The 43,156-nt window shown below is 59.6% G+C and carries 47 protein-coding genes and 1 pseudogene; 34 read left to right on the forward strand and 14 right to left on the reverse strand.

Annotated features, from left to right (window positions below; genetic code table 11):
- Nucleotides 1-115: 115 nt before the first annotated feature.
- A complete protein-coding gene (locus tag ACP7AP_RS19265) occupies nucleotides 116-586 on the reverse strand; it encodes a CreA family protein (protein WP_426036758.1) in 471 nt (156 codons plus the stop codon).
- 242 nt (nucleotides 587-828) lie between these two features.
- Between ACP7AP_RS19265 and ACP7AP_RS19270 the strand changes: the two genes are divergently transcribed.
- The 26 genes from ACP7AP_RS19270 to ACP7AP_RS19395 all read left to right on the forward strand — a co-directional run bounded on the left by ACP7AP_RS19270 (nucleotide 829) and on the right by ACP7AP_RS19395 (nucleotide 22,575).
- The gene (locus tag ACP7AP_RS19270) at nucleotides 829-1,194 is read left to right on the forward strand and encodes an NADH-quinone oxidoreductase subunit A (RefSeq protein ID WP_054004862.1); all 366 of its coding nucleotides are present in this window, start codon (nucleotides 829-831) and stop codon (nucleotides 1,192-1,194) included.
- Entirely contained in the window at nucleotides 1,185-1,718 is a 534-nt protein-coding gene (locus tag ACP7AP_RS19275) for a NuoB/complex I 20 kDa subunit family protein (protein WP_304923638.1), read from the forward strand. Before ACP7AP_RS19270 ends, ACP7AP_RS19275 begins: the two co-directional genes overlap by 10 nt.
- Before the next feature lie 9 nt (nucleotides 1,719-1,727).
- Nucleotides 1,728-2,324: an NADH-quinone oxidoreductase subunit C gene (locus ACP7AP_RS19280; RefSeq protein WP_426036761.1), complete on the forward strand. Its 597-nt coding sequence runs from the start codon at nucleotides 1,728-1,730 to the stop codon at nucleotides 2,322-2,324.
- Between the two features lie 61 nt (nucleotides 2,325-2,385).
- The gene (locus ACP7AP_RS19285) at nucleotides 2,386-3,570 is read left to right on the forward strand and encodes an NADH-quinone oxidoreductase subunit D (RefSeq protein ID WP_426036843.1); all 1,185 of its coding nucleotides are present in this window, start codon (nucleotides 2,386-2,388) and stop codon (nucleotides 3,568-3,570) included.
- Nucleotides 3,570-4,784, forward strand: a complete 1,215-nt coding sequence (locus ACP7AP_RS19290; protein WP_426036763.1) for an NADH-quinone oxidoreductase subunit E — start codon at nucleotides 3,570-3,572, stop codon at nucleotides 4,782-4,784. The genes ACP7AP_RS19285 and ACP7AP_RS19290 overlap by 1 nt, the downstream gene beginning before the upstream one ends.
- A gap of 8 nt (nucleotides 4,785-4,792) precedes the next feature.
- Nucleotides 4,793-5,038, forward strand: coding sequence for a hypothetical protein (locus ACP7AP_RS19295; RefSeq protein ID WP_426036765.1), 246 nt, complete (start codon nucleotides 4,793-4,795; stop codon nucleotides 5,036-5,038).
- Complete coding sequence (locus ACP7AP_RS19300; protein ID WP_426036767.1) at nucleotides 5,004-5,255, forward strand: DUF5337 domain-containing protein; 252 nt, start codon at nucleotides 5,004-5,006, stop codon at nucleotides 5,253-5,255. The genes ACP7AP_RS19295 and ACP7AP_RS19300 overlap by 35 nt, the downstream gene beginning before the upstream one ends.
- A 10-nt stretch (nucleotides 5,256-5,265) precedes the next feature.
- Entirely contained in the window at nucleotides 5,266-6,561 is a 1,296-nt protein-coding gene (gene nuoF, locus ACP7AP_RS19305) for an NADH-quinone oxidoreductase subunit NuoF (protein ID WP_426036769.1), read from the forward strand.
- 3 nt (nucleotides 6,562-6,564) lie between these two features.
- Complete coding sequence (locus tag ACP7AP_RS19310; protein WP_426036771.1) at nucleotides 6,565-6,876, forward strand: hypothetical protein; 312 nt, start codon at nucleotides 6,565-6,567, stop codon at nucleotides 6,874-6,876.
- Complete coding sequence (locus ACP7AP_RS19315; RefSeq protein WP_426036773.1) at nucleotides 6,873-7,190, forward strand: hypothetical protein; 318 nt, start codon at nucleotides 6,873-6,875, stop codon at nucleotides 7,188-7,190. The genes ACP7AP_RS19310 and ACP7AP_RS19315 overlap by 4 nt, the downstream gene beginning before the upstream one ends.
- Nucleotides 7,191-7,296: 106 nt before the next feature.
- A complete protein-coding gene (locus ACP7AP_RS19320; protein ID WP_426036774.1) occupies nucleotides 7,297-7,704 on the forward strand; it encodes a DUF5333 domain-containing protein in 408 nt (135 codons plus the stop codon).
- On the forward strand, nucleotides 7,701-8,204 hold the full coding sequence (locus ACP7AP_RS19325) for a DUF3291 domain-containing protein (protein ID WP_426036776.1): 504 nt from the start codon (nucleotides 7,701-7,703) through the stop codon (nucleotides 8,202-8,204). The genes ACP7AP_RS19320 and ACP7AP_RS19325 overlap by 4 nt, the downstream gene beginning before the upstream one ends.
- A gap of 4 nt (nucleotides 8,205-8,208) precedes the next feature.
- Nucleotides 8,209-10,218, forward strand: coding sequence for an NADH-quinone oxidoreductase subunit NuoG (gene nuoG / locus ACP7AP_RS19330; RefSeq protein WP_426036778.1), 2,010 nt, complete (start codon nucleotides 8,209-8,211; stop codon nucleotides 10,216-10,218).
- Between the two features lie 3 nt (nucleotides 10,219-10,221).
- Nucleotides 10,222-10,623: a hypothetical protein gene (locus ACP7AP_RS19335; protein WP_426036780.1), complete on the forward strand. Its 402-nt coding sequence runs from the start codon at nucleotides 10,222-10,224 to the stop codon at nucleotides 10,621-10,623.
- 42 nt (nucleotides 10,624-10,665) lie between these two features.
- Nucleotides 10,666-11,703 carry an NADH-quinone oxidoreductase subunit NuoH gene (gene nuoH / locus ACP7AP_RS19340; RefSeq protein ID WP_426036782.1) on the forward strand — a complete coding sequence of 346 codons (1,038 nt, stop codon included), beginning with the start codon at nucleotides 10,666-10,668 and terminating at the stop codon, nucleotides 11,701-11,703.
- Nucleotides 11,704-11,705: 2 nt separating this feature from the next.
- Entirely contained in the window at nucleotides 11,706-12,209 is a 504-nt protein-coding gene (gene nuoI, locus ACP7AP_RS19345) for an NADH-quinone oxidoreductase subunit NuoI (RefSeq protein WP_426036784.1), read from the forward strand.
- Between the two features lie 12 nt (nucleotides 12,210-12,221).
- On the forward strand, nucleotides 12,222-12,632 hold the full coding sequence (locus ACP7AP_RS19350) for a carboxymuconolactone decarboxylase family protein (RefSeq protein ID WP_426036785.1): 411 nt from the start codon (nucleotides 12,222-12,224) through the stop codon (nucleotides 12,630-12,632).
- A complete protein-coding gene (locus tag ACP7AP_RS19355; RefSeq protein ID WP_426036787.1) occupies nucleotides 12,629-13,243 on the forward strand; it encodes an NADH-quinone oxidoreductase subunit J in 615 nt (204 codons plus the stop codon). Before ACP7AP_RS19350 ends, ACP7AP_RS19355 begins: the two co-directional genes overlap by 4 nt.
- A complete protein-coding gene (locus ACP7AP_RS19360) occupies nucleotides 13,240-13,776 on the forward strand; it encodes a hypothetical protein (protein ID WP_426036789.1) in 537 nt (178 codons plus the stop codon). The genes ACP7AP_RS19355 and ACP7AP_RS19360 overlap by 4 nt, the downstream gene beginning before the upstream one ends.
- 58 nt (nucleotides 13,777-13,834) lie before the next feature.
- Complete coding sequence (gene nuoK / locus ACP7AP_RS19365) at nucleotides 13,835-14,140, forward strand: NADH-quinone oxidoreductase subunit NuoK (protein WP_299474701.1); 306 nt, start codon at nucleotides 13,835-13,837, stop codon at nucleotides 14,138-14,140.
- 4 nt (nucleotides 14,141-14,144) lie between these two features.
- Nucleotides 14,145-16,391, forward strand: a complete 2,247-nt coding sequence (gene nuoL / locus ACP7AP_RS19370) for an NADH-quinone oxidoreductase subunit L (RefSeq protein WP_426036791.1) — start codon at nucleotides 14,145-14,147, stop codon at nucleotides 16,389-16,391.
- Between the two features lie 4 nt (nucleotides 16,392-16,395).
- A complete protein-coding gene (locus tag ACP7AP_RS19375) occupies nucleotides 16,396-17,919 on the forward strand; it encodes an NADH-quinone oxidoreductase subunit M (protein ID WP_426036793.1) in 1,524 nt (507 codons plus the stop codon).
- Nucleotides 17,920-17,931: 12 nt separating this feature from the next.
- Nucleotides 17,932-19,368 (forward strand): NADH-quinone oxidoreductase subunit NuoN, encoded by a 1,437-nt coding sequence (gene nuoN / locus ACP7AP_RS19380; RefSeq protein WP_426036795.1) that lies wholly within the window; start codon nucleotides 17,932-17,934, stop codon nucleotides 19,366-19,368.
- Nucleotides 19,358-20,116 (forward strand): biotin--[acetyl-CoA-carboxylase] ligase, encoded by a 759-nt coding sequence (locus ACP7AP_RS19385; RefSeq protein WP_426036797.1) that lies wholly within the window; start codon nucleotides 19,358-19,360, stop codon nucleotides 20,114-20,116. The genes nuoN and ACP7AP_RS19385 overlap by 11 nt, the downstream gene beginning before the upstream one ends.
- Nucleotides 20,117-20,128: 12 nt before the next feature.
- Nucleotides 20,129-20,902, forward strand: coding sequence for a type III pantothenate kinase (locus tag ACP7AP_RS19390; RefSeq protein ID WP_426036799.1), 774 nt, complete (start codon nucleotides 20,129-20,131; stop codon nucleotides 20,900-20,902).
- Complete coding sequence (locus ACP7AP_RS19395) at nucleotides 20,899-22,575, forward strand: ribonuclease J (protein ID WP_426036801.1); 1,677 nt, start codon at nucleotides 20,899-20,901, stop codon at nucleotides 22,573-22,575. Before ACP7AP_RS19390 ends, ACP7AP_RS19395 begins: the two co-directional genes overlap by 4 nt.
- 68 nt (nucleotides 22,576-22,643) lie before the next feature.
- Here the strand turns inward: ACP7AP_RS19395 and ACP7AP_RS19400 are convergent, their stop codons facing one another.
- The 5 genes from ACP7AP_RS19400 to ACP7AP_RS19420 all read right to left on the reverse strand — a co-directional run bounded on the left by ACP7AP_RS19400 (nucleotide 22,644) and on the right by ACP7AP_RS19420 (nucleotide 29,813).
- Nucleotides 22,644-24,341, reverse strand: coding sequence for a DEAD/DEAH box helicase (locus tag ACP7AP_RS19400; RefSeq protein WP_426036803.1), 1,698 nt, complete (start codon nucleotides 24,339-24,341; stop codon nucleotides 22,644-22,646).
- Nucleotides 24,342-24,496: 155 nt separating this feature from the next.
- Nucleotides 24,497-26,005 (reverse strand): aldehyde dehydrogenase family protein, encoded by a 1,509-nt coding sequence (locus tag ACP7AP_RS19405; RefSeq protein WP_426036805.1) that lies wholly within the window; start codon nucleotides 26,003-26,005, stop codon nucleotides 24,497-24,499.
- 199 nt (nucleotides 26,006-26,204) lie between these two features.
- Nucleotides 26,205-27,101 (reverse strand): DMT family transporter, encoded by an 897-nt coding sequence (locus ACP7AP_RS19410; protein ID WP_426036807.1) that lies wholly within the window; start codon nucleotides 27,099-27,101, stop codon nucleotides 26,205-26,207.
- A 64-nt stretch (nucleotides 27,102-27,165) separates the two neighbouring features.
- Nucleotides 27,166-28,764: a peptide chain release factor 3 gene (locus ACP7AP_RS19415; protein ID WP_426036809.1), complete on the reverse strand. Its 1,599-nt coding sequence runs from the start codon at nucleotides 28,762-28,764 to the stop codon at nucleotides 27,166-27,168.
- A gap of 32 nt (nucleotides 28,765-28,796) precedes the next feature.
- A complete protein-coding gene (locus ACP7AP_RS19420) occupies nucleotides 28,797-29,813 on the reverse strand; it encodes a Hint domain-containing protein (protein WP_426036811.1) in 1,017 nt (338 codons plus the stop codon).
- Between the two features lie 182 nt (nucleotides 29,814-29,995).
- Between ACP7AP_RS19420 and ACP7AP_RS19425 the strand changes: the two genes are divergently transcribed.
- A complete protein-coding gene (locus tag ACP7AP_RS19425; RefSeq protein ID WP_426036813.1) occupies nucleotides 29,996-30,772 on the forward strand; it encodes an SDR family oxidoreductase in 777 nt (258 codons plus the stop codon).
- A 57-nt stretch (nucleotides 30,773-30,829) separates the two neighbouring features.
- Nucleotides 30,830-31,912: an ABC transporter ATP-binding protein gene (locus ACP7AP_RS19430; RefSeq protein ID WP_426036815.1), complete on the forward strand. Its 1,083-nt coding sequence runs from the start codon at nucleotides 30,830-30,832 to the stop codon at nucleotides 31,910-31,912.
- A 227-nt stretch (nucleotides 31,913-32,139) separates the two neighbouring features.
- Here ACP7AP_RS19430 and ACP7AP_RS19435 read toward each other — a convergent pair whose 3' ends face one another.
- Nucleotides 32,140-32,829 carry a helix-turn-helix transcriptional regulator gene (locus tag ACP7AP_RS19435; RefSeq protein ID WP_426036817.1) on the reverse strand — a complete coding sequence of 230 codons (690 nt, stop codon included), beginning with the start codon at nucleotides 32,827-32,829 and terminating at the stop codon, nucleotides 32,140-32,142.
- 163 nt (nucleotides 32,830-32,992) lie between these two features.
- On the opposite strand from ACP7AP_RS19435, the gene tatA reads away from it, so the two are divergent.
- The 6 genes from tatA to ACP7AP_RS19465 all read left to right on the forward strand — a co-directional run bounded on the left by tatA (nucleotide 32,993) and on the right by ACP7AP_RS19465 (nucleotide 37,575).
- A complete protein-coding gene (tatA, locus tag ACP7AP_RS19440; RefSeq protein ID WP_426036819.1) occupies nucleotides 32,993-33,223 on the forward strand; it encodes a twin-arginine translocase TatA/TatE family subunit in 231 nt (76 codons plus the stop codon).
- A gap of 81 nt (nucleotides 33,224-33,304) precedes the next feature.
- Complete coding sequence (tatB, locus tag ACP7AP_RS19445) at nucleotides 33,305-33,970, forward strand: Sec-independent protein translocase protein TatB (RefSeq protein WP_426036821.1); 666 nt, start codon at nucleotides 33,305-33,307, stop codon at nucleotides 33,968-33,970.
- Complete coding sequence (gene tatC / locus ACP7AP_RS19450) at nucleotides 33,967-34,821, forward strand: twin-arginine translocase subunit TatC (protein ID WP_426036823.1); 855 nt, start codon at nucleotides 33,967-33,969, stop codon at nucleotides 34,819-34,821. Before tatB ends, tatC begins: the two co-directional genes overlap by 4 nt.
- Complete coding sequence (locus ACP7AP_RS19455; RefSeq protein ID WP_426036825.1) at nucleotides 34,814-35,647, forward strand: ATP-binding protein; 834 nt, start codon at nucleotides 34,814-34,816, stop codon at nucleotides 35,645-35,647. Before tatC ends, ACP7AP_RS19455 begins: the two co-directional genes overlap by 8 nt.
- A 42-nt stretch (nucleotides 35,648-35,689) precedes the next feature.
- Nucleotides 35,690-36,961, forward strand: coding sequence for a hemolysin family protein (locus tag ACP7AP_RS19460; protein WP_426036827.1), 1,272 nt, complete (start codon nucleotides 35,690-35,692; stop codon nucleotides 36,959-36,961).
- A 221-nt stretch (nucleotides 36,962-37,182) separates the two neighbouring features.
- A complete protein-coding gene (locus ACP7AP_RS19465) occupies nucleotides 37,183-37,575 on the forward strand; it encodes a hypothetical protein (RefSeq protein WP_426036829.1) in 393 nt (130 codons plus the stop codon).
- Nucleotides 37,576-37,758: 183 nt separating this feature from the next.
- Here the strand turns inward: ACP7AP_RS19465 and ACP7AP_RS19470 are convergent, their stop codons facing one another.
- The 7 genes and pseudogenes from ACP7AP_RS19470 to ACP7AP_RS19500 form a co-directional block, all read right to left on the reverse strand.
- Entirely contained in the window at nucleotides 37,759-38,895 is a 1,137-nt protein-coding gene (locus tag ACP7AP_RS19470) for a peptidoglycan DD-metalloendopeptidase family protein (RefSeq protein WP_426036831.1), read from the reverse strand.
- A gap of 143 nt (nucleotides 38,896-39,038) precedes the next feature.
- Nucleotides 39,039-39,701, reverse strand: a complete 663-nt coding sequence (locus ACP7AP_RS19475; protein ID WP_426036833.1) for a protein-L-isoaspartate(D-aspartate) O-methyltransferase — start codon at nucleotides 39,699-39,701, stop codon at nucleotides 39,039-39,041.
- Nucleotides 39,701-40,486 carry a 5'/3'-nucleotidase SurE gene (gene surE, locus ACP7AP_RS19480; RefSeq protein WP_426036835.1) on the reverse strand — a complete coding sequence of 262 codons (786 nt, stop codon included), beginning with the start codon at nucleotides 40,484-40,486 and terminating at the stop codon, nucleotides 39,701-39,703. The genes ACP7AP_RS19475 and surE overlap by 1 nt, the downstream gene beginning before the upstream one ends.
- 77 nt (nucleotides 40,487-40,563) lie before the next feature.
- Nucleotides 40,564-41,154 carry an NAD(P)H-dependent oxidoreductase gene (locus ACP7AP_RS19485; protein ID WP_426036837.1) on the reverse strand — a complete coding sequence of 197 codons (591 nt, stop codon included), beginning with the start codon at nucleotides 41,152-41,154 and terminating at the stop codon, nucleotides 40,564-40,566.
- Entirely contained in the window at nucleotides 41,154-42,053 is a 900-nt protein-coding gene (locus ACP7AP_RS19490; protein ID WP_426036839.1) for a DMT family transporter, read from the reverse strand. Before ACP7AP_RS19490 ends, ACP7AP_RS19485 begins: the two co-directional genes overlap by 1 nt.
- 90 nt (nucleotides 42,054-42,143) lie before the next feature.
- Nucleotides 42,144-42,980 (reverse strand): DUF6508 domain-containing protein, encoded by an 837-nt coding sequence (locus tag ACP7AP_RS19495; RefSeq protein ID WP_426036841.1) that lies wholly within the window; start codon nucleotides 42,978-42,980, stop codon nucleotides 42,144-42,146.
- Between the two features lie 52 nt (nucleotides 42,981-43,032).
- Nucleotides 43,033-43,156, reverse strand: a pseudogene (locus ACP7AP_RS19500) (IS481 family transposase); the annotation flags it as partial.

Raw genomic sequence — 43,156 nt, forward strand, 5'->3', positions numbered from 1 at the left:
CTGCGAAGCTCCATAGGATGTGATTTGCCCATCTCGATCCCCTATATCTGGAAAGATCAGGGAATCAGAAACCGTCCAAGATGGGAAGCCTGAATCATATGAACGGCGACTTGCTCTAGGGTTTGGCTGGGTTGTACAGCGGCACCGTCGAGATCGACATTTTCGCCGAGCCATCGCTGAGTTCGGTGGCGTGGGTGAGATAGACCAGCACCTGATTTTTCTGATCGAAGATGCGGGTGACGTTCAGCGATTTGAACACCAAAGAGCGGCTTTCACTGAACACGGTCTCGCCCGATTCAGAGGTGTCAATGTCGCCGACGGTGATCGGCCCGGTTTGACGGCAGGCGATTGAGGCGTTCGACGGGTCTTCAAACCAGTTGCCTTTGGAAAGCCGGTCCCACATCGAGCGTTCAAAATAGCTGATGTGGCAGGTGACGCCTTGCACCTTTGGGTCGGGGATCGCCTCGATGATGATGTCATTGCCAACCCAATCGACGCCGACTCGGCCGATTTCTTCGGCGGATGCGGTGAGGGGCAGCAGGCTTAGGGCGAGGATTGGCAGCAGGCGCATGGTGGTGGCTTTCATCTATTTGCGCAGGTTAAATGTGCGCTGCATCAGACTTATGCAAGGCGTGGGGCGAATGGGTAATTCCTTAGCAAAACACTCATCAATTATCCCGCAAAAACCAAGGACTTAGCGGCTGTTAGCGGCATCTTTTCCTATTGGCTTTGGTTGACCCTGCCAAGGCAGCGGAGTAAACGGGAACCCAGAGTGCTGCGGTTGCACAATCGCTTCACACGTTGTTACCAGCAGAAGGAGCGCTTCGCGTGGATCATCTTCTTCGTGAGTATCTGCCCATCCTTATTCTTCTTGCGATTGCCGTGGGCCTTGGGCTTGTGCTGATCCTCGCCGCCGCTTTGATTGCGGTGCGCAACCCGGACCCGGAAAAGGTCTCGGCCTATGAGTGCGGCTTCAATGCGTTTGACGATGCACGGATGAAGTTTGACGTGCGGTTCTATCTGGTGTCGATCCTGTTCATCATCTTCGATCTGGAAGTGGCGTTCCTGTTCCCGTGGGCTGTGGCGTTTGGTCAGATTTCGATGGTCGGGTTCTGGTCTATGATGGTGTTCTTAGGCGTGCTGACCGTGGGCTTTGCCTATGAGTGGAAAAAAGGGGCACTGGAATGGGCGTGATGGCTGGGGCTAACACGGCGGGGCCGGACCGAGAGGTTGCAACCCAAGCACTGAACCGCGAGTTGCAGGATAAGGGTTTTCTGCTGACCACGACGGAAGATATCATCAACTGGGCGCGCAACGGCAGCTTGCACTGGATGACCTTTGGGTTGGCCTGTTGTGCGGTTGAGATGATGCACACCTCGATGCCGCGTTATGACCTTGAACGCTTTGGCACCGCACCGCGCGCATCGCCGCGCCAGTCGGATTTGATGATCGTCGCAGGTACGCTGACCAACAAGATGGCCCCGGCACTGCGCAAGGTATATGACCAGATGCCAGAGCCGCGCTATGTAATCTCGATGGGATCCTGTGCCAATGGTGGCGGTTATTACCACTATTCCTATTCGGTGGTGCGTGGCTGCGATCGGATAGTGCCGGTCGATATATATGTGCCGGGCTGCCCGCCGACAGCGGAAGCGCTGCTCTATGGTATTTTGCAGTTGCAGCGGAAAATCCGCCGCACTGGCACGCTTGTGCGTTAAGGGGGCGATATGGCTGATTTGGTTGAACTCGCCGCCTATCTGACGGAAAAGCGCCCGGATGCGGTGCTGGCCACGGACCTCGCGTTTGGCGAGTTGAATGTGACGGTGGTGCTGCCCGCACTGGTGTCGTTCATCGGTTTTCTGACGGTCGATCCGGTTTGTAAGTTCTCGTCGCTGGTCGATATCACCGCCGTCGATCACCCGGAAAGGGTGGAGCGGTTTGATGTGATTTATCACTTCCTGTCGATGTACACCAACGCCCGCATCCGGCTGAAGGTGGCGGTTGGCGAAGACGATATGGTGCCGTCGATTCATCTTGTGCATCCGTCGGCGAATTGGTTTGAGCGCGAAGTGTTCGACATGTTCGGGATTTTGTTCTCGGGCCACCCGGATTTGCGGCGGATTCTGACGGATTACGGCTTTCGCGGCCATCCTTTGCGCAAGGATTTCCCGACCACGGGTTATACCGAAGTCCGCTACGACGAGGCGCAAAAGCGCGTGGTGTATGAGCCAGTCAATCTGGTGCAGGAATACCGTCAATTTGATTTCATGTCGCCGTGGGAGGGTGCAAAATACATCCTGCCGGGTGATGAGAAGAAAGCATAAGGGGCTGATCATGGACGGCGATATCCGCGTGAACACCTATGATGATGGCACGACTGGGGCGATGCCGGGCGAGCAGCGCATCCGGAATTTCAACATCAACTTCGGCCCGCAACACCCTGCAGCGCATGGGGTTTTGCGTTTGGTGCTTGAGCTGGACGGCGAAATTGTCGAGCGCTGCGATCCGCATATTGGTTTGCTGCACCGTGGCACTGAAAAGCTGATGGAGAGCCGGACCTATCTGCAAAATCTGCCGTATTTTGATCGGCTGGATTATGTCGCGCCGATGAATCAGGAACATGCCTGGTGTTTGGCGATTGAGCGATTGACCGGGACGGCGGTGCCGCGTCGGGCTTCGTTGATCCGGGTTTTGTATTCGGAAATTGGCCGGATTTTGAACCATTTGCTGAACACCACGACGCAAGCGATGGACGTGGGGGCGCTGACGCCGCCGCTTTGGGGCTTTGAAGAACGCGAAAAGCTGATGGTGTTTTACGAGCGGGCGTCGGGCGCGCGTCTGCACTCGGCCTATTTCCGCCCCGGCGGTGTGCATCAGGATCTGCCGCCCGATCTGATCAATGATATCGAGGCTTGGACCGAGACTTTCCCGCAGGTGCTGGAAGATTTGCACGGGTTGCTCACTGAAAACCGCATCTTCAAACAGCGCAACGCCGATATTGGCGTGGTGACGGAAGATGACATCCTGAAATATGGCTTCTCGGGCGTGATGGTGCGCGGCTCGGGTCTGGCGTGGGATTTGCGACGCTCGCAACCCTATGAATGCTATGACGAATTCGAGTTCAAAATCCCGGTCGGCAAGAACGGCGATTGCTATGATCGCTATCTGTGCCGGATGGAGGAAATGACGCAATCTTTGCACATCATGCGGCAGTGCATTGTGAAGCTTCGGGCCGAGCCGGGTGAGGTTTTGACGCGCGGCAAGCTGTCGCCGCCGAAACGCGGTGAGATGAAGACCTCGATGGAGGCTTTGATCCACCATTTCAAACTGTACACTGAGGGCTTCCATGTGCCTGCGGGTGAAGTTTACGCGTCGGTTGAGGCCCCCAAAGGTGAGTTTGGCGTGTATCTGAAGGCGGATGGCTCCAATAAGCCGTACCGCGCCAAAATCCGCGCTCCGGGCTTTTTGCACCTGCAAGCCATGGATTACATCTGCAAGGGCCACCAGCTGGCCGACGTTTCTGCAATCATCGGCACGATGGATATCGTGTTCGGGGAGGTCGACCGCTAATGCTTCGCCGTTTGCACAAAGAACAACCCGCGTCGTTTGCTTTTACCTCGGCCAATCTGGCTTGGGCTGAGGGGCAGATCGCGAAATACCCGGAGGGGCGTCAGGCCTCGGCGATCATTCCGCTGTTGTGGCGCGCGCAGGAGCAGGAGGGGTGGTTGACCCGTCCGGCGATTGAGCATGTGGCCGATAAGCTGGGGATGGCGTATATTCGCGCGCTGGAAGTGGCGACGTTTTACTTTATGTTCCAGCTGCAACCTGTTGGGTCTGTTGCACATATCCAGATTTGCGGCACCACGTCCTGCATGATTTGCGGGGCGGAGGAGTTGATTGCGGTCTGTAAGGAACTGGTCGCGGACAAGGCACATGCTTTGTCGGCGGATGGCAAATTCAGCTGGGAAGAAGTTGAATGTCTGGGCGCTTGCACCAATGCGCCGATGGCGCAGATCGGCAAGGATTATTACGAGGATCTGACGGCGGATAAGCTGCGGGCGCTGATCGGGCGGTTCTCGAAAGGGGAAGTTCCGGTGCCGGGGCCGCAGAACGGGCGGTATGCGGCGGAGCCTTTGTCGGGTCTGACCTCGCTTAAGGCGCACGAGGCGGGGCGCAAGCCTTATAATGCAAGTGTGCAGGCGGCGGTGGATATTGGCGATACGGTGAAGCGGATTGATGGCACGGAAGTGCCACTGCTGACGCCTTGGATCCCCAAGATCGTACCATCTGATCCGAAATTGGCGGCGATGCCAGAGGCGGTGACGGCTGCGGTCGGTGTTGCGGTAGAGCCGAAGCCGGGGGCGGCCTCGGTTGCGGACAAAACCGGCGCTACGGTGCACGAAGCGCCTGCGATGTCGAAAGGCAAGCCTGAGGCCGATGGTAATGCGGCGGAGGCGACACCGCTTGCGACGCCAGAAGCCAAAGCGCCAGAGGGTGCGCAAAGCCAGCCAGTCGCGTTGAGTGCGGCGCGCAATGGTTTGGGCGACAATCTGCAAAAGATCGAAGGCATCGGCCCAGTGATCGAAAAGCTGTGTCATGGTCTGGGGATTTTCCACTTTGACCAGATCGCAGGTTTTGGGCCTGCTGAAATTGCTTGGATGGATGGCAATCTCAAGGGCTTCAAGGGCCGTGTCAGCCGAGACAAATGGGTGGCGCAGGCCAAGCTGATCGGTGAGATCGGTCTGGAAGCCTTCCTGATCCGTGCCAAATCGAACGATTATTGAGGGCAACGATGGACCACGCACATGATCACGATACAGTTGATGGGCCTTGGGCTGGCGGCTGGCTTGTTGCTGTTCTGGCCGCTTTGATCGCGGTTGGGCTGGCGCGCTGGCTGGGCGGGATGGACGGTTTGGCTGCGGTGATCGTGGGCCTTGTGGTGTTCGGGGTTTACGCCGTTCTTTTGGGCAATGGCGGGGTGGAATTGACTGAGGCGCATGGCCATGACGGTGATGACCACGGGCATGGGCACCATTAAGATGGCGCAGGCTCCACAAGATAAATCAGCGCGGCAGACCAGAGTTGTGGCTTTGGTGATTGCGGGCACGATGATCTTGTGGATGGCGGGTCAACAGATTGGCGCGGAGCTGGGCTTGCCGCTGAAATACACGTTTCTGCTCGATCTCGCGGCTTTGGCCGGGTTCCTTTGGGCGATGATCGTGACGTATCAAATTTGGCGCAAGCGCCGCACGTAAGGAAGCAGCTATGCTCGACGATAAGGACCGCATCTTTACCAACCTTTACGGGATGCACGACCGTTCTTTGGCGGGCGCACGGGCGCGTGGCCATTGGGATGGCACGGCAGAGATTATTGCGCGCGGCAAGGATACCATTGTCGAGCAGATGAAAGCCTCGGGCCTGCGCGGGCGCGGTGGCGCAGGGTTTCCGACCGGGTTGAAATGGTCGTTCATGCCGAAGCAATCGGATGGGCGGCCGTCTTATCTGGTGGTGAACGCCGATGAGTCCGAGCCGGGCACCTGCAAAGACCGCGAAATCATGCGGCATGATCCGCATACGCTGATCGAAGGCTGTCTGATTGCGGCTTTCGCGATGGGGGCCAATGCCTGCTACATCTACATTCGTGGCGAATATATCCGCGAGTGTGAGGCTTTGCAGGCGGCTTTGGACGAATGTTATGATGCGGGTCTGCTGGGCAAGAATGCCGCGAAATCCGGCTGGGATTTTGACTGCTACCTGCATCACGGCGCGGGGGCCTATATTTGCGGTGAAGAAACCGCCTTGCTGGAAAGCCTTGAGGGCAAGAAGGGCATGCCGCGGATGAAGCCGCCGTTCCCGGCAGGCTCGGGGCTGTATGGCTGCCCGACCACGGTGAACAACGTCGAGTCGATTGCGGTGGTGCCGACGATTCTGCGGCGTGGGGCGGCTTGGTTTGCGGGCTTTGGGCGGCCAAACAATGCAGGCACCAAGCTGTTCGGGATTTCTGGCCATGTGAACAACCCTTGCGTGGTTGAAGAAGTCATGTCGATCACTCTGCGCGAGTTGTTGGATGTGCATTGCGGTGGCGTGCGCGGTGGCTGGAAGAATATCAAGGCGGTGATCCCCGGTGGCTCTTCGGTGCCGATGCTGAACGCGGCACAATGCGAAGATGCGATCATGGATTTCGATTGGCTGCGTGAGCAAAGGTCGGGTCTGGGCACGGCAGCGGTGATTGTGATGGATCAATCGACGGATGTGATCAAAGCGATCTGGCGGCTGTCGAAGTTCTACAAGCACGAGAGCTGCGGCCAATGCACGCCTTGCCGCGAGGGCACTGGCTGGATGATGCGGGTGATGGACCGTCTGGTGCGCGGCGAGGCTGAAGTTGAGGAAATCGACATGCTGTTGAGCGTGACCAAGCAGGTCGAAGGCCACACCATTTGCGCCTTGGGCGATGCGGCGGCTTGGCCGATTCAGGGGCTGGTGCGGCATTTCCGCGAGGAAATCGAGGACCGGATCAAGGCGAAGAAAACTGGCCGTATGGGCGCGATGGCGGCGGAGTAGATGATGCGGTTTGGCTTGGTAATGGCACTCGGGATGGCACTGGCTCCGCTTCAGGCGGGCGCTGGGGCCTATGCTGGTTTGCAAATTCCGGCCGAGCATAAGGGTATCAAATATCTGGTTGAGATCACAGCCGAGGATATCGCAGGGCCGTTCGATGCACGGGTTTGGCGGATCGACGGCGGCTCGATGTCATATGAGCGTAAGATTGCTGTGCAACTTGTGAAAGATACTTGTGCGGGCGAGGGTTACGTTGTGGGCAACACCAAACCCAAGCTGGTCAAAGGGCAGCTGATTTTCAAGGGGGGCTGCCAGTGATGCGGGCTTTTGCGATGATCAGCATGGCGGGGCTGGCGGGATGCGTCAGTGGCGCGCGTCCGATGGCTTTGGCGGAAAGCGGCCCGGTTTCGGTGGAATTGGCGGGGCGGTCCTACATTGCCGATTTGCAGCCCAGTGAAAGCGGTGCGGTTTTGGCGGTGACGCGGGATGGCACCGGGTTTGGCAATTTTGAAGGTGCTGAGGCGAAACGTGCGGCGGAGGCATTTTGCGCCTCAGGCGGGGCATCGGTGAACCGCGCGGCTTACGGGCATTACACGGGCGGCGCTTGGGTGTTCAAAGGGGGCTGCGCATGACAAACGCCGTGCTGACAGGCGATAACCTGCACAAGACACGGTTTTGTCATGGGATATCAGCGGGTTCGCGGGATATGGTCCGGGCTGAAATGCCAAGGAGGCCCAAATGACCAAGTTTTTCAAAGCTCTGACGCTGGTGGCCGTGTTGGCGGCATGCCCCGCGCTGGCGCTCGAGGCGTTGAACAAGGATGCCCGCGTGACGGAATCTTTGGTGGCGGTTCGGGTTGGCGACACCATCCGCAATACCTGTCCCTCGATCAGTGCCAAAATGTTTACGGTGCTGGCGAAGTGGAACGAGCTGAAATCCTATCTGCGCGCCAAAGGCTACACCGAGGATGAGGTGGAAGTTTTCCGCAAGAACAAGACCGAAAAGGCCCGCATCAAAGGCTTGGCGGCGGAGTATCTGAAGCAGGCTGGTGCGGTGGAAGGCGACGTCGAAAGCTACTGCAAGGTGGGGCGGGATGAGATCGCCAAGGGCACTTTGGCAGGGTCGCTGTTGAGGTCGTACAAATGACCAACAGCCCCGGATACCATCTGGCCGAATTGAACGTGGGGCGCTTTCTGACGCCCACCGATGATCCGCGCGTGGCGGAGTTCATGGCCGCGTTGGACCGGGTGAACGGGCTTGGCAAGCGGATGCCGGGGTTTGTCTGGATGATGGAAGGTTCGGGGGAGCCGGGGACGGGGAATACCGAAGCGAAGATCGGCGGCGATGCGCAGTTTGTCTCAAACCTGACGGTTTGGGAAACTGCGGCGACGCTGGAGAATTTCGTGTTTGGCACCGTACACCGGGTGTTTTACGAGCGCCGGGCCGAGTGGTTTGAAGTTTTGGGCAAGATGCATTTCGTGATGTGGCGCGTGCCTATTGGGCATAAACCCTCGCTGGATGAAGCGCTTGCACGGCTTGCAGAATTGCAGGCAAACGGCGATACGGACCGGGCGTTTGGCTGGTCTTATTTGAAAGCAGCGCAGGGGATGCAAATCCGGTCCTGTGCCCCATTGGCGGCGGAGTAAGCGGATGTCGAACCTCAAGAAAATCAGCATCGACGGGATCGAAGTTGAAGTCGATGGCGCGATGACGATCATTCAGGCGGCGGAAGTCGCAGGGGTGGCTATTCCGCGGTTCTGCTATCACGAGCGCCTCACGATTGCGGGCAACTGCCGGATGTGTCTGGTGGAAGTCGTCGGTGGCCCGCCGAAACCTGCGGCGTCTTGCGCGATGCAGGTGCGCGATCTGCGCCCCGGCCCGAATGGCGAGGCTCCGCTGGTCAAGACGACTTCGCCGATGGTGAAGAAGGCCCGCGAGGGCGTGATGGAATTTCTGCTGATCAACCATCCGCTCGATTGCCCGATTTGCGATCAGGGTGGCGAGTGCGATTTGCAGGATCAGGCGATGGCGTTTGGCGTCGATTTCAGCCGCTACCGCGAGCCGAAGCGTGCTTCGGAGGATCTGAACCTTGGGCCGCTGGTGGAAACCAAGATGACGCGGTGTATCTCTTGCACCCGTTGCGTGCGGTTTACTTCGGAAGTCGCGGGCATCTTGCAGATGGGGCAGACCGGGCGCGGCGAGGATGCCGAGATTACCTCGTATCTGAACGCGACGTTGGATTCTAACCTGCAAGGCAATATCATTGACCTTTGCCCGGTGGGAGCTTTGACTTCAAAGCCTTACGCGTTCACCGCGCGTCCGTGGGAATTGACCAAGACCGAAAGCATTGACGTGATGGACGCTTTGGGGTCGAATATCCGCATCGACACCAAGGGCCGCGAAGTGATGCGGATTTTGCCGCGCAACCATGATGGCGTGAACGAGGAATGGATTTCCGACAAGACGCGTTTCATCTGGGACGGCTTGCGTCGGCAGCGGTTGGACACGCCGTATGTGCGGGAAAACGGCCGTCTGCGCAAAGCGGGTTGGGGCGAGGCTTTGGCTTTGGCTGCGGCTGCGGTGAAGGGCAAACGCGTGGCTGGTCTGGTCGGCGATCTGGCTTCTGTGGAAGCGGCGTATTCGTTGAAGGCTTTGATCGAGTCGCTGGGTGGTAAGGTCGAAAGCCGCACCGATGGCGCGCGTTTGCCGATGGGCAACCGCTCGGGCTATGTCGGGACGGCGGCGATTGAGGATATCGACAGCGCCAAGACGATCCTGCTGATTGGCACCAATCCGCGGGTTGAAAGCCCGGTGCTGAACGCGCGTATCCGTAAGGCTTGGGCTGCGGGCGCGAATGTGGGCCTGATCGGTGAGGCGGTCGATTTGACCTATGATTACAAGCATATGGGAACCGACCGCGCCGCTTTGGCTGATCTGATCGGCAAAGTGACCGAGAAGCCGAATACCATTGTGATCGTCGGGCAGGGTGCCTTGAACGAGGCCGATGGTGAGGCGGTTCTGGCGCATGCGATGGCTTATGCGCAGGGCGCAGGCGGTAAGTTGCTTGTTTTGCACACGGCGGCCGGCCGCGTGGGGGCGATGGATGTCGGCGCTGTGACCGAGGGCGGTTTAGCGGCGGCAGTCGAGGGTGCTGAAGTGATTTATAACCTTGGAGCGGATGAAGTTGAAATCGCGGCGGGGCCGTTCGTGATCTATCAGGGCAGCCACGGCGATCGCGGTGCCAACCGCGCCGATATCATCTTCCCGGCGGCGGCTTACACAGAAGAAAGTGGTCTGTTCGTCAACACCGAAGGCCGTCCGCAACTGGCGCAACGCGCGGGGTTTGCTCCGGGTGAGGCGAAAGAGGGCTGGGCGATCTTGCGGGCGTTCTCGGCGGAAGTGGGCAAGACCCTGCCGTGGGATAGTCTGGCGGCTTTGCGTCGGGCGTTGATTGCTGCGCATCCGCATCTGGGCATGGTCGATCATGTGCCAAGCAATGATTGGCAGCCGGTGATGTTGCGCGATATGGGCAAGGCGACGTTCCGCAATGCGTTCAAGGGCTTCTATCTGACCAACCCGATTGCACGGGCCTCCAAGGTTATGGGCGAACTCGCGGCCATGGAAGCGGATCGCGCCAAAACCCCGATGGCGGCGGAGTAAGGCATGCGGCTTCTCGCCCCCTTTGTGATCGGATTGGCTGCCTTTGGCGGTCTGTTCGCTTGCGCGGGCGAGAAACCACAGGCGGGTGCGGCGTTCAACCCCGCCTACAGGGGGATTGAGACGATCCTCTTGGACGGTGATCTGGTGAATTTCCGGGTGGCGATGACGGGGGCGCGGGATGACAAGGATGTGGCGGCTTATGCGGCCTGTGCTGCGGCGCAATATGCGTTGATCCGGGGTTTTGGATTCGCGCGGCATGTGCGCACCAATGTGGCGATAAAGGCTGGCGTTTGGCGGGGCGATGCAGTTTACACCATCTCGGCGTCGCTGCCGCGCGGTGTGAAAACGATAGATGCCGAAGTGACCGTGCGCGATTGTGGTGCGCAGGGAATACCGACGGTTTAGGGCCGAAATAAGGGCCAAAAGGCTAAAGGAACGTGAGGGATCATGGCTGACTTTCTGCAAACCGGGCTGGGGATTGCGCTGCTGGTGGCGCTGCAAAGCCTTGCCATCGTTGCTTTTGTGATGATCAGCTTGCTGTTCCTTGTCTACGGCGACCGCAAAATCTGGGCGGCGGTGCAGATGCGCCGCGGACCGAACGTGGTGGGGCCGTTTGGCCTGCTGCAATCGGTAGCCGATGCGCTGAAATATGTGGTCAAGGAAATCGTGGTGCCTGCGGGTGCCGACCGCGCGGTGTTCTTTTTGGCGCCCATTCTCAGCTTCGTGCTGGCGATCCTTGCATGGGCGGTGATCCCGTTTGACAGCGGCTGGGTGCTGGCGGATATCAACGTCGCCATCCTGTTCGTGTTCGCGGCATCCTCGCTGGAGGTTTACGGCGTGATCATGGGCGGTTGGGCGTCGAACTCGAAATATCCGTTCCTTGGGTCTTTGCGCTCGGCGGCGCAGATGATTTCCTATGAAGTCTCGCTGGGTCTGATCATCATCGGCATCATCATCTCGACCGGTTCGATGAGCTTTAGCGCCATCGTTCACGCGCAATCCGGCAACCTTGGCCTGTTCAACTGGTACTGGCTGCCGCATTTGCCGATGGTGGTGTTGTTCTTCATCAGCGCTTTGGCCGAAACCAACCGCCCGCCGTTCGACCTTCCCGAAGCGGAATCCGAACTGGTCGCGGGCTTCATGGTGGAATATTCCTCGACCCCGTACCTTTTGTTCATGGCTGGCGAATATATCGCGATCTTCCTGATGTGCGCGCTGATCTCGCTGTTGTTTTTCGGCGGTTGGCTGTCGCCTATTCCCGGCCTCGCCGATGGCTGGTGGTGGATGGTCGCCAAAATGTGGGTGTTCTTCTTCATGTTCGCCATGGTGAAGGCCATCGTGCCGCGCTACCGCTATGACCAGTTGATGCGGATCGGCTGGAAAGTGTTCCTGCCGTTGTCGCTCGGTTGGGTCGTCATCGTGTCGTTCTTGGCAAAATATGAAGTGTTCGGCGGCTTTTGGGCGCGCTGGACGATGGGAGGCTGATCATGGGTCCGGCACGCACAACCGATTACCGCCGCGCAGCGAAGTATTTCCTGCTGTTTGACTTCCTCAAAGGCTTTGGCCTTGGCTTCAAATACTTCTTCGCGCCGAAATCTACGCTGAACTATCCGCATGAAAAGGGGCCACTTTCCCCCCGCTTTCGCGGTGAACATGCCTTGCGCCGCTATCCCAATGGCGAGGAGCGTTGCATTGCCTGCAAGCTGTGCGAGGCGATTTGCCCCGCGCAGGCGATCACCATTGATGCCGAACCCCGCGCGGATGGCTCGCGCCGCACCACGCGCTATGACATCGACATGACCAAATGCATCTATTGCGGGTTCTGTCAGGAAGCCTGCCCGGTGGATGCGATTGTCGAAGGCCCGAATTTCGAATTCTCGACCGAGACCCGCGAGGAGCTGTTTTATAACAAAGACAAGCTGCTCGCGAATGGAGAACGTTGGGAAGCCGAGATTGCCCGCAATCTTGAACTCGACGCGCCGTATCGCTGAAAAGGGGCACAGATGACCGACGCGTTCAACCAGATCTTCAAGCAGATGATGGAGCAGGGCAGCCAGATGGCGAAGGCCTTCGCGCCGGGTTTTGAGGGCGTCGATGTGAAGGCGTTTGAGAAGCTGTTCCCGGCGATGCCGAAGGAAATGCTGGAGGCGTTCTTTGGCAAAACCTTCAACCCCGAAGGCCTTGATGCCCGCACCCGGTTTCTGGTGACGATTGCGGCGCTGACGGTGCAGGGGCCGATTGGCGAGCCGCAAATCCGGGCCACGGTGAAAAACGCCTTGGCCGCCGGGGCTACCAAACGCGAGATCGCCGAAGTGATCTGGCAAATGTCGATGTTCGGCGGCGTGCCCGCCATGCAAAAAGCACTGGAAGCAGCACAAGCGGTCTTTGCTGAAACCGAGGAGAAAGCGCCATGAGCGTTGCAGATCTGGCCTTTTACGCGTTTTCCACCGTCACCATTGCGGCGGGTTTGTTGGTGACGCTGTCGCGCAATCCGGTACATTCGGTGCTGTGGCTGATCCTGGCCTTCCTGTCCTCGGCGGGTCTGTTCGTGCTGCTGGGCGCGGAATTCGTCGCCATGCTGCTGATCATCGTCTATGTCGGCGCGGTTGCGGTGTTGTTCCTGTTCGTGGTGATGATGCTCGATGTGGATTTTGAGGAGTTGAAGGGCGAGATGTCGCGCTACATGCCGCTGGGTCTGCTGGTCGGCGTGATCATCATCATGCAGCTGGTGCTGGGCGTTGGCGCTTGGGTGCAAGCCGATGGCGCGATGGGCCTGCGCGCGGCGATCACACCGGACCTTGCGCAGATGGAAAACACCCGCGCCTTGGGCCTGCTGATCTATGACAAATACCTGATCCTGTTCCAGCTTTCGGCCTTGGTGCTGCTGGTCGCGATGATCGGCGCGATCCTGTTGACCCTGCGCCACCGCAAAGACGTGAAACGCCAGAACGTGCTGCACCAGATGTGGCGCGACCCGGCGAAAGCGATGGAATTGATGGACCCGAAACCGGGGCAGGGGTTGTGAAAGCACTTGCGATCATAGGCCTTGTTTTGGCAACAGGGGGGCATGCTGAGGCTTGCTCTCCTGTTGAAAGCACAGAGACAGGATCGGTTCGGGGGGCTGACTGCTCGGTCACGCACACTGTCCAAGATAACATTTCTGTTGAATTTCTGTCTGCGGCCAAGGATCTGGGCAATGGTTTCGTGTCGCAGACCTACGGAACAGGCAACGGTTGTTTTGTAGACTCAATGCAGCTTGTTACGGATTGCGAAAGTGGAGAGACGCTATCGCTGGGCTATGCGGTTTGGAGCATGGGCGAGGACAGCGAGGATGCGATTGCGGCCTTTTCACCGGTGATCGATAAACGGTTGAGTGAGGGCGATAAGGGTTTTGCGCTCGCTGATCTTCAGGCTGCGGCCAAGGCAAAGGGCCTTGACGAGGCGAGCATTACCCCGATGCGCAACGGCCTGTGGCTTTCGATCCGTGACGTGAAACCTAAGCACAGTTACAATATAGGTTGTGGCTGTAAACTCTACTACCCCGAGGCGAAGCCGTAACGGTTTCCGAACTTGCACAATGATTGACTGAAGCGGGCAACGACCCGGAGGGACGAAAATGGTAGGACTGGAACATTACCTTGTGGTGGCGGCGGCTTTGTTCGTCATCGGGATCTTTGGCATCTTTCTGAACCGGAAGAATGTCATCGTCATTCTGATGTCGATTGAGCTGATGCTGCTGGCGGTCAACATCAACTTCGTCGCCTTCTCGTCGCAGCTGGGCGATCTGGTGGGGCAGGTGTTCACCATGTTCATCCTGACGGTGGCGGCGGCGGAAGCTGCGATTGGTCTGGCGATCCTGGTGGTGTTCTTCCGCAACCGCGGCACCATTGATGTCGAAGATGTTAACGTGATGAAGGGCTGAGATCATGGATATGCAACTCAGCGCGAAGATCATTCTGTTTGCACCTTTGGTGGGCGCGATCCTGTGCGGGTTTGGCTGGCGGCTGATTGGTGAGAAGGCGGCGACGTGGCTGACCACGTTGGTCTTGTTCGTGGCGGCCATCCTGTCGTGGTATATTTTCCTGACCTTTCAGGGTGATACCCAGCACATCACCGTGCTGCGGTTTATTGAGTCAGGCACGCTGAGCACCGAGTGGTGCATCCGGCTGGACCGGATGACGGCGATCATGCTGGTGGTGGTGAATTCGGTTTCGGCCTTGGTGCATCTCTATTCGCAAGGCTACATGGCGCATGATGAGAACTGGGCGCATGGCGAGAGCTATCGTCCGCGCTTCTTCGCGTATCTGTCGTTCTTCACCTTTTCGATGCTGGCGCTGATCACCTCTGACAATCTGGTGCAGATGTTTTTCGGGTGGGAGGGCGTGGGTGTTGCCTCTTATCTGCTGATCGGGTTCTATTACCGCAAGCCTTCGGCCAATGCCGCCGCGATCAAGGCGTTTGTGGTCAACCGTGTCGGCGACTTCGGCTTCGCGCTGGGGATTTTCGCGCTGTATTACCTGACCGACAGCGTCAAGTTTGATGAGGTTTTCGCCGCAGCGCCGCAACTGGCGCAGATCAATCTGCATTTCCTGTGGGCTGACTGGAACGCCGCCAACCTGATCGGCGTGCTGCTGTTCATCGGGGCTATGGGTAAATCGGCGCAGCTGTTCCTGCACACTTGGTTGCCGGATGCGATGGAAGGCCCGACTCCGGTTTCTGCACTGATCCATGCGGCGACGATGGTGACGGCGGGGGTGTTCCTGGTCTGCCGGATGTCGCCGCTTTATGAATATGCACCTGATGCCAAGACGATGATTGTCGTCGTTGGCGCCACCACGGCGTTCTTTGCGGCGACAGTCGGTCTGGTACAGAACGACATCAAGCGCGTGATCGCTTATTCGACCTGTTCGCAGTTGGGCTACATGTTCGTGGCCGCGGGCGTCGGCATGTATCCAGTGGCGATGTTCCATCTGTTCACACATGCCTTCTTTAAGGCGATGCTGTTCCTTGGCGCAGGCTCGGTGATCACCGCGATGCACCATGAGCAGGATATGCGCAATTACGGCGGCCTGCGGAAGAAAATCCCGCTGACGTTCTGGGCGATGATGATCGGCACTTTGGCGATTACGGGCGTGGGGATTCCGCTGACACATTATGGCTTTGCCGGGTTCCTGTCGAAAGATGCGGTGATCGAAAGCGCTTGGGTCGGCTCGAACTATGCCTTCACCTTGCTGGTGATCGCGGCGTTTATGACCTCGTTCTACTCGTGGCGGCTGATGTTCATGACGTTCTACGGCAAGCCGAAGGGCGACACCCATGCCTATGATCATGCGCATGAAAGCCCGGCGACGATGCTGATCCCGCTGGGGGTGTTGGCACTGGGGGCGATGTTTGCAGGCATGGTCTGGTACAACAGCTTCTTCGGCGATGAGGCGAAGATGCGGGGGTGGTTCAACATGGAACCGGCGCATGAGGAGATGAGTGAGGCGGCAGAGGCCCCGGCAACCGAGGCTGTGGCGGCAGAGGCAACTGTGGCAACCGAAACGACTGCGGCAACCGAGGCGGCACCTGTTGCAACCGAGGCCGCTCCGGCTGCCACCACCGAATCTGCGACGACAGAGACGGCTCCGGCTGCGGTAACAGAGGTGGCTCCGGCGACCGAAACCACTGTGGCGGCAACTGCTGAACCTGCCGCTCCCGTCCAGCTGGAACCGGGCGTGGCCCCGAAAGGTGCTATCTATCTCGGCGCGGACAACCATGTTCTGCACGAGGCCCACGAGGCCCCGAAATGGGTCAAGGTTTCGCCCTTCGTCGCGATGGTTTTGGGCTTCCTGCTGGCGTTCCAGTTCTACATCCGCCGCCCGGACCTGCCGGGGAAACTCGCGACACAACAGCGCCCGCTTTATCTGTTCCTGCTGAACAAATGGTATTTTGACGAGCTGTATGACCGCATCTTTGTCAAACCTGCGTTCTGGCTGGGTAATTTCCTGTGGAAAAAGGGCGACGGTGTGGTGATTGACGGCGCGCTGAACGGTGTGGCCTTGGGGATCATACCGTTCTTCACCAAACTCGCGGGGCGCTGGCAATCGGGCTACGTCTTTACATATGCCTTCGCGATGGTGCTGGGGATTGCTGCCCTGCTGACCTGGATGACGCTTACGGTGGGAAACTAAGAGCATGACTTATCTTCTTTCCATCATCATCTTCCTGCCCGCAGTCGCAGCCGCCATCCTGGCGCTGTTCCTGCGCGGCTCGAATGAGGCCACCGCCAACAACGCGAAATGGCTGGCTTTGATCGCCACCACGGCGACCTTCATCGTCTCGCTGTTCGTGCTGAAGGGGTTTGATGCAAGCAATCCGGGCTTTCAATTCGTTGAAGAGGCAAGCTGGATCGTCGGGCTGAAATACAAGCTGGGCGTTGACGGCATTTCGATCCTGTTCGTGATGCTGACCACCTTCCTGATGCCGATCACAATTCTGTCGTGCTGGTCGGTGACTGACCGGGTCAAGGAATACATGATCGCCTTCCTGCTGTTGGAAACGCTGATGCTTGGCGTGTTCTTGGCACTCGATCTGGTGCTGTTCTACCTGTTCTTTGAGGCTGGCCTGATCCCGATGTTCCTGATCATCGGCATCTGGGGCGGCAAGGACCGGATTTATGCCGCGTTCAAGTTCTTCCTCTATACCTTCCTCGGCTCGGTGCTGATGCTGGTGGCGATGATCGCGATGTATTGGGCGGCGAAAACCACCGATATTCCGACGTTGATGGCGTTCAAGTTTGATAGCGCCCCGATGGTGGTGCTGGGCATGACGATTACGGGCGGCTTGCAAACCCTGCTGTTCCTTGCGTTCTTCGCCAGCTTTGCGGTGAAAATGCCGATGTGGCCGGTGCATACTTGGCTTCCCGATGCGCACGTTCAGGCTCCGACGGCGGGTTCTGTGGTGCTGGCGGCGATCCTGTTGAAAATGGGCGGTTACGGCTTCCTGCGCTTCAGCCTGCCGATGTTCCCGGTTGGGGCAGAGGTTTTGTCATCCCTCATATTCTGGATGTCAGCGATTGCCATCGTTTATACCTCACTGGTTGCGCTCGCGCAGTCGGATATGAAAAAGCTGATCGCGTATTCGTCGGTCGCCCATATGGGCTATGTCACCTTGGGGATTTTTGCCGCCAATCAGCAGGGCGTGGACGGGGCGATCTTCCAGATGATCAGCCACGGCTTTATCTCGGGCGCGATGTTTCTTTGTGTGGGCGTGATTTATGACCGGATGCACACCCGCGAGATTGACGCCTACGGTGGCCTTGTGAACCGGATGCCCGCTTACGCCTTGGTGTTCATGTTCTTTACCATGGCGAACGTCGGTCTGCCCGGCACATCGGGTTTTGTGGGGGAGTTCCTTGTGCTGGCCGGGATATTCCAAGTCAACACTTGGGTCGCTGCTGTGGCGACCTCTGGCGTGATCTTCTCGGCAGCTTACGGGCTGTATCTTTATCGCCGCGTCGCTTTCGGCGCGCTGGTGAAAGAGGCCCTCTCGACCATTCAAGACATGAGCCGGCGCGAGCGTGCGATCTTCGCGCCGCTGATCGTGATGACCTTGCTGCTTGGCGTCTACCCGGCTTTGGTGCTGGATATCATTGGGCCATCGGTGAAGGTGCTTGTGGATAACTACCAAACGGCCGTGACGGCCTTTGCTGCGAACTAAGGGACAGACCAGATGAACGCTTTAGACTTTCATATCGTCCTGCCCGAGGTTTTGCTGGCGGTCTACGCCATGGCGGCGCTACTCGGCTGTGTGTACGCGGGCAAAGACGCGTTGACCGGGGCCGTCACTTGGGCCACCGCCGGGGTGTTCGTGGCGCTGGCCGCCTATATCGGCTTTGCAGGCGATGGCGCGAATGTCGCCTTCGGCGGCATGTTCATCGACGATGCGTTTGCGCGGTTTGCCAAAGTGGTGATCCTGCTGTCGGCGGCGGGCGTGTTGGTGATGTCGCAAGATTACCTCGCCCGCCACGACATGGGGCGGTTTGAATATCCGATCCTTGTTGCACTCGCGGTGATCGGCATGATGTTCATGGTGTCGTCCGGCGATCTGATGCTGTTGTATTTGGGGCTGGAGCTGCAATCTTTGGCGCTTTACGTCGTCGCTGCCATGCGCCGCGATGATGCGAAATCCACCGAAGCCGGGTTGAAGTATTTCGTGCTTGGTTCGCTGTCGTCGGGCTTGCTGCTGTATGGCGCGTCGCTGGTGTATGGCTTTGCGGGCACCACCTTGTTCAGCGGCATCCTGTCCACCTTGGGCGCTGAGGCGCATCTGGGTCTGGTGATTGGTCTGGTGTTCCTGATCGCGGGCATGGCGTTCAAGGTTTCGGCGGCGCCGTTCCACATGTGGACGCCCGACGTTTACGAAGGCGCACCCACGCCAGTCACGGCGTTCTTCGCCACCGCGCCGAAAGCCGCCGCTATGGCGATGATTGCGCGGGTGGTGTTTGACGCCTTCGGTGCGATCCCGGCGCAGTGGAGCCAAGTTCTGGCGGCTCTGGCCGTGCTGTCGATGTTCTTGGGTGCGGTGGCCGCGATTGGGCAGCGCGATATCAAGCGGCTGATGGCCTATTCCTCGATCGCCCATATGGGTTACGCCTTGGTCGGTCTGGCCTCGGGCACGGTTGAGGGTGTGCAGGCGATGCTGATCTATATGGCGATTTACGTCACCATGAACCTCGGCACCTTTGCCTTCATCATGTCGCTTGAGAAAGATGGTAAATCCATCAGCGATATCGACAGCCTGAATATGTTCTCAAAACGTGAGCCTTTGAAGGCGCTTGCCGTGCTGATCCTGATGTTCAGCTTGGCAGGTGTGCCGCCGATGCTGGGCTTTTTCGGGAAGTTCTATGTGTTGAAAGCCGCCGTCGATGCGGGCATGACTTGGCTAGCGCTGGCGGGCGCTGTGGCCTCGGTGATCGGCGCATTCTACTACCTGCGCATCGTGTTCTTCATGTATTTCGGGCGTGAAACCGAAGGTGCCAACAGCCGGATGGTGCCTGTGCAATGGCTGATGTTGGTGGCGGTCGCTGCGGTGATGCTGCTCGGCGTCGTTAACCTGTTCGGCATTGAAGCGGTGGCGCAGACAGCGGCGCAAGCGCTTGTCGGCTAAACCCGCATGGCCTGCGGGCGTGGCACGCCACGTGTTGCAAACCGTGGACAGCACCAACGCCTATGCCCTGCGCATGGCCCCGGAAACACCGGGGCCTGCGTGGTTTTTGGGGCTGGAACAGACCGCAGGCCGGGGCAGGCGGGCGCGGCCTTGGGCTTCTCCGCGTGGGAATTTTTACGGCACCTTGCTGCTGCACCCGACGGAATCCCCCGAAGTCATCGCCCTGCGCAGCTTCGCTGCCAGCCTCGCCCTGCGCGATGCTTTTGTCAGCCTGACGGGACTGCCCGGCGCGTTCGCGCTGAAATGGCCGAATGATGTGCTGCTGAACGGCGGCAAGGTGGCGGGGATATTGCTGGAAAGCTCTGCCAACACCCGCGGCGGCTTTGATCTTGCCATCGGCATCGGCGTCAACCTGATCGGCGCACCGGATGTGTCGGCGGTGGAACCGGGGGCGACAATCCCGGTCAGCCTGCTGAATGAGACCGGACTGCGGATCACGCCCGAGGCTTTGCTTGATGCGCTCGCCCCGGCCTATGCGGCGTGGGAGGCGGCTTTCGTTAACCAAGGTTTTACCGCTTTGCGCCAAGAATGGCTGAGCCACGCCGCGCGGCTTGGCGATACCATCCGCGCCCGTACTGGCAGTCAGACCCGCGAGGGGGTGTTTGAAACCATTGATCCGGCAGGAAATCTGATCCTGCGGATGTCATCCGGCACTGTCGCAATCCCTGCGGCAGAGGTGTTTTTCTAAAGGGACGCTAAGATGCTTCTCGCCATCGACTGCGGCAACACCAACACGGTTTTCTCGATCTGGAATGGCGAAAAGTTCATCGCCACCTGGCGCATCGCCACCGATCACAAACGCACGGCGGATGAGTATTTCGTCTGGCTCTCCAGCCTGTTGATGCTGACCAAAACCGAAAGCTCGATCACCGAGGCGATCATCAGCAGCACCGTCCCGCGCGTGGTGTTCAACTTGAGGGTGCTGTGCAGCCGCTATTTTGACTGCCGCCCGCTGGTGGTCGGCAAGCCGGAATGTAACCTGCCCGTCGCGCCTCGGGTGGATGAAGGCACCACCGTTGGCCCCGACCGTTTGGTCAATACGGTGGCGGGGTTTGATCGCCACGGCGGCAACTTGATCGTGGTCGATTTCGGCACCGCCACCACCTTCGATGTGGTGGATTTTGACGGTGCCTATGTCGGCGGCGTCATTGCCCCCGGCGTGAACCTTTCGCTTGAGGCGCTGCATATGGCCGCCGCCGCGCTGCCGCATATCGACATCGCCAAGCCCGCAAGGGTGATCGGCACGAATACGGTGGCTTGTATGCAATCGGGCGTGTATTGGGGCTACATTGGCTTGATCGAAGGCATCGTCCGGGAAGTGCGCCGCGAGCGTGATCTTGGGATGAAAGTAATTGCCACCGGCGGCCTGGCATCATTGTTTGCTCAGGGAACTGAGCTATTTCACTCGGTTGAGGACGATCTGACCATGCATGGCCTTGTCCTGATCCATAACTACAACAAGGAAACGGCATGAGCGGTGAGCGGCTGATCTATCTACCATTGGGCGGGGCCGGCGAAATCGGCATGAACGCTTACGTCTACGGTTATGGCCCGAAGGGGCGCGAGCGGCTGATTTTGGTCGATCTCGGCGTGGCTTTCTCGGATATGGACACCTCGCCGGGCGTCGATCTGATCATGCCAGATATCTCGTGGCTCGCCGATAAACTCGACCGGCTTGAGGCGATTTTCATCACCCATGCGCATGAAGACCATATCGGCGCATTGGCGCATCTGTGGCCGTCGTTGCGCAAACCGATCTATGCGCGGAAGTTTACCGCCACCATCGGGCGATTGAAGTTTGAAGAATACGGCCTGCCGAAAGACGCGATCACCACGGTAGCCTCGCGTCCGCATACTGTTGAGGCCGGCCCATTCAAGGTGCAATTCGTCCCCGTCGCCCACTCGATACCGGAATCCGGTGGCCTTGTGATCGACACACCTGCGGGGCGGATATTCCATACCGGCGATTTCAAGCGCGATGCAACGCCAATTGTCGGCGAAGGCTGGGACGATGCGGTGATGGAGGCGATTGCCGCCGAGCGCCCGATCAAAGCGCTGATGTGCGATAGTACCAACGTGTTTTCGCTGCATGAGGGCCGTTCGGAAAGCACGCTGAAAGCCCCGATTGCCGAGTTGATCAAGGGCGCGGGCGGCATGGTGGTGGCGACGACGTTTGCGTCGAACGTCGCACGTCTGAAAACCCTGGCCGAAGCGGGCCGGATGGCGGATCGTTCGGTCTGTCTGCTCGGGCGCGCGATGAAGCGGATGGTTTCGGCGGCGGAAGAATCCGGCGTGCTGAAAGACTTCCCGCCGGTGATCACCCCCGAACAAGCGCTGGAAGTGCCGCGCAAGAACCTGATGCTGATCGTGACCGGATCGCAGGGCGAAAGGCGTGCGGCCTCGGCGCAGTTGTCGCGCGGCAAGTATCTCGGGATTGAGATGAAAGAGGGCGATACTTTCTTGTTCTCCTCCAAGATCATCCCCGGCAATGAGCGTGGCGTTTATGCGATTGTGAACGCTTTGTCCGAGAAGGGCGTTGATATCGTTGACGATAACAACGGCCTGTATCACGTTTCCGGTCACGCCAACCGCCCGGATCTGGAACATGTGCATCGCTTGTTCCTGCCCGATATGCTGATCCCGATGCACGGCGAGCACCGCCACCTGCGCGAACATATGCGGATCGGGCTTGAGGCGGGCATCGCCTCGGCGGTGGTCACCAATGGCATGATGATGGACATCACCGGCGATGTGCCGAAACTCGCCGAACATATAGAAGCGGGCCGCACCTATCTGGATGGTTCGGTGCTGATCGGCGCGTTGGACGGCGTGGTGCGCAACCGCATCCGCATGGCGCTGAACGGTTTGGCGATGGTGACGGTGATCATGGACGAGCAGGATCAGCCGTTGGGCGAAGCTTGGGTCGAGTTGATGGGCTTGCCGGAAACCGGCAAAGGCGGGCGGAATTTGGCGGAGGTGCTGGAGACTGAATTGACCGAATTCCTTGATGGCGCGGGCCGCAAGCTGCTGTCGAACGATGACAAAATGGACGAGGCTTTGCGCAAGATCGTGCGGCAAGTGTCAATGGAAGAGATTGGCAAAAAGCCTGAGGTGATCGTGGTGGTCAGCCGTCTTGCGGCTGAATAACCCAATAAGGTGTTGAAATGCAAAGGGCCTCGCAGATTGCGAGGCCCTTTGTCTTTCTGGCGAAGGCTTCAGCCCTCGGTGCCAGTCGCAGGTGTGTCTTCGGGCTCATCCGCCGTGCTGGTGGTGATGGCAAAGCTGCGCAGCAGGAAATCGGGCATATGATCGCCCATGCCAACAACACGCTCACCATTATCTCGGCCACCACGATAGTCGCGACGGTCATCCCGGCGCGGTTCATTGCGGGTATCTGCGCGGGGTTCCGAGCGATGCTCATGGCGTTGCTCGCCCCGACCTTCGTTCGAGCGACCATCGTTCGAGCGACCATCGCCGCGACCCTCTGACGAGCGACCGTCCGAGCGTTGCTCGCCACGCGGTTCGGCGCGGCGGTCATCTTCGCGACGCGGGCGCTCTGTGCGCTCGGGGCGGGCGGTTTGTTCAATGCGAGCGGGTTGCTCTGCCGCCGCCTCAACCACGGGTGCGGCAACAACCACGGCTTCCACTGGCTTGTCCTCCCGCGGGCCACGCTCGCGCGGACCACGACCGCCACGGCTGCGCGATGACGCGGAAGACCGTTCTTCGCGGGCGCGCTCTGGCACATCCGACGCGCCTTCCAGCGCACCTTCTGGCACTTCGCCACGCGGAATCGGCTGTTTTACCAAGGATTCGATCGCGTTGATGTATTTGTCATCCGACGGCACCGCGATCGAATAGGCCTTGCCCAAACGCCCAGCCCGCCCGGTGCGGCCAATGCGGTGAACGTAATCTTCCGGGTGCGAGGGCACATCAAAGTTGAACACATGGCTGACAGCCGGAATATCAAGCCCGCGTGCCGCCACATCTGACGCCACCAGCAGATGCACCGAACCATCGCGGAAACCGTCCAGCGTCTTGGTGCGCACCGACTGATCAAGATCGCCGTGGATCGGCGAGGCATTAAAGCCGTGCTGTTTCAACGACTTCGAGACCACATCGACATCCATCTTGCGGTTACAGAAGATGATCGCGTTGGTGCAAGTCTCACCCTCGGCCTTGATCAGCGCCCGCAAAACAGCGCGCTTTTCGGCGAAAGATTTGTCCTTGCGCGAGGGCGTAAACTGGATCAGCTTTTGCTCAATCGTCAGCGACGCGGTGGCTTGCCGCGCCACTTCGATCTTCACCGCATTCGACAGGAACGTGTTGGTGATGCGCTCAATTTCCGGCGCCATGGTGGCCGAATAGAAGAAGGTCTGCCGGGTGAACGGGGTCAGGCTGAAAATACGCTCGATATCCGGGATGAAGCCCATATCAAGCATCCGGTCTGCCTCATCCACCACCATGATCTGCACGCCGGTCAGCAGCAGCTTGCCGCGCTCGTGGTGATCCAGCAGGCGGCCGGGGGTGGCGATCAGCACATCGACGCCGCGGTCGATCAACTTGTCTTGCTCACCAAACGACACGCCGCCGATCAGCAAGGCTTTGGTCAGCTTGGTGTATTTGGCGTAAGTTTCAAAGTTTTCCGCCACTTGCGCCGCCAATTCGCGCGTTGGGCACAGCACCAGAGAGCGCGGCATCCGCGCTTTGGCCCGGCCTTGGCCCAGCAACGTGACCATCGGCAGCACGAAGCTTGCGGTCTTGCCGGTGCCGGTTTGGGCGATGCCCAGCACGTCTTTGCCTTGCAGCGCGTGCGGGATGGCTTGGGCTTGGATCGGGGTGGGGGTTTCGTAGCCGGCTTCCGCCACGGCCTTGAGCACGCGGGGGTCCAGCGCGAGATCTGAGAATTTGGTCATCTTCGTCCTAAAGATGCGGGTTCGGCCCGCATGAAATGAAGGGACGCTGCGTTCCGGGCGCCCCGGCGTCTGGGCGCTACGCCCCATTCGCGCGATATCGGATTTCGCGCGGAAGGTCAAGGATTGTGGATAAAATGGCGGTTCAGGCCCCGAATTTAGCCGATATCAAAGCTGACACCCTGCGCCAGAGGCAAAGTCTTGCCGTAGTTGATCGTATTGGTGGCGCGGCGCATATAGGCTTTCCACGCATCCGAGCCACTTTCGCGCCCGCCGCCGGTTTCCTTTTCACCACCAAATGCGCCGCCGATTTCAGCACCCGATGGGCCGATATTCACGTTGGCAATACCACAATCGGAACCACGGGCGCAAAGAAACGCCTCAGCCTCGCGCAGATCATTTGTGAAGATTGAAGATGACAGGCCCTGCGGCACTTCATTGTGTTTCTCAAGAACCTCGTCGAAGTCGTTGTAACGCATGACATAAAGGATCGGTGCGAAGGTTTCATGCACCACGGGGCCCACTTGCGCAGGCATCTCGACCAAGGCCGGATGCGCATAAGCACCGCCCAGACCAGTGACGGGTTCGCCGCCATGCACGGTGCCACCAGCCGCACGGGCTTCAACTAAGGCTTTTGCCATACCTTCAGCCGCGCCTTCGTCGATCAGCGGGCCGATCAGCACACCAGTTTCCAAGGGGTTGCCGACTTTAACGCTCGCGTAAGCCGCCTTGAGGCGCGGCAGGAACGCGTCGTAGATGCTGTCATGCAGGAACAAGCGGCGCAGGGTGGTGCAACGCTGGCCCGCTGTGCCCATCGCGGAAAACGCCACGCCGCGCAGGGTCAGGTCGAGATCGGCGGAAGGCGTCACGATAGCCGCGTTATTACCGCCGAGTTCCAGCAGGCTGCGACCAAAGCGGGCGGCAACTTTCGGGCCAACCTCGCGGCCCATCCGTGTCGATCCAGTGGCTGAAACCAGTGCGACCTTCGGGCTATTCACCAAAGCCTCACCCAAACGGCGGCCACCGATCAGAAGGCTGGACAGCCCCTCGGGGGCGTGGCGGCCCGCGTCAGCGAAGCGTTTCAGGGCGCGTTCCAGCAGGGCATGGGCGGCGAGGGCCGAGAGCGAGGCTTTCTCGGATGGCTTCCACACCACGGCATTGCCGCAGACCAAAGCGAGGGCCGTGTTCCAGGACCACACGGCCACAGGGAAGTTGAAGGTGGAAATAACCCCAATGACACCAATGGGATGCCAGGTTTCCATCATGCGGTGGCTGGGCCGCTCGGACGCAATGGTATAGCCATAAAGCTGCCGCGATAGACCCACGGCGAAATCGCAAATGTCGATCATCTCCTGCACTTCGCCCAAGCCCTCGGACACCACCTTGCCGACCTCTATTGAGACCAGGCGGCCCAGAGCGGCCTTGTTGGCGCGCAACTCCTCGCCCAACAGTCGCACCAATTCGCCACGCTGCGGCGCGGGGACATTGCGCCAGTCGCGATAGGCGCGGTGGGCGGCTTGGATGGCGGCTTCTGCGTCGGCTGCGGAATGTTCGGCGATAGGGCCAAGCGATTCACCGGTGATCGGGGTGCGGGTCGGCATCGTGCCCGGGGTTGCTGTGACGCCAAGCTGAGCCAGCAGGGTTTGCACTTCGGTATTCAGCGACATCATGGCCTCGTTTTGCGGGAATTTGCCGCAATAGGCAGGCCTACATGAGCGCGCGCAAGGGGGCGGCTGAGCGGGGGCATTGCTAGTGTGCTGCGAATTTTGCGCATATCGCCGAAATCACCCGGCATTATGTAGGGTAAGTCCCTACGGATCGCCCAAGGTTTCTGGCGAAAAACAGCAAGCTGTCTGGTTGAAAAATTTAACCCAAGCGCGAAAAGATCAGGCCAAGCCCCGGCACCGCCAATGAAGCCCCTGCCCAACTGAGGGCGGAAGGGCGCTGACCGGTGCGCAGCCAGAGCAAGGGCAGGATGATCACGGGAGAGGTCGCCGAAAGTGTCGCGATGATGCCGGTTTGCGAGCCTTGCAACGCATAAAGGAACAACGTCATGCCAACCAGCAGGCCGATAAAGGCGGTGGCAGCGGTCCAAAGCAGCGGTTTGCGGGTGAAATGTGGAGTCGGCGGGGCCAAGGGGGTGGCGGCGAGGGCACCCATCGCAAGGCCAGACGCGCCGACGCGGAACAGCGAGGCGAGGTAAGGGTCGATCCCCGCCATCATCACCGGGCGGGCGATCAGGGAACCTGCGGCTTGGCCAAAAGCAGCGCCAAGGCCGAACAGGATGCCAATAATTACAGTGCCTTGCAGGGTTTCCAACCGATGCGCATTGGCGCTGGGGCGACCCAAGATGGCGAAGGCTACGCCGCTGGCGGTCAGGCCGATGCCAAATATCGCGCGCCACGGCAGCGCCTCGCCCAACAACGCCCAGCCCATCAGCGCAGCCATCGGCGCGTTCAGCGCGAACACCGCACCCGCACGGCGCGGACCGATGCGACCAACGGCTGCAAAGTTCAGCGTGTCGCCAAGCAGGATGCCGATCACGCCCGAGACCGCGAGGGTCAGCAGTGCGCCGCTATCCGGCACGCCGAAGCCGCCGGTTGCCAGCACGATCAACGCCAGTAGCAGGGTGACGAACAACTGCCGGATCAGGTTGAAGTGAAACGCGCCAAGGCTGCGCACCGCATCGGCGGCAAACAGCCCGGTGGTCGCCCAGCAGGTTGCGGTGCCAAGCGCGGCGAGTTCATGCAGGGGCAGGGCCATATACTCTCCGAATATTGCCGGAGTTTTAGGCAAGTCTCTGGAACATTGCAAGAACTGCGGCGCGTTAAACCATCATTTCCTTGGTCGCGGTCAGCTTCACCGCAGGATAATCGCGCTCAATCCGGTCGATGTCCCATTTCAGGCGGGTCAGGAAAACCGTGTCACCGTCATTGTCCAAGGCGATATGGCCTTTGTTGACGTTGACGAATTTTTCCACCTCGGCCTTGGCCCCCGACACCCAGCGGGCGGAGGTGAATTGGCTGGGCTCAAACCGCACGGGCAGCGAGTATTCTTGCTCAATTCGGGAGGCCAAAACCTCAAACTGCAACGGGCCTACCACGCCAACGATAAAGCCCGAACCGATCATTGGTTTGAACACTTTCGCGGCACCTTCTTCGGCGAATTGCATCAGCGCCTTTTCCAGATGCTTGGCCTTCATCGGATCGCCCGCGCGCACCACTTGCAAGAGTTCCGGCGCAAACGACGGGATGCCGGTGAAACGCAGGCTTTCGCCTTCGGTCAGCGCATCGCCAATGCGAAGTTGGCCGTGATTCGGGATGCCGATGATGTCGCCGGCCCAAGCCTCCTCGGCCAGTTCGCGGTCGGCGGCGAGGAACATCACCGGGTTGGCGATGGCCATCTGCTTTTTGCTGCGCACATGCAGCAGTTTCATCCCACGCTGGAAATGCCCCGAGGCCATGCGCACGAAGGCCACGCGGTCGCGGTGCTTGGGGTCCATATTGGCCTGCACCTTGAAGACGAACCCCGTCACCGTTTGTTCTTCTGGATCAATCTGGCGTTCTTTGGCCTTCTGCGGCTGCGGTTCCGGGCCGTATTCGCCCATGCCGTCCATCAATTCCTTGACGCCGAAGGAATTGATCGCCGAGCCAAACCAGATCGGCGTCATCGAGCCGTTCAGAAAGGCGGTGCGGTCAAAGGCTGGCAGCAAAGCTTTCGCCATTTCAAGCTCTTCCCGCAGTTTCTGCAACTGCTCTGGCGCGATGTGATCGGCGAGTTTAGGATCGTCCAAGCCAGAGATCTGGATTGTTTCGGCGACCTTATTACGGTCTGCGCGGTCCATGATTTCCAGACGGTCATGCAGAAGGTCATAAGCGCCAACAAAATCGCGACCCATGCCGATGGGCCAGCTTGCGGGCGTTACGTCAATCGCCAGATTTTCTTGGATTTCGTCAATGATATCAAAGGTATCTCGGCTTTCACGGTCCATCTTGTTGCAGAAAGTCAGGATCGGCAGATCGCGCATCCGGCAGACCTCGAACAGCTTTTGGGTCTGACTTTCCACGCCTTTCGCGCCGTCAATCACCATGATCGCGGCATCAACGGCGGTCAAAGTCCGGTAGGTATCCTCGGAAAAATCCGAGTGGCCGGGGGTATCGACAAGGTTGAAGCGGTACTGGCGGAAATCGAACGACATGGCGGAAGCCGAGACCGAAATCCCGCGCTCTTGCTCCATCTTCATGAAATCCGAGCGGGTGCGGCGGGCTTCGCCTTTGGCGCGCACCTGGCCTGCCATCTGAATGGCACCCCCGAACAGCAGGAATTTTTCGGTCAATGTGGTTTTGCCAGCGTCGGGGTGCGAAATGATCGCAAAGGTCCGGCGGCGGGCGATTTCGGGCGGAAGGGGGGCGCGATTGTCAAGCATGCGCGGGCTTTAGCCGAAAGCTGCGATGGCGTCTACCTTTGCCGCGAAGGTGCGGTGCGCGGGGTTTTGAACAAAGCCTCTGGCCCGATGGAATCGAGAAATTGCCGCCCAGCCTCGGTGCCGAAATGCTGGTTCTGGCTGAGACCGGGAAAGCGCGCCTTCACATCTGCGGCAAGTTCCACCGGCAGGCGGTTCACCGTGGCATCGTTGACCATCAGGCTTTCGGCGGGCACGCCCTCGGCATAGATGATTTCGTGGTGGTCAAACACGATGCTAAAGAAATCGACAAGGCCGCCTTCCTGAATGAAAACAGATTTATGATCAACCAGATAGCGCGCTTGCACCAACAGCTCTGACGTGGCCAACCCCGCAGTGCGCTGGCGTTGATAAAGAAACATCCGGTGGTGCTGGCTGACCAAAAGATCGCCGGAATTGCCCAAAGTGCCAGCGGTGATCACGACCGGCGCAAAGGCCCCCACCGCACGCAGGGTGGTCGAGCCGATCCAGCGGATTTCCTGCCCACCGTGATCGCGTGACAGCACCTTGTCGCCGATCTTCAGCGACTCTATCGCGCGCTGTTGGCCCGAGGCCAGTGTGATCATGGTGCCGCGCGCGAAGGACACGCACAAAAGATCCGCAAGCCCGGTGTCTTGCGGCGCATCGTCAATTTTAAGCAAAGTGTAATCGTTTAAGCCCGCCATCGGCGACAGTGGCAGCACAAACCGCGCGCCGCCGGGCAGCGAGATCAGCACCAGATCGACCTGATCACCGTCGCTGCTCATCATCGTGTAGCGCGCCTCAAACATCAGCGCATCGCCAACCTCGCCCACGGCCGAACCGGTGCCGACCCGCTGCTGGCCTTCGGCGCGCGTCACCACAAGCCGCAAGGGCTTTTGGCTTTCATCCAGCGCGTAGAGATCGCCCGCGCAGACCTCCTCCGGGCCCATCAAACCGTCCCCAACATTCACGCCATTGATGACATAAATCGCATCAGCTGCCAGAACTTGGCAGGCGTGACCGGGTGCGGTTTGGGTTTGTATGACTGTCATGCTGTGAAGGTTACCGAATAATGGTTAAGTCTGCATATGAACCGCGCTGGGGCGGCGGCTCAAGACAGTAGAAACCAAAATTAGGGTTAAATTTTGGCTGGGCTGTGAAATTCGAAGCTTTGCTGCGGGTTACACTGCGCTGGATCGGCTGCTAGGCTGGGGCAAATCAAGGAGATGTGGCGATGGATCTGGGGATCAAAGGCAAACGGGCGTTGGTTTGTGCGGCGTCAAAGGGTTTGGGGCGTGGCTGTGCGATGGCTTTGGCGGAAGCTGGGGTTCATTTGGTGATCAACGCGCGGGGGGCCGAGGCTTTGGAGGCGACGGCGTCAGAGTTGCGCGCATTTGGGGTAAATGTGGTGGCGGTGGCTGCTGATATTACTTCAGAGGAGGGGCGCGCGGCTGTGCTGTCGGCGGCGGGGTCGGTGGATATTCTGGTGACCAATGCGGGCGGCCCACCGCCCGGCATCTGGTCGGATTGGGAGCGTGCGGATTTCATCAAAGCGCTGGACGCCAATATGTTGACGCCGATTGCACTGATGAAAGCGCTGTTGCCGGGGATGATTGCCAAAGGCTGGGGCCGGGTGGTCAACATCACCTCGCAATCGGTGAAATCGCCGATCCCGCAACTTGGCTTGTCGAATGCGGCGCGGGCGGGGTTAACGGGCTATGTCGGCGGAACCTCGCGGCAGGTTGCTGAATATGGCGTCATTATCAACAACTTGTTGCCCGGTATTCATGCGACGGATCGCGCTGTATCGCTGGATTCCGGCGTGGTGAAAGCGCGTGGCATCACCATGGAACAGGCGCAGGCAGAGCGTGCGGCAAGTATTCCGGCGCGGCGCTACGGGACGGCGGAAGAATTTGGCGCGACTTGTGCGTTCATGTGCAGCCAGTATGCGGGCTATATGGTCGGGCAGAATATCTTGCTGGATGGTGGGGCGATGAACGCGACGATGTGAACTTGTCGTGCGGGGGGACGGCTGGTAGGGAAGTCAGGATGAAACGCCGGGATGATCATGGCTGCCTTACCTGAACGCTTGGAAATACAAGCGCTTACCCGCTCGTTTGGCGGGCGGGCTGTGGTGTCTGATGTGTCGCTGCAGGTGGCGGCGGGGCAAGTGATGTGCCTGCTTGGGCCGTCGGGTTGTGGAAAATCCACGACGTTGCGGATGATTGCAGGGGTGGAAACTCCGGATCTGGGCCGAATTCTGATCGACGGGCAACAGGTATTTGGGCCGGGGGTGAACCTGCCGCCAGAGGCGCGCGGCGTCGGGTTGATGTTTCAGGATTTCGCGCTGTTTCCGCATTTGACGGTGGCGGGGAATGTGGCGTTTGGGCTGACGGGTGACAAGGCTGCCAAGATGCGCCGCGTCGATGAACTGCTTGAAAAGGTGAACCTTTCCGGCTTTGGCGTCAAGCACCCGCATGAGCTTTCGGGCGGGGAACAGCAGCGTGTGGCCTTGGCGCGGGCTTTGGCACCGCGTCCCCGCGTCATGTTGATGGACGAGCCGTTTTCGGGCCTCGACAACCGGTTGCGCGATGGCATCCGCGATGCCACGCTAGAGGTGCTGAAGGCCGAGGGTGCTGCGGTGCTGCTGGTCACGCATGAGCCGGAAGAAGCGATGCGGATGGCCGATGAGATTGCGCTGATGCGCGATGGCCGCATTGTGCAGCGTGGCGCGCCGTATAACGTCTATAATGCGCCTGTGGATCGCGCGGCGGCAGCTTTCTTCAGTGATATCAATGTGATCCGGGGTGTGTCTAAGGGGGCGTTGACCGAGACTCCGTTCGGCGCGTTTCTGACGCCGGGGCATGCCGATGGCGGCGAAGTGGATATTGTGATCCGCCCGCAACATCTGAAAATCGACTTTGACCGGGCCGGGCGTGGGCCCAATCCGACGGTGCCAGAGGGCACGCCTGCGCGCGGTGTGGTGCAGCGGGCGCGGTATTTGGGCCATGCCAGCCTTGTGGAATTTCGGATGGAGTTTGACGGCTCGATCCTGACGGCCTCGGTGCCGGGGGTGTTTTTGCCGAAAGCCGAGACGCCGTTGTGGCTGATGATCCGCCGGGATCGCTGTTATGTGTTTCCGGCCAGCTAGACCATGTCGTTTACAAAACGCGGCGACACCCGGAAGTGCCGTGCCGCCTCACGGTGCCCGTGCCCCTCCTCCACAAACGCTACAACCCGGCTGCGAAGCTCCATAGGATGTGATTTGCCCATCTCGATCCCCTATATCTGGAAAGATCAGGGAATCAGAAACCGTCCAAGATGGGAAGCCTGAATCATATGAACGGCGACTTGCTCTAAGATCTTGGGCGCGCGGTGTTAAGCTGGATCGCGAATCGTCTCAGCCTCAAGCCGCGCGCGGTAGTCGGGCAGGGTGCGACCGGGCTCGTCCGGGTAACGCTCGCCCGTCAACGTCACCGCCACGATACGATCCACCCGAAAGCTGCGGAAATCGCCGCGCGCCTCACAATACGCCGCGAGCGTCGAGATTTTCGCGTGCTTTTCCAGTGCCAGCGGGCGGATGTCGCGGTGGCTCTCGGTGCCGCGCGGGTCGATATAAGTGATGGCGACCCGCTCATGCGCTTTGATGGCGCGGCGCAGGGCGGGCAGGTGTTTTGGCGCGCGGTTGGAGGTCGCGCCGGGGAAGGCGAACAGATCGCCTTCATCCTTGCTGGGCGCGGGCGTGACGGCAGCGATGCGTTTGGCCAAAGCGCGGGCGGCCTTGGCGAGCGCTGCATCGGGGCCTTCGGTGGCCAAGCGCAGACCAAGCCGCAGCGCTTCCAGTTCGATAGCGTTCAGGATCATCGGCGGCAGCGTGATCGGCGCGCGCAGGATATAGCCGACACCGCGCTCGCCTTCCACCGGAAGCCCGGAAGCCATCAGCGTATTCATATCGCGCCAGATCGTGCGGATTGAGACGCCCAGCCGCGTCGATATCTCGGACGCGCGGTGCAGACGGCCATCGCGGAGGATTTGGATCAGGTCAAACAGGCGGTCGGTGCGGCGCATGGGCTTCCATCTGCGGATTTTCGGCAAGAGCAACTGACATATAGCTGTCAGCTATAGCGGAGAATACCGGCAGTTTACAGGAATTTCCGGTTTCATTCCGCCGGGTTCCCTGCCTAAGTCTATGCCAGACCTGCCGCAGAAGCGGCTTTATGGAGGATTAATCATGGGGTCATTAAGCCCGTTGCACCTTTTGGTGGTGGCGATTGTTGTGCTTGTGCTGTTTGGCAGAGGCAAAGTCTCGAACCTGATGGGCGAGTTTGGTCGCGGCATCACCGCGTTCAAAAAGGGCGTGTCGGATGGCACTTCCGAGATTGAAAAAGAAGCGGCGGCCAAGGCTGCGCGCGATGTAACGCCCGCCGAAGCGCCGGTTGAGACCGATAAAGACAAGGTCTGAGGCTTGCGGCTTTGACTGTGATCTGATGAGTGTCTGACTACGGGGCCATTGGGCCAGACGCCGCGAAGGGGCTTGCTGTAGATGTTTGGGGATATCGGCTGGGCCGAATTGGTGCTGATCGGCATCGTGGCGCTGATTGTGATCGGGCCGGAAGATCTGCCGGACATGTTCCGGCAGCTCGGTCGCTTCACCGCCAAGCTGCGGCAGATGTCGCGCGAGTTTTCCCGCGCGATGGAGCAGGCGGCAAAAGATTCTGGCGTCAAGGATGTGGCGGATGATCTGAAGGGCATGACCTCGGCCAAGTCGATGGGCCTGAACAAGGTCAAGGAAGCGGCGGATCGGTTTGAGAAATGGGACCCGATCAAGAACGCCGCCAAGCCTACGGTGGCGTCAAGCGTTGGCAACAAGCCCTTGGTGCCGCCACCGATGCCTGCGGCGGTTGCGACCGTTGGGACAGAGCCTGCGGTGGTTGCCGAAGCTGTAGCTGTGGTGGAGCCTAAAATTTTGGGGCCGGAAACCCAGGCTTTGATGGATAAAAAGGCGGCGAAGCAGGCGATTCTGGCCGAGACGGCGGAGAAGCTTAAGGCGGTCGATAGCGGCATTGCTGCGTCTAAGAAGGCGGAGGTGAAGCCCGCGGTGAAGCCTCGGGTGCGCAAGCCGGTCGCCGTGGTGGAAACTGCGGTCGAAACCCAACCCGCGCCAAAACCCCGCGCGCCGCGCAAGACCGAGAAGGCGGATGAAGCATGAGCCATACCGATGATGTGGACGCAAGCGCCGCGCCGCTGATCGAGCATCTGAAAGAGCTGCGCAACCGGATTCTGGTCTCGGTCGCAGTGCTGGGGGTGGGCTGTCTGGTAGGCTACCTTTTGTGGATTCCGATCTTTCATGTGCTGTCGATTCCGATGTGCAACGCGATGGCGGATTACGGGCAGAAGTGCCAATTCGTGCTGATCAAGCTGCAGGAAGGCTTCTTTGTCGCGGTGAAAATCGCGGTCTGGGCCGGGTTTGCGATGTCGTTCCCGGTGATCGCGTTCCAGCTGTGGCGTTTCGTAGCGCCGGGACTGTATCGCAATGAAAAGAGTGCGTTTTTGCCGTTTCTGCTGGCCTCACCTGCGATGTTCATCGCCGGGGCAGCCTTTGCCTATTACATGATCCTGCCGGGGGCGTTCCACTTCTTCCTGTCGTATCAGGGCGATTTCTCGAAGGCGATGAATCCGGGGGCTGTGCCTGTGGCCCCGTCGATCACCAGTGCGGCGGCGGGGGTGTTGTATCAGGGCTCGGTGGAAAGCTTCTTGTCTCTCACCATGCAATTCATTATGGCGTTCGGGCTGTGCTTTCAGCTTCCGGTGCTGCTGACGCTGATGGGCAAGGCCGGAATGATTTCATCAAGCGGTCTGCGGGCGACGCGGAAATATGCGGTGGTGGCGATTTTGACGGTGGCAGCGGTGGCAACGCCGCCGGATGTGATGAGCCAGTTGATCATGTTTTTCGCGATTTACCCGCTTTATGAGCTGTCGATCTTGATGATCGCCGGATTTGAGAAAAAGCGCGAGGCGGCGGCGCGGGCGGATGGCAGTTGGGTCGATGAGGATGAGTGACACATTGCTGCGGATTGCCGAGGCGCTGGAGCGTCTGGCTCCGGCGGCGATGCCAAGCCCTGATTTCAGTGCCGAGGCGTTTGCGTGGCACACCGGGCCGGATCGGCTGGAGCCTGTGGCCAAAGTCAGCCGGGTCGATATCGGCCTGTTGATCGGGGTGGATCGCGCGCGCGACACGCTTTGGGAGAACACCCGGTATTTCGCGCGGGGCTTGCCCGCAAATAACGCGCTGCTTTGGGGCGCGCGCGGGATGGGGAAATCGTCCTTGGTCAAGGCGATCCATGCGGCGGTGCGGGCCGAGGGCCATGATCTGAAAATCGTGGAACTGTCGCGCGAGGATTTGCCCTCGGTGCAACGCTTGCTGGCGCATCTGCGGGCAGCCCCCTATCAGTTCATCCTGTTCTGCGATGACCTCAGTTTCAGCCATGACGACCAGCATTACAAATCGCTGAAAGCAGTGCTGGATGGCGGCATTGAGGGGCGGCCAGAGAATGTGCTGCTTTATGCCACCTCAAACCGCAGGCATCTGATGCCGCGCGAGATGATTGAAAATGAACGCTCGACCGCGATCACGCCGGGGGAAGCGGTGGAAGAAAAGGTCTCGCTGTCGGATCGGTTCGGGCTTTGGCTGGGGTTTCATCCCTGCTCGCAGGACGAATATCTGGCGATGATCCGGGGCTATGCGGGCGCTTATGGCGTGGTTGTCGATGCGGACACGCTGCGCGCCGAGGCGATTGAGTGGCAGGCAACGCGGGGCAGCCGCTCGGGCCGGGTGGCGTGGCAATTTTTCTGCGATCTGGCGGCGCGTCACGGCGTTTCATTGTGAGCTATTGCCATTTCTGCGTGTGGGCCTGATCTTAGCGGCATCATGATTATAGAAATTCTCGTTCTGGCTGCGCTGATCGTTTTGAACGGCGTGCTTTCGATGTCTGAAATGGCGATTGTCTCGGCGCGGCCTGCGCGGTTGAAATCGCTGGAGGCCAAAAGCAAAGGTGCGGCGGCCGCGCTGAAACTGGCGGAGAATCCGGGGCGGTTTTTGTCAACTGTGCAGATTGGCATCACCATGGTTGGGGTGTTGTCGGGGGCTTTGTCGGGGGCAACCTTGGGTCTGCGGCTGACCAACTGGCTGCTGTCGATGGGGGTAGATGCTGATTGGGCCTCGACCGTGGGCGTCGGCGGCGTGGTGGTGACGGTCACCTATGTCTCGCTGATCATTGGCGAGTTGGTTCCCAAGCAACTCGCCCTGCGCAATGCCGAAGGCGTCGCCATTCGGGTGGCGCCAGCGATGGCTGTGCTCAGCAAGGTAACGACTCCGGTGGTGTGGTTGCTGGACTGGTCGGGCAAGGCGGTGCTGTGGCTGCTGGGCCAGCGCGGCGATATGGGCAACAGGGTGACCGAAGAAGAAGTGCATACCCTGCTGTCCGAGGCACATGAGGGCGGTGTGCTGGAGGACGGCGAGCGCGAGATGATGGCGGGGGTGATGCGTCTGAGTGATCGCACCGCGCGGGCGCTGATGACGCCGCGCCATGAGGTGCAGATGCTGGAGTTGGAGGCGACCTCGGCTGAAGCGGTGGCGTTGATCCGCAAGATCGCGCGGCCGCGGATGCTTGTGCAAAGCCGGGTTACGGGTGAGGTGGTGGGGATCGTCACCCTCGCCGACGTGTTCAACGTGGTGTCGCGGCGGGAAGCTTTGGATCTGCGGGCGCTGGTGGTGGATGTGCCGGTGGTGTCGGATCAGGCGGATGCTTTGGATGTGTTGGTGGTGCTGCATAATTCGGTGCATCACATCGCGCTGGTTTATGATGAATACGGCCACTTTGAGGGCATCATCACCACCGATGACGTGCTGGAGGCGATCACCGGGGCGGAAAGCTCGGCGGATGCGGACGAGCCTGCGTTGCTGGTGCGTGCCGATGGCAGCTTGCTGGTGTCGGGCTGGATGCCTGCGGATGAGTTCTGTGATCGGCTGGGGTTGTCGCGCGGGCTTGCGGGGGAATACGATACAGTCGCCGGACTGGTGCTGCATCAGTTGCGGCGGATGCCGGTGCTGGGGGATATCTTCGTGGCCGAGGGCTACAAATTTGAGGTGATTGACTTGGACGGGCTGCGGATTGACAAGATTTTGGTGAGTGAGGTTTGAGGTTGGGAGTGGTCCCAACTCGGGACCGTTGTTTTTATTGAGTTATTCCGCAAGGTTGGGGGTATGGTTAACCGGGGGTTAGTGCTTGGGGGGCTGGTGGAGCCTCCGGCGGGGATATTTAGGCCAAGATGAAAGCCATTTTTGGCGTTGCAGATGGGATTGGAGCGACGTCTTTGCAGACGCAGTCAATGGAGGAGTGGTGATCAGGACAGGTATGATGAATGAGAAATATTTTTAGACATGGAAGAATACTCATAATATTTCTGTTGTCATTTTCGATGTCAGCCTGTGATTCTGATACCTACTGGGAAGATGATACTTATATTGTCGCTTGGGTAGATACGGGTGATAACGTAATGGTTTACCGAAAGCTTGGTGACGGCGCGTCCATTGCGCGCATTGTGCCGGAGGTTGTGGCTGTTGCCTCTGACAATAAATACCTAACTGCGCGGGTTCGCCCGATTGGTGCGGCCATCAATGTATACTACTATTTGGTGAAATCATTGGATAATGATTTTCTAAATGGCAATGAAATAGCAATCGGGCCATTGAGAGAAATGGAATTTGAAGCCAAGAGGGAAATTCTCAATTTTCCAGAACCGGTAGATTTTTAGTAATGCACAATGTCTGTCAAGCCCGGCTCAAAACGCTTCGGATGATTTAACAAACGTCCTGCGCTTGTATCTCTTAAAGCGATGCCTGCCGGGGGCTGCTTGTGCAGATGAAGGAGCCTCCGGCGGGAGTATTTCGGCCAAGATGAAAGCGATAAGCGACCGTAAGGGAGCGCAGAGCGGCGGTTACTGCAAATACGCCATCGGATCGACGGAATCGACACCTTTGCGGATCTCGAAATGCACGAAGGCGGGGTCGCCGGCGCGGACGACGGCGATGGCTTGGCCTTTGGCAACTTTGTCACCTTTGGCGACTTTCAGGCCATCGACCCCGGCGTAAACCGTCAGGATGCCGTCGGCGTGGCGGATCACCACGATCGGGGTGCCTTGGGTGTCTTTGGTGACAGCGGCGACGGTGCCGTCGGCTGCGGCTTTCACCGAAGACCCTGCGGCGGCAGCAATGTCGATGCCGTCATTTTTCTTCTTCACATAGGCGCGGATCACCTTGCCGTTCACTGGCATGGTAAAGCGCGAGGCCGAAGCGGCGGTGCGGTCTTTGCCCAGATCGGCCGCAGGGGCGGGTTTTTCGCTGGCCTTTGCAGGTTTCTCGGCGGGCAGCGGTTTTTTCGCCGAGGGCGGCTCGGGTGTTGGCGAACCTGCACCGGGCACCGTGGTGACATCGACCGGGTCCTTCGGCGGCGGTGAGGCATTGGCGGTCGGGATGATCAGGAACTGGCCTTCGCGCACTTCCAGATCGGGGCCTAGGCCGTTCCAATCGGCTATTGAGCGGGCCGAAATGTTGTAGATGCGGGCAATGGAGAACGCGGTTTCGCCACGTTTGACTTGGTGGCGCACAGGCTCGGTGCCTGCGGGTTTGCTCGGCTGCGCGGCGGCGGGCGTGGTGGTGCCGACACGGTCCAGCGCAGTGGTGGCGATGGAGGAGACATCGACCGCGCCGGGGGTGGCGGCGGTCGGGGTTGCGGCGACGCGGGCGGGCAAAGCGAGGGTTTCGCCTTCGCGCAAGGTATCGGTGGGTTTCAGACTGTTATACTGTGCCAACTGGTCAGCAGGCAGGCCAACGCGGGCGGCAACCGAGGCTACGGTATCGCCGCGCTGTGCGACAGCGGCTTGGTAATTCGGATAAGACAGCACGCCGTTCGCATCGGTTGCGGGACGCGGATCGGTCGCGCGCAGGGCGGCACCCGAAGTATCCAGCGCGCCGTTGCCCGCGCGCAGGTCCCAATCAAACGGCTTGGTTGTGCCGCAGGCGGAGACCATCAGCAGGGCGGATAGGCCAAGAATCGGAAGGCGCGATAGGGTCATGCTTGCCTCTGTACCTTGCCCGGTTGTTCCGGGCGTCTTGTTGCGTTTAGAGCGGTTCAAGTTAACAAGGAAACGGAAATAGCTGCCTCTCGTGGCCTTTGATCGCGTTTTTCGATACTGCTTATTTTAGAAAACTTAAACCGCTAATCTGCACTGATGCCCTCTACCAGTGGCACAAACCGCACTGGGCGAAGTTCTTCGTAATCGTAGCCTGTCGCCAGCCTTGTGACCTTGATCAGGTGCTGCACTGTATCAGATTGGCCGACCGGCACCACCATGATACCGCCAACTTTCAACTGCGCCAAGAGCGGGCCGGGCGGGTCTTCGGCGGCGGCTGTCACGATGATGCGATCAAACGGCGCTTGGTCTGGCAGGCCGAAGCTGCCGTCTGCGGTCATCGCGACGATGTTGACGAGGCCCATGTCGCGGAACAGCTCCTGCGCCTCGCGCACAAGGCGGCGGTGGCGGTCGACGGTGTAGACGCGCCGCGCAAGGTGGGCGAGGATCGCGGCTTGGTAGCCGGAACCGGTGCCGACTTCGAGCACGGTGTCGCGCGGGCTGATGTTGAGGGCTTGCGTCATCAGGGCCACCACGGAAGGCTGGCTGATGGTCTGGCCGCAGGCGATCGGCAGCGGCATGTCTTCATAAGCGCGCTCGGCGAACAACCCGCGCACGAATTGGCCGCGATCCACCCGCTCCATCGCGGTCAGCACGCGGGCGTCGGTGACGCCTTTTGATCTGAGGGCAAATAGAAATCGCATCTTGCGCTCGGCCGCCGTCTCGTCTTCGGGCGCACCGTTCTCCATCATCCGAGCCTTGCCGTGAGGTCGGCGAGGGTGTCGTGTGCTGTGAGATCGCAGCGCAAGGGGGTGATCGAGATATAGCCGTCAAGGTTCACGGCGGCATCGGTGCCGGGCAGGGTTGGGGTGTGCTGCGGGCCGCCCTTGATCCAGAGAAAGCGTTTACCGGAGGGGGCGGTGTAGGGTTGGACGCCGAAATTGGTATCGCGGCGGAAGCCTTGCGGCGCGACCTTGTGACCTTTGACGGCTTTTGCGGCGCAGGGCGGGAAGTTGACGTTGTAGAAGATGCGGTAATCGTCGGTGGTCCACAGGCCTTTATCCAGCAGGGCGCGGATGATTTTGACGCCATGCTGGCTTGCTGCCTCAAACGGGTCATCCAGATCATCGGTGTCGCGGCCCATGTATTGCGACAAAGCGATGGCGGGGATGCCATGCAGGGCGGCTTCCATCGCAGCGCCGATGGTGCCGGAGTAGAGCACGTTTTCGGCGGAGTTGTTGCCTCGGTTGACGCCGGACAGCACCAGATCGGGCTTGGCACCTTCCAGCACATCATAGACCCCGGCCAGCACGCAATCGGCGGGGGAGCCTTCGACAGCATAGCGGCGCTCCGCCAGTTTGGCGTTGATCATCGGGTGGGTGTAGCTGATGCAATGGCCGACGCCGGATTGCTCAAACGCCGGGGCGACGGTCCAGACTTCGCCTTTCGGGCCGGCGATTTCTGCCGCGATGCGGGTCAGGGTGACAAGGCCGGGGGCGTTGATGCCGTCGTCGTTGGTGATCAGAATGCGCATCGGGCTGCCCTTTTATTATGGGACATTGATAAACTCTTGGGGGCTTGGCGGCAAGCAGTGCTGGTGGTTTGGCGTGGTTAAACCGCAATCTGTGCTATGCGTGCCGCTATTTTCGCAAGGTGGCGGGCGCGGGTGGCTTCGGTGCTGGCGTCTATGGCGTAATGCGCGAGCCAGAGGGTTTTGCAGCTTGGGTGGAGGCAGGGGCGAAGCCCGCGCAGGAATTGGCGGCGACCGGGGGCTGCGAGCAGCAGGTTGTATTGCAGGCTTGTCGCGCCAAGGCTGGTGAGGACGGCCAGCAGGCGGATATTGGGCAGGCCGGGGCGCATGGTTTTTCCGTGGAGGTGGAAGGCTATTCCGGGGCGTAACGTGCGGTCGAGCCAGCCTTTCAGGATCGCGGGCGGGCCGCTCCACCATGTCGGGTGGGTGAAGATCAGGCCCTCGGCCCATTGCAGGGCTTCGATGTGGGGAGTGAGACTGTCGGAGATGGCGTCGGGGTCGGGGAAGCTGAGCCATTCTTCGGCGGTGAGGCTTGGTTGGAAGTTCTCGGCGTAGAGGTCGATCAGTTTGGTTTGGTGGCCTGCGGCGTGGGCGGCTTTGATGGCCGTGTCGCGGCAGGCGGCGGTGAAGCTGTCGGGCGACGGATGGGCGTGGACGATCAGCAGGCGCATCAGGCGGGTTGGCCGCGCTGGCTTTGCGCCAGTTTGATCAGGGTGTGGGCAGTAATGGCGATCAGGATCACGCAACCGCCGATCAGGGTTTTCAGCCCCGGATTTTCGCCGAGGAACAGCCAGACCAGCAGCGGGCCAGCGATGATTTCCAGCATGGTGATCATCGAAACCTCGGCGGCGGGCAGATAGCGCGGGCCGATTTGCAAAAGGAAACAGCCTCCGGCGAGGATCACGCCGCCAGAGAGGGCGATCAGGGCGATCTGGTTTAGGTCCAGCGGGGCCATGGGGGCGAAGGGGTAGGCGATGGCGGAGGTGAGCAGGTAGCCGAGTGCGATCGAGGGCATCAGGTTGCCTGCGGGGGCCATGCGGATCACCACATAATAGGCGGCGATGGCGACGGCATTGGCGAGGGCGAACAGATCACCGGACAGATGCCCGCCGCCCAAACTGCCCGCCGCGATGATGCCGACGCCTGCGAAGACGCCGACGATGGCGCCCCAAGTGGCGGTGTCGATGCGTTCGCGCAGGATCGCCCATGACATCATCGCGGCGATGAACGGGGCGGTGGCGAGGATCAGCAGGGCGTTGGCGGCGGAGGTTTGACCCAGCGAGGCGAGGAAGAACACCGAGCCGATGCCTTGCAGGAAGATCATCGCAAGCGACGGCCAGCGCAGCAGGTCGCGCCAGTTGGGCAGGGATGCGCGGCCAAACAGGCCGAGGGCGAGGGCTGTGGCGACGAAGGCGGCGACGCCGCGCCAGACCGCGACGGTCATGGTGTCGGTCTGGATCAGGCGCACCACCAGCACGTCGGGGAAGAAGAACAGCACGCCCAGAACGGTGACGGCAAAGCCGTAGGCTTGCGGGTTGCGGCTGGATAGGGGTGGGCGAGCGGTGGTCATGGGTGTCTCCTCTGCCGGTGGTTATAGGGGATTGGCGGGCAGGGGGAAGGTCTGGGGGCGACAGGCGGAGGGGTGGATTTGGGGGCTTGGTTAAGTTCCTAGCAAGGCTGAAAAATCATTTCTCTTGGCACATAGGCGCACCTGAGCGGGATAGCAGTTTCCCTGACCTGCGCCAGCACTCTTGTTTGTCGCGCGGGCTTGTTGGTTTGTAAGCAGATAGAATGCTGGGGAAATTGTCTTAAGGTCTAACTCAACGAAAAGGAAAAAATCGGCATCTCCCTTGGTTTCAAGATTTACTGGCCATCTGGTGATTTCAGAAGGCTTAAGAAAAAACTGCCGCGTCTTAACTTCAATGGATTTGGCCTTGCCATCAATGATAGCGATGAGATCATGGCCTGGCGCACCTTCAGGACTCATATATGCAGCCACACCAAGGGAGTTCAGTTTTGCCAAAGCAAGCAGTTCGCCCAATGCTCCTGCTTGTTGGCTGGATAGTTTTTTCGAAGGTGGTGTTGCTGTGTCCGTCTTTTCAATGATCGCTGCTGCCCGTTGTACGATACGAAGGATCAAACCATTTTTGAAATCATCCAGCAGCGCCCCCTCTGTGAATTTATCTCGGCGAATGCAGACTGTTAAAATCTTTGACAGTTCCGATGGTTCGGCAGTCGTGAGGGTATGAGGATCGTTGAATAGTCGTGCAGCCTCGTCCGATGTCACCCATTCTGACCAATCGAAGTCCGGATTGAGCCACTTACTGGCGTCGGCAGCTGCAATGAAGTCCCGTGCGGCGGTTGTAAACTGGACATATGGCATTGCGATAACTTCATCATTGTCGCCTTCGGGAGATATCCATTCCCCTGCCGCGAAATTAGGATCAGAAATTCGATTACAAAACCCAGCCAAACTCTCCAGCGCAATGTATTCCAAATTCAATGCTCCTAGAATAGCCCCACCATAATGTATACTTGGGGCATACTGCTTAGCTGTCACATCCCGGAAGGTGATAGGGCTGTTTCGTGAACAACTCCGGCTTAAGTTTGTGCCAGTCCTTCATCGCCTGCAAGGGTGTCTTGCTGCCAAGGGCTGACTGCGGCAGTTGCTGA

The sequence above is a fragment of the Cypionkella sp. TWP1-2-1b2 genome (genome assembly GCF_049896245.1).
In the GTDB taxonomy this organism is placed as follows: Bacteria; Pseudomonadota; Alphaproteobacteria; order Rhodobacterales; family Rhodobacteraceae; genus Cypionkella.

Coding starts and splice junctions, on each gene's coding strand:
- ACP7AP_RS19265 (WP_426036758.1), bottom strand. CDS start 586: ATGAAAGCCACCACCATGCGCCTGCTGCCAATCCTCGCCCTAAGCCTG.
- ACP7AP_RS19275 (WP_304923638.1), top strand. CDS start 1,185: ATGGGCGTGATGGCTGGGGCTAACACGGCGGGGCCGGACCGAGAGGTT.
- ACP7AP_RS19280 (WP_426036761.1), top strand. CDS start 1,728: ATGGCTGATTTGGTTGAACTCGCCGCCTATCTGACGGAAAAGCGCCCG.
- ACP7AP_RS19285 (WP_426036843.1), top strand. CDS start 2,386: ATGCCGGGCGAGCAGCGCATCCGGAATTTCAACATCAACTTCGGCCCG.
- ACP7AP_RS19290 (WP_426036763.1), top strand. CDS start 3,570: ATGCTTCGCCGTTTGCACAAAGAACAACCCGCGTCGTTTGCTTTTACC.
- ACP7AP_RS19295 (WP_426036765.1), top strand. CDS start 4,793: ATGGACCACGCACATGATCACGATACAGTTGATGGGCCTTGGGCTGGC.
- ACP7AP_RS19300 (WP_426036767.1), top strand. CDS start 5,004: ATGACGGTGATGACCACGGGCATGGGCACCATTAAGATGGCGCAGGCT.
- nuoF (WP_426036769.1), top strand. CDS start 5,266: ATGCTCGACGATAAGGACCGCATCTTTACCAACCTTTACGGGATGCAC.
- ACP7AP_RS19310 (WP_426036771.1), top strand. CDS start 6,565: ATGCGGTTTGGCTTGGTAATGGCACTCGGGATGGCACTGGCTCCGCTT.
- ACP7AP_RS19320 (WP_426036774.1), top strand. CDS start 7,297: ATGACCAAGTTTTTCAAAGCTCTGACGCTGGTGGCCGTGTTGGCGGCA.
- ACP7AP_RS19325 (WP_426036776.1), top strand. CDS start 7,701: ATGACCAACAGCCCCGGATACCATCTGGCCGAATTGAACGTGGGGCGC.
- nuoG (WP_426036778.1), top strand. CDS start 8,209: ATGTCGAACCTCAAGAAAATCAGCATCGACGGGATCGAAGTTGAAGTC.
- ACP7AP_RS19335 (WP_426036780.1), top strand. CDS start 10,222: ATGCGGCTTCTCGCCCCCTTTGTGATCGGATTGGCTGCCTTTGGCGGT.
- nuoH (WP_426036782.1), top strand. CDS start 10,666: ATGGCTGACTTTCTGCAAACCGGGCTGGGGATTGCGCTGCTGGTGGCG.
- nuoI (WP_426036784.1), top strand. CDS start 11,706: ATGGGTCCGGCACGCACAACCGATTACCGCCGCGCAGCGAAGTATTTC.
- ACP7AP_RS19350 (WP_426036785.1), top strand. CDS start 12,222: ATGACCGACGCGTTCAACCAGATCTTCAAGCAGATGATGGAGCAGGGC.
- ACP7AP_RS19355 (WP_426036787.1), top strand. CDS start 12,629: ATGAGCGTTGCAGATCTGGCCTTTTACGCGTTTTCCACCGTCACCATT.
- nuoK (WP_299474701.1), top strand. CDS start 13,835: ATGGTAGGACTGGAACATTACCTTGTGGTGGCGGCGGCTTTGTTCGTC.
- nuoL (WP_426036791.1), top strand. CDS start 14,145: ATGGATATGCAACTCAGCGCGAAGATCATTCTGTTTGCACCTTTGGTG.
- ACP7AP_RS19375 (WP_426036793.1), top strand. CDS start 16,396: ATGACTTATCTTCTTTCCATCATCATCTTCCTGCCCGCAGTCGCAGCC.
- nuoN (WP_426036795.1), top strand. CDS start 17,932: ATGAACGCTTTAGACTTTCATATCGTCCTGCCCGAGGTTTTGCTGGCG.
- ACP7AP_RS19390 (WP_426036799.1), top strand. CDS start 20,129: ATGCTTCTCGCCATCGACTGCGGCAACACCAACACGGTTTTCTCGATC.
- ACP7AP_RS19395 (WP_426036801.1), top strand. CDS start 20,899: ATGAGCGGTGAGCGGCTGATCTATCTACCATTGGGCGGGGCCGGCGAA.
- ACP7AP_RS19400 (WP_426036803.1), bottom strand. CDS start 24,341: ATGACCAAATTCTCAGATCTCGCGCTGGACCCCCGCGTGCTCAAGGCC.
- ACP7AP_RS19405 (WP_426036805.1), bottom strand. CDS start 26,005: ATGTCGCTGAATACCGAAGTGCAAACCCTGCTGGCTCAGCTTGGCGTC.
- ACP7AP_RS19410 (WP_426036807.1), bottom strand. CDS start 27,101: ATGGCCCTGCCCCTGCATGAACTCGCCGCGCTTGGCACCGCAACCTGC.
- ACP7AP_RS19415 (WP_426036809.1), bottom strand. CDS start 28,764: ATGCTTGACAATCGCGCCCCCCTTCCGCCCGAAATCGCCCGCCGCCGG.
- ACP7AP_RS19420 (WP_426036811.1), bottom strand. CDS start 29,813: ATGACAGTCATACAAACCCAAACCGCACCCGGTCACGCCTGCCAAGTT.
- ACP7AP_RS19425 (WP_426036813.1), top strand. CDS start 29,996: ATGGATCTGGGGATCAAAGGCAAACGGGCGTTGGTTTGTGCGGCGTCA.
- ACP7AP_RS19430 (WP_426036815.1), top strand. CDS start 30,830: ATGGCTGCCTTACCTGAACGCTTGGAAATACAAGCGCTTACCCGCTCG.
- ACP7AP_RS19435 (WP_426036817.1), bottom strand. CDS start 32,829: ATGCGCCGCACCGACCGCCTGTTTGACCTGATCCAAATCCTCCGCGAT.
- tatA (WP_426036819.1), top strand. CDS start 32,993: ATGGGGTCATTAAGCCCGTTGCACCTTTTGGTGGTGGCGATTGTTGTG.
- tatB (WP_426036821.1), top strand. CDS start 33,305: ATGTTTGGGGATATCGGCTGGGCCGAATTGGTGCTGATCGGCATCGTG.
- tatC (WP_426036823.1), top strand. CDS start 33,967: ATGAGCCATACCGATGATGTGGACGCAAGCGCCGCGCCGCTGATCGAG.
- ACP7AP_RS19455 (WP_426036825.1), top strand. CDS start 34,814: ATGAGTGACACATTGCTGCGGATTGCCGAGGCGCTGGAGCGTCTGGCT.
- ACP7AP_RS19460 (WP_426036827.1), top strand. CDS start 35,690: ATGATTATAGAAATTCTCGTTCTGGCTGCGCTGATCGTTTTGAACGGC.
- ACP7AP_RS19465 (WP_426036829.1), top strand. CDS start 37,183: ATGAGAAATATTTTTAGACATGGAAGAATACTCATAATATTTCTGTTG.
- ACP7AP_RS19470 (WP_426036831.1), bottom strand. CDS start 38,895: ATGACCCTATCGCGCCTTCCGATTCTTGGCCTATCCGCCCTGCTGATG.
- ACP7AP_RS19475 (WP_426036833.1), bottom strand. CDS start 39,701: ATGGAGAACGGTGCGCCCGAAGACGAGACGGCGGCCGAGCGCAAGATG.
- surE (WP_426036835.1), bottom strand. CDS start 40,486: ATGCGCATTCTGATCACCAACGACGACGGCATCAACGCCCCCGGCCTT.
- ACP7AP_RS19485 (WP_426036837.1), bottom strand. CDS start 41,154: ATGCGCCTGCTGATCGTCCACGCCCATCCGTCGCCCGACAGCTTCACC.
- ACP7AP_RS19490 (WP_426036839.1), bottom strand. CDS start 42,053: ATGACCACCGCTCGCCCACCCCTATCCAGCCGCAACCCGCAAGCCTAC.